Source organism: Pseudomonas sp. PA-1-3F (assembly GCF_021609665.1).
Classification (GTDB): domain Bacteria; phylum Pseudomonadota; class Gammaproteobacteria; order Pseudomonadales; family Pseudomonadaceae; genus Aquipseudomonas; species Aquipseudomonas paracarnis.
Window position 1 is genome coordinate 1 of sequence record NZ_WJZD01000035.1, and the last position, 56,335, is coordinate 56,335.

A 56,335-nucleotide genomic window follows, 5' to 3' on the forward strand; every position below is an offset into this window, starting at 1 on the left:
GGCCATGGCGCGGAAAAACTCATCGCCGACCAGTTGCCGCGCCACCGGGTAGGCGGCTGCCAAAGCATTGATCAAAGCGCTATGGACATTGTTTCGATACACCGCAAAGCGGCTCGCCGGTTCAGCACCGTTGCTGCTGAACACGCCCTCGGGGCAGGTTGCTTGCGGGGCCAGTAAAGCCTCGGCGAATGTTTGCTGAATGCTCATCGGGCCACCTGCGACAAATACCATTCGGCCTGCCGGGCCTCTGCTTGCAACACGCTGAACGCGGGCACCTGGTTATCCCGCTCGATCAGCGTCGCCACCGCTCCGGTCCGCGCCAGTACCTGTGCGTAAAGCTGCCACACGGCGTTATCGATCGGCGCGCCGTGGTCATCAATCAGCAGGCGGTCGCCCAGGCTGTCGGTGTCTTCGGCAAAACCGGCCAGATGAATCTCACCCACTGCGTGCAATGGCAAGGCATCGATGTAGGTCAGCGGGTCGCGCTGATGATTGATGCAGGACACGTAGACGTTGTTGACGTCGAGCAGCAGGCCGCAACCAGTACGGCGGACTATCTGGCTGATGAAGTCGGTTTCGTCCAGGGTAGAGCGCTGGAACTGCAGGTAAGTGGAGGGGTTTTCCAACAGCATCGGCCGCTTGAGCGCGCTCTGTACCTGATCCACGTGTTCGCATACCCGCTCCAGGGTGCAGGCATCGTAGGCCAGGGGCAGCAGGTCGTTGAGAAACACCGGGCCGTGGCTGGACCAGGCCAGGTGTTCGGAAAAAGACTGGGGTTGATAGCGTTCGATCAGCGTGGCCAGGCGTGCCAGGTGCTCGCGATCCAAGGGGGCTTCGCCGCCGATGGACAGGCCGACGCCGTGCAGTGACAGGGGGTACTGCGCACGAATCAACCCCAGGTAGTGATGAAACGGGCCGCCGGCCACCATGTAGTTTTCGGCGTGTACTTCGAAAAAACCGATGTCGGGGCGGGTCTCGAGAACCTCGCTGAAGTGCTCGGTCTTGAGCCCCAGCCCGGCCCGATAGGGGAGGCCGGGCACCTGAGCCGGTGAGACCGCGTGTTGGTCTGTAGGCGTCATCATCAGTACTCAGGCTGCGCGGGGTTCAGGATTTGGCGGTGAAGGCCGCTTCCTGGCCAAAACCGGTCGGCGAGGTGGTGCTTGGGGTCTTGGTGCAAGTGCCGGCGGGTACCAGCTTCCAGGCATTGGCCTGGTCTTTGGTTTTGGAGGTGCCAGCGCACGACGTACCGGCGCCCGCGGCGCAGTCATTCTTGCCGGCTTCAGCCACGCCGAAGCATTTCTGCATGTCGTCGGCCGCGTGGGCGGTGGTGGTCAGGGCGGACAGGCTCAGGGCAGAACCAAGGGCCAGAACGAGGGTGGCGGCGGACAGTTTGGTGGTCATGGTGTGTCTCCAGCAGTGGTTGAATGCGCAGGCTTGATTGCCTGCATGCACCACTAGAGAAAGGGGGAGGGAATTCGTTACAAAGCCATCGAAAAAAACTGCAAAACAACACCTATTTAATGGCTTATACAAAGAAAATGTGGGAGTCGGGCTTGCCCGCGATGCAAACGCCTCGGTTCTTCAGATACACCGGGGTGATGCTATCGCAGGCAAGCCAGCTCCCACACAAGCCAGCTCCCATTTAGAACTTGCTCTTTCTTAGCCGCCGAGGTACGCCTCCCGCACCTTCGGATCGGTCAGCAATTGCTCACCCGTACCTTGCATCACCACCCGGCCATTCTCCAGCACATAGGCACGGTCAGCGATTTTCAGCGCCTGGTTCGCGTTCTGCTCCACCAAAAACACCGTCACACCGTCCTTGCGCAGCTGTTCAATGATGTCGAAGATCTGCTGGATGATGATCGGTGCCAGGCCCAGGGAAGGCTCGTCCAGGAGCAACAGCTTGGGCTTGCTCATCAGCGCCCGGCCGATGGCGAGCATTTGCTGCTCGCCGCCGGACATGGTGCCGCCGCGCTGGCTGAAGCGTTCCTTGAGGCGGGGGAACAGGTGCAGCACCTTGTCCATTTGTTCCTGGTAATCGCCCTTGTCGGTAAAGAACCCACCCATGGCCAGGTTCTCTTCCACGGTCAGGCGCGAGAACACCCGACGGCCTTCGGGCACCACCGCAATGCTCTTGCGCATGATCTCGGCGGAGTGCTTGCCCACCAGTTCTTCACCCATGTAGCGGATGCTGCCACTGTAGGCTTGCGGCGAACCGCACAAGGTCATCAGCAAGGTCGATTTGCCGGCACCGTTGGCGCCGATCAGGGTGACAATCTCACCCTGGCGCACTTCCACATTGACGCTGTGCAGGGCCTGGATCTTGCCGTAGAAAGTGGAAACGTTTTCGAATTGCAGCATTTTACGCTTCCCCCAAGTAGGCTTTGATCACTTCAGGATTGTCGCGGATCTGCTCCGGCGTCCCGTTGGCCAGCGGCGTGCCCTGGTTGATCACCACGATATGGTCGGAGATGCTCATGACCAGTTTCATGTCGTGTTCGATCAACAGCACCGTGGCGTTGTTTTCCTCACGCAGCACACTGATCAGCGCCTTGAGGTCTTCGGTTTCCTTGGGGTTCAGGCCCGCGGCAGGTTCGTCGAGCATCAGGATGCGCGGGCGGGTCATCATGCAGCGGGCGATTTCCAGGCGACGTTGCTGGCCGTAGGCGAGGGTGCCTGCCGGGCGGTTGGCGAACTCGGTCAGGTTGACCTTGTCCAGCCAGTACGCCGCGTATTCCATGGCCTCGCGTTCGCTCTTGCGGAACGCCGGGGTCTTGAACAGGCCAGCGAAGAAGTTGGTGTTCAAGTGACGGTGCTGGGCGATCAACAGGTTCTCGACCGCCGTCATGTCCTTGAACAACCGCACGTTCTGGAAGGTACGCACCACGCCTTTGCGGGCGATTTCGTGGCCGGCCAGGCCCTGTATGGGTTGGCCGTCCAGCAGGATGCTGCCACCGCTCGGCTTGTAGAAACCGGTGAGGCAGTTGAACACCGTGGTCTTGCCGGCGCCGTTGGGGCCGATCAGCGCTACCACTTGTTTCTCTTTGACGGTCAGGGCCACGCCATTGACCGCCAGCAAACCGCCGAAGCGCATGCTCAGGTTTTCGACTTTCAGGATCTCGCGGCTCATTTGCGCAGCTCCATGTGTGGACGTTGCATTGGCAGCAGGCCTTGAGGGCGCCAGATCATCATCAGCACCATCATGGCGCCGAACATCAACATGCGGTATTCGCTGAACTCACGCATCATTTCCGGCAGCAGGATCATCACGATGGCCGCCAGGATCACGCCCAGTTGCGAGCCCATGCCACCCAGTACCACGATGGCGAGAATGATCGCCGACTCGATAAAGGTGAACGATTCCGGCGTCACCAGGCCTTGGCGAGCGGCGAAGAAGCTGCCGGCAAAACCGGCGAATGCAGCGCCCAGGGTGAATGCGGAAAGCTTGATGATGGTCGGGTTCAGGCCCAGGGCACGGCAGGCGATTTCATCTTCGCGCAGTGCTTCCCACGCACGGCCGATGGGCATGCGCAGCAGGCGGTTGATCACGAACAAGGCCGCCAATGCCAGCAACAGTGCGACCAGGTACAGGAACACCACTTTGCTCACCGGGTTGTAGGCAATCCCGAAGTACTCGTGGAAAGTCTGCATGCCTTCGGCGGCGGTGCGGTCGAACGACAGCCCGAAGAACGTCGGCTTGGGAATGCTGCTGATACCGTTGGGGCCACCGGTGATATCGGTGAGGTTACGCAGGAACAGGCGAATGATTTCGCCGAAGCCCAGGGTCACGATGGCCAGGTAGTCACCGCGCAGGCGCAGCACCGGGAAGCCCAGCAGGAAGCCGAACGTGGCCGCCGCCATACCCGCCAATGGCAGGCAGATCCAGAAGCTCCAGCCCAGGTAATGCGAGAGCAGCGCGTAGGTATAGGCACCCACGGCGTAGAAGCCCACATAACCCAGGTCGAGCAAGCCTGCCAGGCCCACCACGATGTTCAGGCCCAGGCCCAGCAACACGTAGATCAGGATCAGCGTGGCAATGTCGACCGCGCCGCGCGAGCCGAAGAACGGCCAGATCAGCGCCGCGATGATCAACCCGATGATGATGTAGCGCTGGGTGCGCGGCAGGGTCAGAAATTGGCTGACCTTGGGCGACACCAACGGGCCACGGTTGCCCTTGAACAAGGCACCCACCTGCTGGGTGAACAGTACACGCAGGAACATCAGCACCGAACACAGGGCGATGACGGTCAGGGTCACAGGCCCGGTGCCGTGCACCTCCAGGTTGATGCCGACAATGCTCAGCTTGAGGCCGAGTACCGGGAAGGCCACGGCCCACACCAGCAAGGCGCTGAAAAACGCCGATTTAAGATATCTGCTCATACTTTCTCAACCTCCGGACGGCCCAGGATGCCGGTCGGACGGAACAACAACACCAGAACCAACAGGCCGAACGCGACGACGTCCTTGTACTGGTCACCGAAGATATCGGCGCCAAAGGCTTCGGCCACACCCAGCACCAGCCCGCCGAGCATGGCGCCCGGAATACTGCCGATGCCGCCCAATACCGCTGCGGTAAAGGCCTTGAGACCCACCAGGAAACCGGCGTTGGGGTTGATCACGCCGTATTGCATGCTCAGCAACACGGCCGCCACGGCCGCCAGCGCCGCACCAATGACGAAGGTCAGGGCGATGATGTTGTTGGTGTTGATGCCCAGCAGGTTGGCCATCTTGATGTCTTCGGCGCAGGCCCGGCAGGCGCGCCCCAGACGGGAGCGGGAAATGAACAGCGTCAGGCCCAGCATGGCCACCAGGGTGACCACGAAAACCAGAATCTGCATGTACGAAATCAGCACTTCTTGTGCGCCACCCGGGCCGAAGGAGATGCTCCCCGGAATCAGGTTGGGAATGGACTTGTCCTTGGAGTCCTGGGACAGCAATACGGTGTTCTGCAGGAAAATCGACATGCCGATGGCGGAAATCAGCGGGATCAAACGGTTGCTGCCCCGCAGGGGGCGGTAGGCAACCCGCTCGATGCTGTAGCCATAGGCACTGGTCACGATGATCGACGCCAGGAACGCAGCGGTCATCAATAGCGGCAGGGAGTGGATCCCCATCATGGCCAACCCGGCAAGGGCGATAAAGGCCACGTAGGAACCAATCATGTACACCTCGCCATGGGCGAAGTTGATCATTCCAATGATGCCGTAAACCATTGTGTAGCCAATGGCTATCAAGGCATAGGTGCTGCCAATGGTCAGGCCATTAACCAGCTGTTGGAAAAAATGATAGATCTCAGGCATTACAGCGCTCCTAAAAACCCGATACGCATTTCACTGGTGGAGTCATTTCCGGCTCGGTGCCCTGTTCTGTGACCAGGTTGCACAAAGCGTTTGCCAGCGAACCGCTGGTGACGGTTTTAAGATTTTCAGGTGAGCCAGCGCCCGGATCGCGGGTGACATGGCCCATAAACCTCGTAAAACAAAGCCCACTGCTTGCACAGTGGGCTTGTTGACCAGTAACGCCTGGCTTACTGAGGGGAGACTTCGGTTTTGGGTTTACCGAAGTGCCATTCGTAGACCACGAACTTGAAGTCCTTCAGGTCGCCCTTGGCGTCGAAGCTCAGGTCGCCGGTAGGGGTCTTGAAGGTACCGGCGTGGATGGCCTCGGCCACTTTGGCGGTGTCTTCGCTCTTCGCAGCAGCGATACCGCCGGCGATCACTTCAACCGCCGAGTAGGCCGGGAACACGAACGGACCGGTTGGGTCCTGCTTGTTCTTGGCGAACTCTTCGACGATGGCTTTGTTGGCAGGGTCGGTGTCGAAGGACTTCGGCAGGGTCACCAGCAGACCTTCGGAAGCGCCCTGGGCGATTTGCGAGATAGAGTCGTTACCCACGCCCTCTGGGCCCATGAACTTGGCGTTCAGGCCTTTTTCCTTGGCTTGGCGCAGGATCAGGCCCAGCTCAGGGTGGTAACCGCCGTAGTAGACGAAGTCGACGTTGGCTTGCTTGAGTTTCTGGATGATCGAGGAGAAGTCTTTGTCACCGGCGTTCAGGCCTTCGAAGACGGCAACCTTGGTGCCTTTTTCTTCAAGGGTCTTCTTCACGGCGCTGGCAATACCTTCACCGTATTGCTGCTTGTCGTGCAGGACGGCAACGATTTTCGGCTTCACGTGGTCGGCGATGTAGTTGCCGGCCGCTGGGCCTTGCGCGCTGTCCAGGCCGATGGTGCGGAAAATCAGCTTGTAGCCACGGGAGGTGATTTCCGGGCTGGTGGCGGCTGGGGTAATCATGATGACGCCTTCGTCTTCATAGATATCCGACGCTGGCTGAGTGGAGCTGGAGCAGAGGTGGCCGACGACGAACTTGACGCCATCATTGACCACTTTGTTGGCAACGGCCACGGCTTGTTTTGGATCGCAAGCGTCGTCGTATTCCTTGGCCTCAAGCATCTTGCCGTCTACGCCGCCCTTGGCGTTGATGTCTTTGATGGCTTGCTTGGCACCCATGAATTGCATGTCGCCGTATTGCGTCACCGGACCGGTCTTGGGACCGGCGATGCCGATCTTGATGGTGTCGGCTGCGAACGAATGGCCGGCAACCCCAGCCAGGACCATAGCGGCAAACAGTTTGGAAATCTGCTTAGTAGCCTTATTCATAGTGCTCCACTCTTACTGTTGTATTTTTTATAGTTCTAGCGGCCTTGTGAGCTGCAGAACCGGATCAGATATCGCGGATATCCCCCCGGCATTGCCCTGGCAACTGTACCGGTACAGTGTAGAGCGCCGGTTGATCGCTTGAAAAGCTGGCAGCTGGGGGCAAAACCTGGGTATGTCGCTTAAGTGAAAGAAAAAGACAGAATTGCGCCGGGCTGCTAATAGCTTTCAAGGCATTCCTTGGCTTTCCTGGCAGTTTCAATCGCTACTTCATTTGCTACTGGGTTTTTCTGCCTGAGCGACGGGGCTATGATTGCGCCGATTTTCTACTCAGGTGAATTCCCATGACGCAAGAACCAAGCACCCTCTATGCCAAGCTGCTCGGTGAAACCGCCGAAATTTCCTGGAAGGAGCTTGAACCGTTCTTTGCCAAGGGTGCCCTATTGTGGGTCGATGCCGGCCTGGATTTGATCGAGGCCGCCGAAGGAATGGCCGAAGACAACCGTGACAAAGTCGCCGCCTGGCTGGCTGCAGGCACCCTTGGCGAGGTGTCTGCGACGCGGGCATTGGACCTGGTCGAACGGGATCCAAGCTTATGGGCAGTGGTGGTCTCGCCATGGATCCTGATCCAGGAAAGGGCAGCATAAGAATGGCGCGCACGAAAAAGGTGCGTATTTTTCACGCGCTGAAGTGTGTAGCCGAGTAACCGCTGAACGCGTGATGGCACCTTGCCGTAGAGAAAGGTCACAGCCGAGGGTGACGTAAGCGTCACGGGAACAGTTGAGGTCCGAAGGAATGAGTGGCGCAATTGTTTCCAGGTATGACCCGGCGTGAAGAGAAGCAGCGATTACACCACCACTCCCCGTGCCTGCGTCTCAGCGAATCGGCCTGACAATAGACGGCGGGCCGATACGCCCTGGCGCCGGGTCTTTTGGCTGTGGAGCGTCGTTGTTCTCTACGCTGAGCGGGTATAGCGGGTTGCGCATGGCAATCCCCTGCATCACGCCGATGATGTCATTGAAAGGCACCGCCGGGCTGAGCAGGTAGCCCTGGATGTAGTCACAGCCATGCTTGAGCAGCAACTCGAACTGTGCCTGGGTTTCCACGCCTTCGGTAACCACCTGCAAGTGCAGGGTGTGGGCCATGCCGATAACCGCCTGGACGATTTCACTGTCTGCGGTGGATTTGGGAATGTCCTGGATAAACGAGCGGTCGATCTTCAAGGTGTTGAGCGGCAAGCGCTTGAGATAAGCCAGCGACGAATAGCCAGTGCCGAAGTCATCGATGGCCAGTGACACACCCAGAGCGCGAATTTGCCGCAACAGTGCCAGGGTGCTGCTGATGTTGCCCATCAGCGCATTTTCAGTGACTTCCAGTTCAAGTCGGTTGGTGCCTATTCCGGCGAAGCGCAGGGCGTCTTCGATTTCATCGGCCAGTTCGTCACGCGCCAGGTTCAACGCCGAGCAGTTCACCGCCATGATCAACTCGGTGTAGCCCCGGTCAGACAACAGGCTCAGGTCGTGACAGGCCTGGCGCAATACCCAGTGGTCCAGCTCGGCGATCAGCCCGTTGTTCTCGGCAATGCCGATAAAGCGGTCCGGAGCCAGGAGTCCGTGCTGGGGGTGTTGCCAGCGCACCAGGGCTTCCAGGCGCGTGACCTTGCCCAGCTTCATGTCGAAGATCGGCTGATAAAACAGCACCAGCTGGTTGCGCGTACGCAAGGCGGCGCGCAGTTCCTCCTCCAGTTGCAGCTCAAGGAAGGCGCGTGTTTTCAGGTTGGAGCTGAAGAAGTGCAAGCTGTTGCGCCCGGCGTCCTTGGATTGGTACAGCGCCAGGTCGGCAGTTTTCAGCAGCTCTTCGCAGGTGTGGCCGTCCTCGGGAAACAGGCTGATGCCGATGCTGGTGGTCATCACCATGCGCCGGCCAGCCAGCTCGATGGGCTCTTTCATCTTCTGCATGATGCGCTGGGCCATCTGCCGGGCTTCGTCGCGGTGATGAATAGTGATCAGAATGCAGAATTCATCGCCGCCAAAGCGTGCCACTACATCTTCATGGCTGCGTATCGAGCCCTTGATATGCCCGGCCAGCACCGTGAGCAACTGGTCGCCCGCATCGTGGCCAAGGCTGTCATTGATGCGCTTGAAGTGATCAATGTCGAGAAAGATTACCGCCAGCATGCCTTGGCTTCGGGTTTTTTCCGCAACCTTTTCCGCGAAGATCTGATTGAAACCACGGCGGTTGAGCAGGCTGGTCAGTGCATCGAAGTGGGCCACTTGTTGCAGTGAAGCGCGGGCCTGGTCGAGTTCGCTGAGCAGCGCATTGACCCGGCGCAGGTCCCGCTCTTTGTGCTGCAGCTTTTTATCTGCCAGGGCTGCGCTGACACTACTGCCGATCACCAGCAAGGTAATTACCGCCACCGACAACCCCAGTTGAATCGGACTGCCATCCACCGGCAATGAAAGATCCGCGCCAGCGGGCACCAGCATTTGCATGGCCGCCATGCCGGTGAAATGCATGCTCAGGATCCCGGCCCCCAGCACCAGGCTGGCGGCGTATTTGAGCAGTTGGTGAAACATGCCGGTTCCGTTGCGCAGGTAGCTGGACAGCAACAATGCCGCCAGGCTGGCGCCGATGGCAATCGCCACCGAGGCCAGGAACAGCCGTGTTTCGAAGTACACCTGGGCCTGGGAGCGCATGGCCGACATGCCCACGTAGTGCATCAGCGCGATACCCAGTCCCATCCACACCGAAGCCATCAGGTACTGATGAAAACGCAGGTGGGTATGACTGAGGGTCTGCATGGCGAGCAGCGACGCGATCAGGGCGATCAGCAGCGAGGCGAACGTCATGATCAATTCGTAGTGAATGGCGATGGGGGCCTGGAACGCCAGCATGCTGATGAAATGGGTCGACCAGATTCCGCCTGCCAGGCAACCCGCGCCCAGCCAGCGCCAATGGCGGCGGGCGGTGGGGTCTTCGACATGGCCCACACGTTCGGCCATGTCCAGCGTACCGAAGCCCGCCGCGCAGGCGACCAGGTACGCCAGTAGCACCAGAAAGGGGTTATGACTGCAATTGAGTAATAAATGCCCACTGTCTGGCAGGTCGGTAAAAAAGTGCTGCCCCAGCCATTCCATAGCGTATCCCGTCATAGAGCCATGTCACTGCCAGAGGCGATGACCGATGAGATCGAGTATAGAAGTCTCCGAAGATTTGCCATGAGTAATGGCGTTTTGATCTCAAATTATTTTGACATGCCTTCCATAGCGTTTGGTGCTAAGCGCTGATGGGCAGGTCGAGTTCGAAGTGTGGGGCTTCCAGCGGCGCCAGGCCGAATGCGGCACGGGCGGCGTCGCAATCGACATTTTGCACGCCCTGGCTCCAGGACGAGTCGAACTCACGGCATACGCTGGAGCGTTGCTCATAAATAGAGCAGCTTGTGGCCTGTCCGACTTCACCTTCAAGGCTGCAGCACCGTGCAGGTTTCTGATCGGTGCCGATCATCGCCACGCGGCTGGGGTTGATCTGCACCACCAGGTCATCGGGCACCGTGCCCCCGGACGAGGCGCACTCACCCCAGAAGAAAGACACGCGAAAGTGTGAACAGCAGGCACCGCAATTCAGACACGGACTGGCTTCGGACATGGGCGTCATCAATAAGAAAAGTAGGAGGAGGGTGCTACGAAAGGCTCGCCATTCTATCCGTGCCATCGCCATTGGGAAGAGGGGCACGCACTTATATTTTCGTGGGCAAAATCCGCTGTTGCCTGGGTGAAATCATGCCCTATCAGCTTTACGAATCATTACAGACAATCACTGCCAGCCTGACTATGTTGCAGTGACCTGAGCAGGATGCATCGGGCATCGCAGCTCTCATAACAATAAAAGAGACGGACCCATGCAGAACTCGACCCAAGCGGCGAATGCCTGGCGCATTCTGTTCCTGCTGTTCCTCGCTAACCTGTTCAACTTTTTTGACCGCACCATTCCCGCGATCATCATTGAGCCCATCCGCATGGAATGGCACCTGAGCGACTTCCAGCTCGGTATCATCGGCACCGCTTTTACCATCGTCTACGCCATTGCCGGGCTGCCGCTCGGGCGCCTGGCTGACACCGGTTCACGCAGCAAGTTGATGGGTTGGGGCTTGTTCGCCTGGAGTGGGCTGACGGCGGTCAACGGCATGGTCGGCAGTTTCTGGACCTTCCTGCTGGTGCGCATGGGCATTGGCATCGGCGAAGCCAGCTATGCACCCGCGGCCAATTCGCTGATTGGCGACCTCTTTCCCGCCCACCGCCGTGCCCGAGCCATGGGGATTTTCATGCTTGGTCTGCCGTTGGGCCTGTTGCTGGCGTTCTTTACGATCGGTGCGATGGTCAAGGCGTTCGACAGCTGGCGCGCGCCCTTCTTTATCGCGGCGGTGCCGGGGCTGATCCTTGCGGTGTTTATGTTCTACATAAAAGAACCCAAGCGTGGTGCGGCGGAAACCGTGCAAGTCTCCCAAGAGCGCGTCGACCGCCCGATCCGTCGCGTGCTGGCTGTGCCGACCTTTCTGTGGCTGGTGCTGGCCGGGTTGTGCTTTAACTTTGCCACCTATGCGTGCAACTCGTTCCTGGTGCCGATGCTGCAGCGCTATTTCCTCATGCCGTTGCAGGACGCGGCCGTCGCGACGGGTGTCATCGTCGGCCTGACCGGTTTGGTGGGCTTGACGCTGGGGGGCTGGATTGCCGACAAGATTCATCAGCGGGTCGCCAATGGCCGACTGTTGTTCGCCGCCTTCAGCTTGATCATCTCCACGGTCACCACCGCCTGGGCATTGCATGCCGGGCGTGTCGAAATCGGGGTGTTTGTCGCGCTGTTCAGTGTGGGCTGGCTGTTTGCCTACAACTTCTATACCTGCGTGTATACCGCGATCCAGGACGTGGTCGAACCACGCTTGCGCGCAACGGCGATGGCGCTGTTCTTTGCCGGGCTGTATCTGCTCGGCGGTGGCATGGGGCCGGTGGTGGTCGGGGCGTTGTCCGATCACTTTGCCCATTCAGCGATGTATGCGGCTGGGGCGCAGCAGATGACAGAGGCTTATAAAGCGGTAGGCTTGCATGACGCCATGTACCTGATTCCAGTGGCGTTGTTCTTGACCATGCTGTTTCTGTTCCAGGCCTCGCGCAGTTTTGTGCGTGATGCCAAGCGGATGAAGGAAGGGTTGAGTGCGGTTGAGGTGCCGGCAGCGGCGGCAACGGCGTGAGACAGAGTGATCGTTCCCATGCTCTGCATGGGAACGCCGCTCTGGACGCTCTGCGTCCGCTTAAAAGTCGTGACGCAGAGCGTCACAGGATGCATTCCCACGCCGAGCGGGGGAACGATCTCTAAGGCTAATAAAAAGGCCCGCATTGCGCGGGCCTTTTACGTTCAGCGGATTATCAACCCGCCACCAACACCCGAATAGCTTCCAGTCGCAGTGCCGCTTTATCGAGCATGGCCAGGCCTTGCTCGCGCTGGTTGCGCAAGGCGACCAACTCGCTGTCACGCACGGTCGGGTTGACCGCTTGCAGCGCGGTCAGGCGCGCCAGCTCTTCGTCGGTGTCTGCTGCCAGGCGACGCTTGGCTTCGGCTACACGCTCGGCGTGACGCGGGGCGATCTTCTCTTCACCGGCGTTGATGCGCGGTGTGAGTTGGTCGCGCTGCGCCTGTACGAATTTGTTCGCGCTGGCCCGTGGCACGCTTTCCAGCTGGTCATTCAAGGTTACGAACGACACGCGGCCCGACAGGTCATTGCCGTTGGCATCCAGCAAGCAGCGCAAGGCGGCCGGTGGCAGGTAGCGACCCAGTTGCAGGGAGCGCGGGGCGACCACTTCGCTGACATACAGCAGTTCAAGCAATACGGTGCCTGGCTTGAGCGCCTTGTTCTTGATCAGCGCCACGGCGGTGTTGCCCATGGAACCGGACAGCACCAGGTCCATGCCGCCTTGCACCATCGGGTGCTCCCAGGTGATGAACTGCATGTCTTCGCGCGACAGCGCCTGGTTACGGTCGTAGGTGATGGTTACACCCTCGTCGTCGCCCAGGGGGAAGCTGGCGTCGAGCATTTTTTCGCTGGGCTTGAGGATCAGCGCGTTTTCCGAATGGTCTTCGCTGTCGATGCCGAATGCGTCGAACAGGGTTTCCATATAGATCGGCAGGGCGAACTGGTCGTCTTGTTCGAGGATGTCCTCGACCAGCGCATCGCCTTCGCCGGCGCCGCCGGAATTGAGTTCGAGCAAACGGTCCCGTCCGGTGTGCAACTCCTGCTCCAGGCGCTCGCGCTCTGCACGGGCTTCGTCGATCAGGGCTTGCCACTCGCCGTCGTCGGCGGCTTCCAGCAAGGGCAGCAGGCGTGGGCCGAACTGATGCTGCAAGGCGTTGCCGGTCGGGCAGGTGTTGAGGAAGGCATTGAGCGCCTCGTGGTACCACTGGAACAGGCGCTCTTGCGGGCTGGTTTCCAGGTAGGGCACGTGCAGTTCGATCACGTGTTTCTGGCCGATCCGGTCCAGGCGCCCGATGCGCTGTTCCAGCAGGTCGGGGTGGGACGGCAGGTCGAACAGCACCAGGTGATGGGAGAACTGGAAGTTGCGGCCTTCACTGCCGATTTCCGAGCAGATCAGCACCTGGGCACCGAACTCTTCATCGGCAAAATAGGCAGCGGCGCGGTCACGCTCCAGAATATTCATGCCTTCGTGGAACACCGTGGCCGGGATGCCGGAGCGCACACGCAGGGCGTCTTCCAGGTCCATGGCGGTTTCGGCGTGGGCGCAGATCACCAGGACCTTGGTGCGCTTGAGCATTTTCAACTGGTCGATCAGCCACTCGACCCGAGGGTCGAAACGCCACCAGCGGTTCTCTTCCTCGATGTCCGGTTGCGCCTGGAAGCTGACTTCCGGGTACAGCTCGGCGTGTTCGCCCAGGGGCAGTTCGAGGTATTCGTCCGGGTTCGGTAGCGGGTAGGCGTGCAGCTTGCGCTCGGGGAAGCCTTGCACCGCAGCACGGGTGTTGCGAAACAGCACGCGGCCGGTGCCGTGGCGGTCCAGCAGTTCACGCACCAGGCGCGCGCTGGCCTCGGTGTCGCCATCGTTGACGGCGGTGAGCAGGGCTTCACCTTCGTCACCGAGGAAGCCTTGAATGGTCTTGTGCGCGGTCGGCGACAGGCGGCCCTTGTCCAGCAGCTCCTGCACGGCTTCGGCCACCGGGCGATAGTTTTCGCTCTCGGCGCGGAAGGCTTGCAGGTCGTGGAAGCGGTTCGGGTCCAGCAGGCGCAGGCGCGCAAAATGGCTGTCCTGGCCCAGTTGTTCCGGGGTGGCGGTCAGCAGCAGCACGCCAGGAATCACTTCGGCCAGTTGTTCGACCAGCGAGTATTCGGCGCTGGCCTTGTCTTCGTGCCACACCAGGTGGTGGGCTTCGTCGACTACCAGCAAGTCCCAGCCGGCGGCGAACAGCGCGTCCTGGGCCTTCTCGTCGTCCACCAGCCATTCCAGCGCAACGAGTGCAAGCTGGGTGTCTTCGAACGGGTTGGTGGCATCGCTTTCGATAAAGCGCTCTTCATCGAACAGCGCAACCTGCAGGTTGAAGCGGCGGCGCATTTCCACCAGCCATTGGTGCTGCAGGTTTTCCGGGACCAGGATCAGTACGCGGTTGGCACGGCCCGAGAGCAGTTGGCGATGGATCACCAGGCCTGCTTCGATGGTCTTGCCCAAACCCACTTCGTCCGCCAGCAACACGCGTGGCGCGATACGGTCAGCGACTTCGCGGGCGATGTGCAGTTGGTGGGCAATCGGTTGGGCGCGTACGCCACCCAGGCCCCACAGCGAGGACTGCAACTGGCGGCTGGTGTGTTCCAGGGTGTGGTAGCGCAGCGAGAACCACGCCAGCGGGTCGATCTGCCCGGCGAACAGGCGATCACTGGCCAGGCGGAACTGGATGAAGTTGGACAGTTGGGTTTCTGGCAGGGTGACCTGCTCGTTCTGCCCATTGAGGCCGTGGTAGACCAGCAGGCCATCGACGTCGTCGACTTCCTGTACGGTCATTTTCCAGCCTTCGAAATGGGTGATGGTGTCACCCGGCGAAAACCTCACGCGAGTGAGGGGCGCATTCCGTAGCGCATACTGGCGAGTGTCGCCAGTGGCCGGATAGAGCACGGTCAACAAGCGGCCGTCCTGTGCCAGAACGGTGCCTAACCCCAGCTCTGCTTCGCTGTCACTAATCCAGCGTTGCCCCGGTTGATACTGCTGCGCCATGCTGCCTGACTCCCGCCGTGAAAAAGCCGACTATGTTAACGGAACACGGCCCGGCGCCCAAGAACTCTGACAAAAACTACGCTGTTTGTACGGGCAGGCGGAAATTGAATCGACGGGTGGCGGGCACTTGAGAGTGTCGACTGAGTCACAGCTTGGCACGCGGGTGCTCAAGTCGCCCTGCCACCCGCCGACAGCCTGTTGATCAGGAGAATAATTATCATGCTGCCACCCATGCTGCCCGTCAGTGTTGTGCCGGTCACGTCGCAACTCGACCCGGCACGCCAGAAACCGGATATTCCGCCGGTGGTGCCCATTCAACCGGGCTCCAACGAGAGCACGATCGACCTGAAAAAAGGCGATGCCGAGCAATCGACCTTTCTGCTGCGCGAAGAGCAGCGTCGCCAGCAGGAGCAGCAGAAACGCCGGCGCGAAGCCGACGACGACGCGGAGCAGCATTTGCCGATTCCCGGCGACTTGCTCAACGCTGACAACACCGTGCCCGTGGCGCCGCTGATCGAAGACGCGCCGCGCCAGGGCCTGTGGGTGGATATCGAGGTCTAACCGTTCAGTTCGCGCAGGGCCTTCACCAGCAGCTCAATATCGTCATCGGTGTTGAGCGGGCTGACGGAGATGCGCGCAATGCTGTTCAACCCACGTGCTTGCATATCCAGCGGGGTGTAGGCCACGCCATTGGCGCCGATGTTGATGCGCTTGCAGGCCAGGCGTTGCTTGAGTTCAAAGCTGTCCCAGCCGGCCAGGTTGAACGCGATCAAGCCTGAATGCGTTCTGCCTAAGTCATGCAAGGTAATTCCCGGTATCTGACGCAGTGCTTCGCGGATTCGCGCGCTGGTCTTCGAGACCCTTTGCCATACTTGCTCAATCCCCAGTTGATTGATCTCGTGCAACGCATTGCCCAGGCCGGCCAGCAGGGCGAAAGAGACTTCGCTGGTTTCAAAGCGCCGGGCGTCGTTGCGCAGGTCGAAGCCTTCTGCGGTCCAGGGCGCTGAAAACACGTCGCGTTGGGCCGGGTTCAGATGCGGCAGAAAATCCGGCCTGATATACAGCAGCGCGGTACCGCGAGGCCCGCGCAGGTGTTTGCGGCCGGCAGACTTGAGCACATCGCACTGCAACGCTTGTACATCCACCGGCACCTGGCCGACGGCTTGGCCCGCGTCGATGAAGTAGGGAATGGTATGCCGCCTGGCCACATCGCCGATGGCCTGGGCCGGGTTGATCAAGCCACCGTTGGCCGGGAGCCAGGTGAGGTCGATCAGCTTCACCTTTGCATCCAGCATCGCCTCCAACGCCACCGGGCAGGCCGCGCCGCTGGCATCGCACGGGATGACCTCCACCCGCGCCCCGGCTTGAACGGCCAGTTCCATGCTCGCCAGGTTACCGCCCCATTCGTGGCGCCCCACTAGAATACGATCGCCCGGCTGCCATGGCCCCAGCGCCTGGAAGGCCATGCTCCAGGCCGTCGAGCCACTGCTGGCGAAGGCAATCGATGAGGCGGGCGCATTGAGCAGTTGGCCGGCGGCTCGGCGGGCATTTTCCACTAAGACGGCACCCTGTTCTCCGGCCTCCATCGGGCCGTCGCGGGCTTCGCGTTGCAGCTGTTCGATGATGGCGTCGAGCGTCGCCTGGCTGGGCAAGGATGCCCCGGCGTGGTTGAAGTGCACGATGCCGGACTGGCAACCGGGCGTGGCTTCTCGCAAGTGCTGGACTTGCAGCGGGGTCATGGCTGCAGCTCGAAAATGGCGTCCACTTCCACGGCGACACCAGCCGGCAGACTGCAGACCCCTACGGCGGTGCGCACGTGCCGGCCCTTGTCGCCGAGGGCATTGACCAGCAGGTTCGAAGCGCCATTGGCGACCAGGCTTTGGCGCTGGAAGTCGGCGCTGCTGGCAATGAACACGCCCAGGCGCAGGATGCGCACCACCCGCGACAGGTCATCGCCCAACGCGTCGCTCAATTGCCCCAGCAGGCCCAGCGCCGCCAATTCCGCCGCTTGGGCGCCATCTTCATCGCTGAGAGAATCGCCCAGCCGGCCAAGGTAGGCAGGTTTGCCATCGGCCATGGGAATTTGTCCCGAGATGAACAGCTGGTGTTGGCTGATCACATGATTGACATAGTTGGCAGCGGGTTGGCTGGGCGTGGGCAGTGTCAGGCCGAGGGCGTGTACGCGCTGGCGGATGGAGTCGGTCATGGTGAAATCCTCTGGTGTCAGAAGGTTCCAGCATGTTGGCGGTGGCGAGGGGCGACAAACGGATAGATCTCAACCGACGTATCGAAAAACCTCACGCGTCGGCACACGCCTGCTTCAACCACTGGCTGAAGCATTCAGCCGCCTCACTGAGCGGGCGCTGAGGTGCGATCAGCCAATAGCCGATATCGCTGTGATAGGGCGGCCAGTCAAAGGCCTCTACCAGGCTGCCGTCCTGGAGCCTGCGTTCGATCAGGCGATGGCGGCCCATGGCGATCCCCTGGCCGGCCACGGTCGCTTCGACCACGATGTTGTAGTCATGCAGCATCACGCGGGGGTGGTGATCTAGGTTGACCTGGTAATGGGCCGACCAATCGGTCCACTCGAAAGGGCGGTGGGAGGTCGCCATCAACAGCGCGCCCCTGGCGATCTGCCTGGCTTTGAACCCAGGGCTGCATACCGGTGACAGGGTTTCGGCCATCAGGCGTGTGGCGCGCACGTCGGGCCAGTCGCCCTTGCCGTAGCGGATGGCCAGGTCAACCTCGGCCGTGGCGACGTTGGCCAGTTGAATGGCGGGCAGCAACTCCACCTGGATATGGGGGTAGCACCGTAGAAACTCGGCCAGGCGCGGCGCCAGCCATAACGTGGCAAAGGATGCCAGCAAGCCGATACGCAACACACTTGCGCTGGGCGCACCCCGTTGGTTGCGCGTCGCAGCGGCGATGGCGTCCAGGGCAGGGCGGATTTGCGCGTAGTAATCTTGCCCGGCCAACGTCAGGTCAATCGCACGGGTTCGCCGGATAAACAACGGTTTGCCCAGGTGGTGTTCGAGCTTATGTACCTGGTGGCTCAGCGCGCTTTGGGTCACCGACAACTCGTTGGCCGCCTTGATAAAACTCAAGTGCCGCGCCACGGCCTCGAAGGCGCGCAGGGCCAGCAGCGGTGGAAGGTCGTTGTGCAAGGCCACCTGGATGCGCCTCCTGGGCAGGGTAGAAAATGCCGATTTTGGTCGATGGCCTGCATTTTGTCGCCCGCTTAATTGCCGTCGGGCGGGGCAGGCCGCATTATTGAGGCATTCCCGCCACGACGTAAGCCAAGCCATGAGTGATGACGACAAGCTGATCGACCTGAACGCCGAACGTGCCAAGCGCGTGCACGACCTCAATGACAAACGCTTGAATGAAGTGCGCCAAGCCTTTGAACAAGCCATGCCCTTGGGCAAGCCCAAGAAAAAGTCCAAGAACAAGCCGAAAAAGCGTTGAAACGTCCTGTATCCATTGATGCAGGTCAGTTATTCCCCTTCTTTACGCCCCGTTGTGGGCGACATTGATCCTGGTCAATTTCCCACTGCGCCTTCTCCATTAACTTAGCCCTATCGCAACAGGGCAAGTGCAGGAGGCCGGTCATGTTTTTCGATAATGTGGTTTTCGCCGGAGTGCTGACTGTTAGCCTCATGGTGCTGTTTTTTGTAGGGTTTGGATTTTTTATCTGGAAAGACGCGAACAAGCGTAAAAAACCTTAAGTCTTTCCGGGTTACATGAGCACGCAAGGCATTTTGGGCGACTTCGGTCGCCCTTTTTTTTGGCTCGTTCCCACGCTCCGCGTGGGAATGCATCCTGTGACGCTACGCGTCACCCGTGCGCGAGTGGGACGCGGAGCGTCCGTGGCGGCATTCCCATCACCGATCACGGTGCGATCATAAAAAAAGGTGCGACCCTCGCGGATCGCACCTTTTTTATTGCCGGCTGGCTATCAGTTGCCCAAAGCCTTGGACGCCAACCAGAACAACCCGGCCGAGAGGCCTACGGTCGCTGGCAAGGTCAATACCCAGGCCATCAGGATGGTCTTGACGGTGCCACCTTGCAGGCCGCTTTTGTTGGCAACCATGGTGCCCGCCACGCCAGAAGACAGGACGTGGGTGGTGGACACTGGCAGGGCGAAGATATTGGCAAAGCCGATCATGGTGGCCGTGGTGATTTGCGCCGACATGCCCTGGGCATAGGTCATGCCTTGCTTGCCGATCTTCTCACCGATGGTCAGTACCACGCGCTTCCAGCCCACCATGGTGCCCAGGCCCAGGGCCAGTGCGACCGCGAGAATCACCCAGAACGGAGCATACTCGGTGGTGGCGGTCAGGTCTTTGCGCAGCTTGTCGAGGTCTGACTTCTCACGGGAGTCCAAGCCTGGCAGCTTGCCGACCTTTTTCGCGGTGTCATCCAGGCAAAGCAGGTAGCGACGCACTTCGATGCGGTGGTCGGCCGTCAGCGAGTGGTAGTCCGAGACGCCCTTGAGGGTGCCCAGCAGCGCGTTGATCGTCGGTTCGGTCTGCTGCGGGTTGCAGCGGAACTTGCCCGGCAGGTCATCCTTCACGCTTTTGCCTAGGGCCAGGAACTCACCGAGGGTCTCGTGGTTGCGCTGGTAGAACTGGTTCAGGTGCAGGGTGGCGTCGCGGGTACGTTCGATCTGGTAAGTGGTGCTGCCCAGGTCCAATACGAACTGCGCCGGCACGATACCGATCAGTACCAGCATGATCAGGCCGATGCCTTTCTGGCCATCGTTGGAGCCGTGCACGAAGCTTACAGCCATGGCCGAAATCACCAGGACCAGGCGGTTCCAGAACGGCGGGTGCTTCTTGTCGTCGAGCTTGCGGCGCTGGTCCGGGGTCTTGTGCATCTTAGACAGCGGGCGCCACCACTTCAGGCCGATCAGCACCAGGGCGGCGACCAGGAAGCCCGCCATCGGCGAGAACACCAGGGAGGCGCCGATATCCACGGCCTTCTGCCAGTTCACACCGTCAGCCAGGGGGATGTCGTTGATCAATGCATTGGCCAGGCCGACACCGAGGATCGAGCCGATCAGGGTGTGGGAGCTGGAGGCGGGGATACCGAAGTACCAGGTGCCCAGGTTCCAGGTGATCGCCGCCGCCAACAACGAGAAGACCATTGCCAAGCCGTGGCCGGTGTTCACATTGATCAGTAACTCCACCGGCAGCAAGTGCACGATGGCGTAGGCGACACCGACACCGCCGAGCAATACGCCGAGGAAATTGAACACCCCGGAGAAGAACACGGCCAGGTGTGGCGGCATGGCTTTGGTATAGATGACTGTGGCCACCGCGTTAGCGGTGTCATGAAAGCCATTGATGAACTCGAAGGCGAGGACAAAGGCCAGGGCGAGCAACAGGCTCACGAGAACCCAAGCATCCAGTCCGCTGAATAAATCGATCATGAAGGTTTTCTGACCCGGTCGTAAGGGGGCGCGATTATGCCAGAAAACATCAGTAATCGATGCATTAGCTGCTCATCGGTAACAATCTTCCTGGAAAAAAAACCGGCAAGACACACGTATCCCAGGGTTTTCGGGGCTTTGGCAAGTCTTTGATTTATAAAGCGCGGGCCGCGGAAGGCGGGCTTTTGTCATGAAAATGCCATGCCTGAAACATTTGTATGAAATTTCGTGGGTGGCTGTAGGTTACTGACCAGCGGCCGCTGAACCAGTGGTTGACCGGCAGCGACTGCAAGGCGCTGAACTCGACCAAAGTGCTCAGGGCTCCTCGGTCTTGAGTTCCTGCTCGATTTTTTGGATTTCCTGGGCAAATGCCTGATCCAGCAGGCTGGCTCGTTTGCGCCATGGTTTGCGTTCCGGCTCAGGTTGCGCGGCGTAGGTGGTGACTTCCCCGCCGTAGACGTCCTTGTAACGTTGCTCCTGGCGCTCAAGTTCCGCGCGCAGTTCATCTTTCGTCACAGTATTACCTAATTGAGTTGAGTTATTGATTGCGCAGTGTCATGCCTGAAAGTCGTGCTCGGGGCGATTCCAAATAGAACAGTAGAACCGTTCAAGTTGGTATACGGGCCTGAGGGCCGTTCTTTTAAGCGAGTACTTGTGACCGGCGTTGCCTGCAGCCTGCAATACCTAGTGAGCTCTCCTCCCGATAGTGATACCGGGCTGACCTCTGCACAGGTTGCATTATAGCGGCGCATTTGAAGAACACTATCATCATGAAGTTAAAAAGCGTCAACGGCGTGCTTGGGTTTTGTTACATATCGCCGACGTATTTGTGAACAGCGTCATCTTCATATCCGTATTCATACTGATAGAAGGGTAAATGCCTAAACTTTTCGGCGACATCAGCTAAATCTCAAACGTTATCTGCGGGATCTGCACCCATGCCGGCCAAATTGCGATAATCGCATGGTTGTCCGATAATCGCCCAATGTTACCGGCGCTGACTTGTGCAGGGCGGCCGGCACGGCTTGTAATAGCCGCCAACCCTCCCGTGGTGATAACAAGAGAAGGCCCGTTGAAATGAACGATCAATTGCGCAACTCCTTTGCATCAGTAGCGCCGCCGATCGTGGCTTCACCGGCCAAGCGCATCCAGGCATTCACCGGTGATCCGGATTTCATGACGTCCCTGGCCCGTGGCCTGGCCGTGGTGCAGGCGTTCCAGGAGCGCAAGCGTCACCTGACTATCGCTCAGATCAGCCACCGCACCGAAATTCCCCGCGCCGCCGTGCGCCGTTGCCTGCACACCTTGATCAAGCTCGGCTACGCCACCACAGATGGGCGCACCTACTCGCTGTTGCCCAAGGTGCTGACCCTCGGTCACGCCTATCTGTCGTCCACACCGCTGGCCGTTTCAGCACAACCTTATCTGGACCGCATGAGCGAGCAGCTCCATGAAGCCTGCAACATGGCTACCCTGGAAGGCGATGACATCCTCTATATCGCTCGTTCCGCCACCACCCAGCGCCTGATCTCGGTTGACCTGTCGGTGGGCGGGCGCCTGCCTGCGTATTGCACGTCCATGGGGCGCATTCTGCTGGCCGCCCTCGACGATGCCTCGCTGCAGGATTATCTCGACCATGCCGACCTGCAAACCAAGACCAGCCGCACCCTGACTACACCGCAAGCGTTATTCGAATGCCTGCAACAGGTGCGTCAGCAGGGCTGGTGCATTGTCGACCAGGAACTGGAGCAGGGCCTGCGCTCCATCGCGGTGCCGGTGTATGACGCGTCCGGCCAGGTATTGGCCGCGCTGAATGTCAGCACCCACGCCGGTCGGGTCAGCCGCAGTGAGTTGGAGCAGCGCTTTCTACCGAGCATGCTCAGCGCCAGCCGTGAGCTGAGTGCGCAACTGTTTGCCTAAGCTGTTCGGTGACCGCACAGATCCCGGCGGGCTCGATTGACGGTGTTTCCCTTGGCTTATTAATGTGCGGCAGCGCTCTGAGGAGCTGCCCAATAAGAATGACGGCCCCAGGTCGTCAGCCCGCCATCGGTGTGGAATAAAAATAATGAATCAGCCTTCTGTCGGTACCACCCTGGACGTACAGTCCTTTATCAACACCCAGCCACTTTCGCGCTATCAGTGGCGCGTGGTGATCCTGTGTTTCCTGATTGTCTTTCTCGACGGCCTCGATACAGCCGCCATGGGCTTTATCGCGCCGGCACTGTCCCAGGACTGGGGCATCGACCGCGCAAGCCTCGGCCCGGTGATGAGCGCCGCGTTGATCGGCATGGTGTTTGGCGCACTCGGTTCCGGCCCGCTGGCCGACCGCTTTGGCCGCAAAGTCGTGCTGGTCGGCGCGGTGTTGGTGTTTGGTGCGTTCAGCCTGGCGTCGGCCTACAGCACCAATGTCGACCAGTTGCTGGTGCTGCGCTTTCTCACCGGCCTGGGCCTGGGCGCCGGCATGCCGAATGCCACCACCTTGCTGTCTGAATACACCCCCGAGCGGCATAAATCCTTGTTGGTGACCAGCATGTTCTGTGGTTTCAACCTCGGCATGGCCGGTGGTGGGTTTATTTCGGCCAAGCTGATCCCCGCGTTCGGCTGGCACAGCCTGTTGCTGATAGGCGGCATCCTGCCTTTGATCCTGACGGTGGTGCTGTTGGTGTGGCTGCCGGAGTCTGCCCGCTACCTGGTGGTACGCAATCGCGGCACCGACAAGGTGCGCAAGACCCTTGCCCCCATCGAGCCCGGCATTGTCGCCCAGGCCACTCATTTCAGCGTACCGGAGCAAAAAACCGTCAAGGCCCGCAATGTGTTCGCGGTGATCTTCTCGGGCACCTACAGCGCTGGCACCTTGCTGTTGTGGCTCACGTACTTCATGGGCCTGGTGATCGTTTACCTGCTGACCAGTTGGCTCCCCACCTTGATGCGCGACAGTGGCGCGAGCATGGAGCAAGCCGCGTTCATCGGCGCGCTGTTCCAGTTTGGTGGGGTATTGAGCGCGGTGGGCGTGGGCTGGGCGATGGACCGGTTCAACCCGCACAAAGTGATCGGCACGTTCTATCTGCTGGCCGGGGTGTTTGCCTACGCGGTGGGGCAGAGCCTGGGCAACATCACGCTGTTGGCCACCCTGGTGCTGGTCGCCGGGATGTGCGTCAACGGTGCGCAATCGGCAATGCCATCCCTGGCAGCACGTTTCTACCCCACCCAAGGCCGTGCCACCGGGGTGTCGTGGATGCTCGGTATCGGCCGCTTCGGCGCAATTCTGGGGGCGTGGATGGGCGCTACTTTGCTGGGCCTGGGCTGGAACTTCGAGCAGGTGCTCACCGCATTGGTGATACCGGCGGCCTTGGCCACGGCAGCGGTAATGATTAAGGGCATGGTCAGCCATGCCGATGCGACCTGAAACCAATCGCTACCCCTGTGGGAGCTGGCTTGCCTGCGATAGCGGTGCTGAATCCACTCGCGCCATCGCAGGCAAGCCAGCTCCCACATTGACCCTGTTCCTTACAATGGTTAGTTAAGTAACAATCGGTTCGATAATCGAACGCTCAGTCGATTATCGGATTGTTCGGCCCATTTCCCCGGCTTAATCTTCAAGCACTTCGGCGCCACCTCAGCGCCTTTTTCGATCAACACCGGGAGCCCAACCCCATGGCTGAAATCCTCACCCTGCGTGATGCGGTCAAGCGCTTCGTGAACGACGGCGATACCGTCGCCCTCGAAGGCTTCACCCACCTGATCCCTACGGCCGCGGGCCATGAAATCATTCGTCAGGGCAAGAAAGACCTGACGCTGGTGCGCATGACGCCTGACCTGATCTACGACCAGTTGATCGGTGCCGGCTGTGCGCGCAAGTTGATTTTCTCCTGGGGCGGCAACCCGGGCGTGGGTTCCCTGCATCGGCTGCGCGACGCGGTAGAGAAACAATGGCCGCAAGCGCTGGAGATCGAAGAGCACAGCCACGCCGACCTGGCCAATGCCTACGTCGCCGGTGCCTCCGGCCTGCCGTTCGCGGTGTTGCGTGCCTACGCCGGTTCCGACTTGCCCAAGGTCAACCCGCTGATCAAGACCGTCACCTGCCCCTTCACCGGCGAAGTGCTGGCGGCGGTGCCGTCGGTGCGTCCGGACATTACCGTGATTCATGCGCAGAAAGCCGACCGCAAAGGCAACGTGCTGCTCTGGGGCATTCTCGGGGTGCAGAAGGAAGCGGCCCTGGCGGCCAAGCGCTGCATCGTCACCGTCGAGGAAATCGTCGACGACCTGAATGCGCCGATGAACAGCTGCGTGCTGCCGACCTGGGCGCTGACGGCGGTGTGTCACGTACCCGGTGGTGCCCATCCGTCCTACGCGCACGGCTACAACGAGCGGGATAACCGTTTCTACCAGGCGTGGGACCCGATTGCCCGCGACCGTGGCACCTTTACCGCCTGGATCGACGAATACATCCACGGCACTGCCGACTTCAGTGAATTCCAGGCCAAGCTGGCCACCGCGCAGGAGGCTAAGTAATGGCTTACTCCACCAATGAAATGATGACCGTCGCCGCCGCACGCCGCCTCAAGAACGGCTCGGTGTGCTTTGTCGGCATCGGCCTGCCATCGAAGGCCGCCAACCTGGCGCGCCTGACATCGTCGCCGGATGTGGTGCTGATCTACGAGTCGGGCCCGATTGGGGCCAAGCCCAGTGTGTTGCCGCTGTCCATCGGTGATGGCGAGCTGGCGGAGACCGCCGACACTGTGGTGCCCACCGGTGAGATCTTTCGCTACTGGCTGCAGGGCGGGCGCATTGATGTCGGTTTTCTCGGCGCGGCCCAGGTCGACCGTTTCGGCAATATCAACACCACCGTGGTCGGTGATTATCACCAGCCCAAAGTGCGTTTGCCGGGTGCCGGTGGCGCGCCGGAAATCGCAGGTTCGGCCAAGAGCGTGTTGATCATCCTTAAGCAGTCGTCCCGTTCGTTTGTCGACAAACTCGATTTCATCACCTCTGTGGGGCACGGCGAAGGTGGCGACTCACGCAAGCGTCTGGGCCTGCCCGGCGCCGGCCCGGTGGGCATCATTACCGACCTGTGCATCATGGAGCCGGAGGAGGGCAGCCATGAGTTCGTGGTCACTGCACTGCATCCCGGCGTGACCCGTGAGCAAGTGATCGCCGCCACCGGCTGGGCAATTCGCTTTGCCGACCAGGTGAGCACCACCGCTGAACCCACCGAGACCGAACTGACCGCCCTGCGTGACCTCGAAGCACGCACCGCTGCCGCCCATGGCCAAGCACCGGGAGAAGCCTGATGCGCGAAGTATTTATCTGCGATGCCATTCGCACGCCGATTGGCCGTTTCGGCGGTGGCCTGTCTACGGTGCGCGCCGATGACTTGGCGGCACTGCCGATCAAGGCGCTGATCGAGCGTAACCCGTCGGTGGACTGGAGCGCCGTAGACGAAGTCTTCCTCGGCTGCGCCAACCAGGCAGGTGAAGATAACCGCAACGTGGCACGCATGGCGTTGCTGCTGGCGGGGCTGCCGGAAAGTATTCCTGGAGTGACCCTCAACCGCCTGTGCGCCTCGGGCATGGATGCCATCGGCACCGCTTTTCGTGCGATTGCCAGTGGTGAAATGGAGCTGGCGATTGCCGGTGGCGTCGAATCGATGTCCCGCGCTCCGTTTGTGATGGGCAAGGCCGACGCGGCGTTCTCGCGCAACATGAAGTTGGAAGACACCACCATTGGCTGGCGCTTTATCAACCCGCTGATGAAGGCCCAGTACGGCGTGGATGCCATGCCGCAGACGGCCGATAACGTGGCCGATGACTATCAGGTTTCCCGCGTCGACCAGGACGCTTTCGCCCTGCGCAGCCAGCAACGCACCGCCGCTGCCCAGGCCGCCGGGTTCTTTGCCGAGGAAATCGTTCCGGTGCGGGTCGCCCATAAAAAAGGCGAAACCCTGGTGGAACACGATGAACACCCACGGGACACCACGTTGGAAGCCCTGGCCAAGCTCAAGCCGGTCAACGGCGCGGACAAGACCGTCACTGCTGGCAATGCCTCGGGCGTCAACGATGGCGCCGCCGCGCTGATCCTCGCCAGCGCCGAGGCCGTCAAGCAACACGGCCTCACCGCCCGCGCCCGTGTGCTGGGCATGGCCAGTGCTGGTGTAGCCCCGCGCGTGATGGGCATCGGCCCGGTGCCGGCGGTGCGCAAACTGGTGGAGCGCCTTGGGTTGGCTGTCACCGACTTTGATGTGATCGAACTCAACGAAGCCTTCGCCAGCCAAGGCCTGGCGGTGCTGCGCGAGCTGGGTATTGCGGACGATGCGCCCCAGGTCAACCCCAACGGCGGCGCCATTGCCCTCGGCCATCCCTTGGGGATGAGTGGTGCGCGGTTGGTGATGACGGCCCTGCACCAATTGGAAAAAACCGGCGGCAGCAAAGGCCTGGCGACCATGTGCGTGGGCGTCGGCCAAGGCTTGGCCCTGGCGATTGAACGCGTCTGATCAATAAAAGAGGATTGCTCCATGAGTGACAAGCCCGGTTACCGGCGCCCGCAAGCGGGCACTCAACCTGATTACCTGCACCCGGCCTACCAGTCGACGAACCTGCGTTCGCCGTCCCAGCCTTTGGTGTTCCTGCCCCATTCCTTGTCGGAAATCACCGGCCCGACCATCGGCGCCGAACGTATCAATGAGAAGGACAACGACCTGACAGCCCAGCATGAGGGCGAGCCGCAAGGCGAGCGCATCATCATTCATGGCCGTGTGCTGGACGAAAACGGCCTGCCAGTGCCGGGCATCCTCGTGGAGATCTGGCAGGCCAATGCCGCCGGCCGCTACAACCACAAGCGCGACCTGCACGATGCACCCCTGGACCCGAACTTCACCGGCACCGGGCGCACCGTCACCGACGCCGATGGCTGGTACCAGTTCCAGACCATCAAGCCCGGCGCCTACCCGTGGGGCAACCACCACAACGCCTGGCGCCCGGCGCATATCCACTTTTCGCTGTTCGGCCCCAGCGTGCTGACGCGCCTGGTGACGCAAATGTATTTCCCGGGTGACCCGTTGCTGGAGTACGACCCGATCTACAACTGCGTGCCGGATACCAGCGCCAAGCAACGCTTGATCGCTAGCTTCGACCTGGAAAAAACCATTCCTTCCTATGCCCTCGGCTACCGCTGGGACATCGTCCTGCGCGGCCGCGACGCCACGCCGATGGAGAAATGAGATGACACTCAACGCGACCACGTCCCACACCGTCGGGCCGTATTACCACATTGGCCTGACCTGGCTGAACCGTGAAGACCTGACCGTCACCGCCACCCTCGGTGAGCGCGTGGCAATCAGCGGGCAAGTGGTGGACGGCAACGGTGATGTCGTCAACGACGCCATGCTGGAAGTCTGGCAGGCCAACGCCGTCGGCAAATATGCTCACCCCGAAGACGAGCAGGACAAAGCGCTCGACCCGAACTTCGAAGGCTTCGGCCGCGTGCCGGTGGATGCCGAAGGGCGTTTTCGTTTTACCACCATCAAGCCGGGCAGTGTGCCGGGGCTCAAGGGCACCACCCAAGCGCCGCATTTGGTGGTGCTGGTGTTTGCCCGTGGGTTGGTGAAGCACTTGCTGACGCGGATTTATTTTGACGGTGAGGCCTTGAACGGCGATGACCCGTTGCTGGCGTGTGTGCCGGCAGGACGTCGTGGCACCTTGATTGCCCAGGCGGATGCGGCAGGGGTATATCAGTGGAATGTGATTTTGCAGGGCACAGATAAGGAAACGGTGTTCTTCGACTATTGAGTTGGCTGTTGACGATCGTTCCCACGCTCTGCGTGGTAATGCATCCCGTGACGCTGCGCGTCACCCGTGAACGGCAGGACGCGGAGCGTCCCATGCGGCATTCCCACGCAGAGCGTGGGAACGATCATCCAGGCTCCACCTATCCAAAAGTCTGCTTGCGGAACAGGGTTGTTGCAAAGTATGTCTAGGCTATAACCGTTCCCACTGAGTAAAAAAACATGACAACAAAAACCAGCCACTACACCGGAGAAGAACGCAGCAAACGGATCTTTGCGATTGTCGGTGCGTCCTCCGGCAACCTGGTCGAATGGTTCGACTTCTACGTCTATGCCTTCTGCGCGATTTATTTTGCCCCGGCGTTTTTCCCCTCGGACGACCCCACGGTGCAGTTGCTCAACACCGCCGGTGTGTTTGCCGCCGGGTTCCTGATGCGACCGATCGGTGGTTGGTTGTTTGGCCGGGTGGCCGACAAGCACGGGCGCAAGAACTCGATGATGATCTCGGTGCTGATGATGTGCGGCGGCTCCCTGGTCATCGCCTTCCTGCCCACTTATAACGACATCGGTGCCTGGGCCCCGGCGCTGCTGTTGGTGGCACGACTGTTCCAGGGCTTGTCGGTGGGCGGCGAATACGGCACCACGGCCACCTACATGAGTGAAGTCGCGCTCAAGGGCCAGCGTGGCTTCTTTGCTTCGTTCCAGTACGTGACCCTGATCGGCGGCCAGTTGCTGGCGGTGCTGGTGGTGGTGATCCTGCAACAGATCCTCACCGAAGAAGAACTGCGTGCCTGGGGCTGGCGCATCCCGTTTGTGATCGGCGCCATAGCCGCCGTGATCTCCCTGCTGCTGCGTCGCACCCTGAAAGAAACCACCAGCAAGGAAATGCGTGAAGACAAGGACGCCGGCAGTATCGTCGCGCTGTTTCGCGACCACGGCAAAGCCTTCATTACGGTGCTGGGCTACACCGCCGGCGGCTCGCTGATTTTCTATACCTTCACCACCTACATGCAGAAGTACCTGGTGAACACCGTCGGCATGCACGCCAAGACGTCGAGCTACATCATGACCGGCGCGCTGTTCCTGTACATGTGCATGCAGCCGTTGTTCGGCATGTTGGCCGACAAGATCGGCCGGCGTAATTCGATGCTCTGGTTTGCCGGCCTTGGCACGCTGTTCACAGTGCCGATCCTGTTGACCTTGAAAACCGTGACCAGCCCGTTTTTGGCATTTGTGCTGATCACCCTGGCCTTGGCGATTGTCAGCTTCTACACCTCCATCAGCGGCCTGGTCAAAGCGGAGATGTTTCCGCCGCAGGTGCGTGCCTTGGGGGTGGGCCTGGCCTATGCGGTGGCTAACGCGGTGTTTGGCGGTTCGGCAGAAGTGGTTGCGCTGAGCCTCAAATCCATCGGCATGGAAAACACCTTTTATTGGTACGTCACCGCGATGATGGCGGTGGCCTTCCTGTTCAGCTTGCGCCTGCCGAAACAGGCGGCGTACCTGCATCACGATCTGTAAGGGATGAGTTATGACGTTGCGCACGAGCAATCAACTGTTCGACGCTTATTTCACTGCTGACAGCATGGCCGAGGTGTTCTGTGACCAGGGGCGCTTGCAGGGCATGCTGGATTTCGAAGCCGCGCTGGCTCGGGCGCAGGCCCAGGTAGGGTTGATCCCCCAGGCCGCCGTCGCACCGATTGCCCAGGCGTGCCTGGCGTCGCTGTATGACGTGGATGCCCTTGGCAGCGCGATTGCCACGGCGGGCAACTCTGCGATTCCACTGGTGAAGGCGTTGGGCAAGTTGATCGCCAGTGAGGACGCCGACGCCGAGCGTTATGTACACCTGGGCGCAACCAGTCAGGATGTGATGGACACCGGCCTGGTGCTGCAACTGCGCCGTGGGGTGGAGTTGATCGAGGCCGACCTGGCTCGCCTGGGGGAGGTGTTGGCCGCCCAGGCCCAGCGTTACGCCACCGTGCCGTTGGCCGGGCGTACCTGGTTGCAGCACGCGACGCCGGTCACCCTGGGGATGAAAATCGCCGGTTGGCTGGGCGCGGTGACGCGCAGTCGCCAGCGCCTGGCCGAATTGAAACCGCGCCTGTTGGTGCTGCAATTTGGCGGCGCGTCGGGCACTTTGGCGGCCCTCGGCGAACACGCCATGCCTGTGGCCGAGGCCTTGGCCGCCGAGTTGCAACTGGGCTTGCCGGAGCAACCCTGGCACACCCAGCGTGACCGCCTGGTGGAGTTTGCCAGCCTGCTCGGTCTGATCGCCGGTAGCCTCGGCAAGTTGGGCCGCGATATCAGCCTGTTGATGCAGACCGAAGCGGCGGAGGTGTTCGAGCCTTCGGCGCCGGGCAAGGGCGGTTCGTCCACCATGCCGCACAAGCGTAACCCGGTGGGCGCCGCGGTGCTGATCAGCGCAGCCACCCGCGTACCCGGCCTGGTGGCGACAATGTTCAGCGCCATGCCCCAGGAGCACGAACGCAGCCTGGGCTTGTGGCATGCCGAATGGGAAACCTTGCCGGAAATTTGCCGCCTGGTATCCGGTGCCTTGCATCAGGCAATTCTGGTCAGTGAAGGGCTGGAGGTGAATGCCGAACGCATGGCACAGAACCTCGACCTGACCCAAGGCCTGGTACTTGCCGAAGCGGTGAGTATCGTGCTCGCCCAACGCTTGGGCCGTGACACCGCGCACCATCTGCTGGAACAGTGCTGCAAACGTGCGGTCGCCGAGCAGCGCCATTTGCGCGCGGTACTGGCGGATGAGCCGCACGTCACCGCCGAGCTGTCGGCGGCTGAACTGGATCGCCTGCTCGACCCTGCCCACTACCTGGGCCAGGCGTCTACCTGGGTCACGCGTGCGGTGACCGAACATTTTGCTTTGACTGGCTGAGGAGACCGCTGTGGCTTTTGTACAACTCGCCGAGGGCGAACTGCATTACCAACTCGAGGGGCCCGCCGACGCACCGGTATTGGTGCTGTCCAATTCCCTGGGTACCGACCTGCATATGTGGGACATCCAGATACCGGCTTTTACCGAGCATTTTCGTGTGCTGCGATTCGACACCCGTGGCCACGGCCAATCCCTGGTGACCGAGGGGCCTTACAGCATCGAGCAACTGGGCCGAGACGTGATCGCGCTGCTGGATGCGCTGGATATCCAGAGGGCGCATTTTTGCGGACTGTCCATGGGCGGCTTGATCGGCCAATGGCTGGGCATTCATGCCGGCGAGCGCCTGCACCGCCTGGTGGTGTGTAATACCGCGGCCAAGATCGGCACGCCCGAGGTGTGGAACCCGCGTATCGAAATGGTCCTGCGTGATGGCGCAGCCGCGATGGTGGCGCTGCGCGATGCGTCGATTGCGCGCTGGTTCACCGCGGATTTCGCCGCTGCCAACCCGCATCAGGCCAAGCAGATCACCGACATGCTCGCGGCCACGTCACCCGAGGGGTATGCCGCCAACTGCGGCGCCGTGCGCGATGCGGATTTTCGTGAGCAATTGTCCTCGATCAAGGTGCCGACCCTGGTGATTGCCGGCACCGAAGACGCGGTGACGCCGCCAGCCGGCGGCCACTTTATCCAGAGCCATGTGCAGGGTGCCGAGTATGCCGAGTTCTATGCGGCGCACCTGTCCAACGTTCAGGCCGGTGCTGCGTTCAGCGACCGGGTGATCGAATTTCTGCTGGCCCGCTGAGGAGCTATTTGTGGACGAGAAACAACGTTATGCCGAAGGCCTGCAGGTGCGCCGCGAAGTACTGGGCGATGCCCATGTCGACCGCAGCCTCAATGCCCTGACCGAGTTCAACAGCGAGTTCCAGGAAATGATCACCCGCCATGCCTGGGGTGACATCTGGACCCGCCCCGGCCTGCCTCGGCATACCCGCAGCCTGATCACCATCGCGATGCTGATCGGCATGAACCGCAGTGAAGAACTGAAACTGCACCTGCGTGCCGCCGCCAGCAACGGCGTGACCCGCGCCGAGATCAAGGAGGTGTTGATGCAGAGTGCGATCTATTGCGGGATCCCGGCGGCGAATGCGACGTTTCATTTGGCTGAGTCAGTGTGGGATGAGTTGGGCGTGGAGTCCCGCCAACAAGACTGAATGTGAAGGCGATCAAATGTGGGAGCTGGCTTGCCTGCGATTGCGGTGGGCCAGTCAATATTGGGCTGACTGAGAGATTGCTATCGCAGGCAAGCCAGCTCCCACAGGGGAGCGTCACAAGTTCAGGGCATTAGTGTGAATCAGCATCCCACACCCAATTCCACACCCCCGGCAGATGCACCGGCGCGTTCACATCCTTGACCGTACGGGCCAGCGCTGCACGTTCTAGCTCAGCGTGGTCGGTATAGAACGGCTGGGCGGCGGTCTTCAAACCGTTGACCCGAGCGCTGTCCATCAGGATTTGCAAGTACTCCTGCATATGCCGCGCGGTGTAGCGATTGATGTCATGGAAGGTGACCACCACCGGGATCACCCCCTCCACCGTTGGCAGCTCACCCAAGGCGATGCGTTCGCGTACCACCGACAATTGCCGATACAGGTTGGCCCGCCGACGCGGGCTGGCGTTGAAGCCCCAGATCTTGCCGTCATTGGCACTCAAGTCCGTCAGCAGTACGTGCATGCCGTGGCGTTGGTAGGCGGCGAAGGTGCGCTTGTCGTAGTTCCAGAAGGGTGGGCGTACCAGCACGGGGCGCGCCCCCGTGATGGCGGCAATGTCTGCGGCCCCTTCGGTAAGGGTGTGTTCCAGGGTGGCGTCGTTCAGCCAGCGATGATTGGTGTGAAACGCCGTGGCGGTGTGAAAGGCCAGGACATGGCCAGCGGCGAATTCACGTTCCATGGTCTTGCGCCCCCGGGCACTGCCGCCGGAGCGAGCGGCTTCGGTCTGCAGGAAGAACACCGCCTTGATTCCCGGCAGCACCGGGTTGTTGGCCAGGTCCGCCACTACCGAACGGCTCGGATTGTTGTAGCCCGAGGCGCTTGGGCCGTCATCGAAGGTCAGCAAAAAGCGGATCGGCGCCTGGGCCAGCAGGCGCTGTTCGGTCTGTGGCGTCAGGGCGATGGGGGCGCTGATGCAGCCCCCCAGGCTCAAGGCCAGGGCAAACAGTGCGATTGCTGTAGCGAAGGATTTCATGCCGTGCAGGGCCCGAGTAAAGGCCGCTGCTGGGGGGATCAGCAGCGGCAGGCGCGCACCATACAGTAAGTGCTATGCCGGTTTACAGCAGACTGATCGGATAGCTGACGATCAACCGGTTCTCATCGAACTCGTTGTTGCTGTAGTCCCTGCGCATGCTCGAATTGCGCCAGCGCACGTTGAGGTTTTTCAGCGTGCCGCTTTGCACCGTATAGCCTACTTCGGTCTCGCGGCCCCACTCCTTGCCGTCGGTGATGGTGCCGGTGTGTACGTTGCTGCCGCTGATATAGCGGTTCATCAGGGTCAGGCCCGGTACGCCGAGGGCGGCGAAGTTGTAGTCGTGGCGAACCTGCCAGGATTTCTCCTGCGCGTTGTCGTAGCTGGAGTTGTAGCTGTCGTTGGCCAGGGTGCCGCCGCTGGTGCCGTTGACGCGCATCCAGGCACTGTCGCCGGTGAGTTTTTGCAGGCCGACGTAGAAGGTGTTGCCGCCGTACCTGGCCGAGAACAAACCGGACCAGGTTTTGTTGTCCAGGTCGCCGGCGCGGGCGCTGCCGTCGTCCTTGCCGTAGAAGAAGCCCAGGTTGGCGCCCAGGGTCCAGTCGCCCACAGGCTGGCTGTGGATCAGATTGACGAACTGCTGGCTGTAGATGTCCTTGAGCTGGGCATTCCACACGCCGACTTGGGTGTGTTTGTCGTTGAACGCGTATTCGGCGCCCTGGAAATTGAAACGGTCGGAGGTGAAGGCGGTTTTGCCGAACATCGACATGTCGCTCATGCTGCCGTCGTCCCGCGGGCTGTTGGCGCGGAATTGGCCGCCATAGAGGGTCAGGCCATCGATTTCCTTCGAGGTGATCTGCCCGCCACGCAGGGTCTGTGGCAGGGAGCGGCCATCGTCGGAACGCAGGATCGGCAGCACCGGCATCCATTCGCCCACCTTCAGCTCGGTCTTGGAAAAGCGCGCCTTGAATGCCACGCCCAGCCGACCAAATTCATCGGCTGGCCGACCGTCATGGTCCAGCGGCAGCAACTGCGTGCCGCCCGTGCCACGCCCGCCATCAAGCTTGAGCGAGTACAAGCCCAGCACATCCACACCAAAACCGACTGTGCCTTGGGTGAACCCGGACTTGGCGTCGAGAATGAAACTTTGCGTCCACTCCTGCGCGCCACCCTGAGCCTTCGTAGGATTGGTGTAGTTGCGGTTGAAGAAGAAATTACGCAGGTTGAGGTTGGCGCTGGCGTCTTCGAGAAAGCCGTAATCCTGGGCGAGAACGGGCAGGGCAGAACTGGCGACAGCAGCCGCCAGCAACAGCTGGCGCGGTTGGAAAGTGCTCATGGTGTGAACCTGTTGTTATTGGGTTTATGCAGGTGGCGGCCATGGTGCGCGGCGGTGCGGGGGCGATGAAAGTGGGGGAAGGCGGGTTGTGGGCGATGATCGAACGCAAGTTGTACGGGCAACAATGCAGGCATAAAAAAACCGCTTCCGGTGAGGGAAGCGGTTTTTCACACCCGCGCTATCAGAACAACTTCAACGGCGGTGCTTGTTCTTTCAATGGCTCGTTCTTCGCAGTCTGCTCGTTCCAGCCACCGCCGAGGGCCTTGTACAGGTTGACCTCGCTGGTGAGCTGCGCCAGGCGATCGGTGATCAGCGATTGCTGGGCACTGAACAGTTGGCGCTGGGCGTCGAGGAAGGTCAGGTTGCTGTCGACACCAATGCGGTAGCGACGCTCGGCCAGGCGGTAGTAATCCTGGTTAGCCTCGACGAAGCCGCGTTGGGCATCCAGTTGCTGCTTGTAGGTCGCACGCGCGGCCAAGCCGTCGGAGACTTCCTGGAAGCCGGTCTGGATGGCCTTCTCATAGTTGGCCACGTTGATCTCTTTCTGGATCTTCGAGTAGTCCAGGCTTGCGCGCAGGCTACCGGCGTTGAAGATCGGGATGTTGATCTGCGGGGCAAACGCCCAGGTACCCGAACCGCCTTTGAACAGGCCACCCAGGGTAGGGCTGGCAGTACCGGCGCTGGCGGTCAGGCTGATGCTCGGGAAGAACGCCGCACGGGCCGCGCCGATGTTGGCGTTGGCGGCCTTGAGGTTGTACTCGGCTTGCACAATGTCGGGACGACGTTGCAGCAGGTCCGATGGCAACCCGGCCGGCACTTCGCTGAGCAGGTCATCGGACAGCGGCTTGCTGGCGATATTCGCCGGCAGGCCGGTGCCCAGCAGCAGGGTCAGGCTGTTTTCGTCCTGGGCCACCTGGCGGGTGTAACGCGCCAGTTGCACACGAGCGTTTTCCACCGAGGTGCGTGCCTGGCTGAGGTCGAGGGCCGAGGCCACGCCGACTTCATTGCTGCGCGAGGTGAGCTTGTAGCTCTGCTCGAAGGCCGCCAGGGTGTCCTGGGTCAGCTTGAGCAGCTCCTTGTCGGCCTGCCAGGTCAGGTAGGCATTGGCCACGCTGGCCACCAGGCTGATCTGGGTGCTGCGACGCGCTTCTTCAGTGGCGAAGTACTTTTGCAGCGCTTCTTCACTGAGGCTGCGCACGCGGCCGAACAGGTCCAGCTCATACGAACTGATGCCAAGGCCCGCCGAGTACTGGCTGGCGATGGTCGATTCGCCGGTCTGCGACAGCTTGGCCGGGGTGCGCGAACGGCTGCCGTTACCGGTGGCCGATACCGCCGGGAACAGGTCGGCACGCTGGATCTGGTATTGCGCTGCATAGGCGTCGATGTTCAGCGCCGCGACACGCAGGTCACGGTTGTTCACCAACGCGGTCTGGATCAATTGCTGCAGGGCAGGGTCATGGAAAAACTGCTTCCAGCCTTGCTCGGCAGCGGCCTGGCTCGGCGCCTGGGCCGACGAATACGCCGGCCCCTGCGGGAACTGCGCGGCCACCGGCGCTTCGGGACGCTGATAGTCAGGTATCAGCGAGCAGCCACTGAGCACGAATGCGGTGACGGCTAGGGAAAGTAGCGACTTGCTCATTGGCCAGCCTCTTTAGGAGTTTCAGTAGTGTCTTTCTTTTTGCGTTCGCCAGCGGCGGATACCGTTGCGTAGAACAGCGGTACCCAGAAGATCGCCAGCACAGTGGCCGTGATCATACCGCCGATCACGCCGGTACCGATCGCATGCTGGCTGCCTGAGCCGGCGCCCGTGGAGATCGCCAGCGGCAATACGCCGAGCATGAACGCCAACGAGGTCATGATGATTGGGCGCAGACGCATGCGGGATGCTTCGATAGCCGCCTCGACGATGCCTTTGCCTTGCTCATGCAGTTCCTTGGCGAATTCCACGATGAGGATGGCGTTTTTCGCCGCCAGGCCCACCGTCACCAACAGGCCCACCTGGAAGAACACGTCGTTGGATAAGCCGCGCATGCTGGTGGCGATCAACGCACCGATCACACCCAAAGGTACAACCAGAATCACCGCGATCGGAATCGACCAGCTTTCGTACAGTGCTGCCAGGCACAGGAACACAACCAGCAGCGACAGTGCGTACAGCGCTGGCGCCTGGGAACCGGAAAGGCGTTCTTCGTACGACAGGCCTGTCCAGGCATAACCGATACCGGCCGGCAGTTCTTTGGCAATGCGTTCGACTTCGGCCATCGCATCACCGGTACTGTAGCCCGGTGCCGGGGTACCGAGGATTTCCATCGCCGCTACACCGTTGTATCGCGAAAGCTTGGGCGAACCGTAGATCCACTTGCCCGACGAGATGGCCGACAGCGGCACCATTTTCCCGTCGTTGCTGCGCACGTACCATTTGTCCAGGTCTTCGGGCGACATCCGGCTGGCGGCGTCGCCTTGTACATACACCTTCTTCACGCGACCACGGTCGATGAAGTCGTTGATATAGCTACCACCCAAGGCAATGGCCAGGGTCTGCTGGATATCCGCCAGGCTGATGCCTTGGGCACTGGCTTTCTCGTCGTCAACGGTCAGCTCGTACTGCGGCTCGTCGTTCACGCCGTTAGGACGCACGCCGGCCAGCACCTTGCTTTGTGCCGCCGCACCCAGGAACTGGTTACGTGCAGCCATCAGCTTGTCGTGGCCGACGCCACCCTGGTCTTGCAGGAACACGTCGAAACCCGTGGCGTTACCCAACTCCAGCACCGAAGGCGGCACGATGGCGAAAACCATGGCGTCCTTGAAGGCCCCGAAGAAGTAACCCTGGGCACGCTTGGCCACTTCGAACACCGACTGGCTCGAATCACGCTCATCCCACGGCTTGAGCATCACGAACGCAAGCCCGGAGCTCTGGCCACGACCGGCGAAGTTGAAGCCGTTCACGGTAAACACCGACTTCACCGCCTTGCCTTCGCCTGGCTCGCCTTCCTTGTCGTTCAGCAGGAAGGCGCGCATGTCGTCGACGACTTTCTGCGTGCGCTCAGCCGAAGCACCGACCGGTGTCTGCACCTGGGCGAAGATCACACCCTGGTCTTCCTCAGGCAGGAACGCGCTTGGAATACGGGTGAACATCCAGATCATGCCGGCCAGGATCAGCGCATACACCAGGAATGCCGGGATCTTGTGCTTGATCATGCCGCCCACGCCGCGCTCGTACTTGAGTACGCCACGGTCGAAGGTGCGGTTGAACCAGCCGAAGAAGCCGCGCTTGGGCTGGCCGTGTTTTTCCGGATCAATCGGCTTGAGCATGGTGGCGCACAAAGCCGGGGTGAAGATCAGGGCAACCAGCACCGACAACGCCATCGCCGAAACGATGGTGATGGAGAACTGCCGGTAGATCACACCGGTGGAACCACCGAAGAACGCCATCGGCAGCAGTACCGCCGACAGTACCAGGGCAATACCCACCAGGGCACCCTGGATCTGGCCCATGGACTTGATCGTTGCTTCCTTGGGCGACAGGTGCTCCTCGGCCATTACCCGTTCGACGTTTTCCACCACGACGATGGCATCGTCCACCAGCAAGCCGATGGCCAGGATCATGCCGAACATGGTCAAGGTGTTGATGGTGAAGCCGCACGCCGCCAGGATCCCGAAGGTACCCAGCAATACCACCGGTACGGTCATGGTAGTGATGATGGTGGCACGGAAGTTCTGCAGGAACAGGAACATCACCAGGAACACCAGCACGATCGCTTCGACCAGGGTGTGAACCACACCGGAGATCGATTCGGTCACGACCGGGGTGGTGTCATACGGCACCACCGCCTTCATGCCAGGCGGGAAGAACGGCTCCAGGGACTTGACCGTTTCGCGGATGGCCTTGCCAGTGTCCAGTGCGTTGGCACCGGCCGCCAGCTTGATCGCCATACCCGAGGCCGGCTTGCCGTTGAACTGTGCACTGATGCTGTAGTTCTGGCCGCCCAGTTCGATGCGCGCGACGTCACCCAGGCGAACCTGGGAGCCGTCGGTGTTCACCTTCATCAGAATCTTGGCGAATTCCTCGGTGCTTTGCAGGCGCGTCTTGCCGATGATCGTGGCGTTCAGCTGGGTGCCTGGCAGGGCTGGCAGGCCGCCCAGTTGGCCGGTGGCCACCTGCACGTTCTGGGCCTTGATGGCATTGCTGACGTCCACTGGCGTGAGCTGATAATTGTTCAGTTTGGCCGGGTCGAGCCAGATACGCATGGCGTACTGCGAACCGAACACCTGGAAGTCACCCACCCCCGCGGTACGGGAGATCGGGTCCTGGATGTTGGACACGATGTAGTTGGAGAGGTCGTCCTTGGTCATGCTGCCGTCTTCCGACACCAGACCGATCACCATCAGGAAGTTCTTCACCGACTTGGTCACGCGGATACCCTGTTGCTGCACTTCTTGCGGCAGCAGTGGGGTGGCCAGGTTCAGCTTGTTCTGTACCTGAACCTGAGCGATATCCGGGTTGGTACCCTGGTTGAACGTCACGGTGATGGTCATGCTGCCGTCGGAGTTACTGTCCGAGGAGACATAACGCAGGTTGTCGATACCGTTGAGCTGTTGCTCGATGACCTGCACCACGGTGTCCTGCACGGTTTGTGCGGAAGCGCCTGGGTAGGTCACCTGGATATCAATGGCCGTTGGCGCAATGGCCGGGTATTGGTTGATGGGCAACTTCAGGATCGAGAGTGCCCCGACCAGCATGATCACCAGGGCAATTACCCAGGCGAAAATGGGACGGTCGATAAAAAATTTCGACATGGATTACTCCCCTTGACCAGCAGCGGCAGCAGGCGCTGCGGCAGTACCGGCGGGTTTAGCGTTGGAGGCTTCCGTGACCTTCACCTCGGCGCCTGGCTTGACGTACTGCAAGCCTTCAGTGATGACGCGATCACCGGCATTGAGGCCTTTTTCCACCAGCCAGTAGGCACCGGCGGTACGGTTGGCAACCAGTTCGCGTTGCTCGACCTTGTTGTCCTTGTTCACGATCAGCGCTGTCGGAATGCCGCGCAGGTCACGGGTCACGCCTTGTTGCGGAGCCAGGATGGCTTTGCTGTTCACACCGGCCAGCAACTGGGCGTGTACGAACATGCCCGGCAGCAGCACGTGGTCAGGGTTGGGGAACACGGCGCGCAGGGTCACGGAACCGGTGGTCTGGTCGACCGACACTTCGGAGAACTCCAGCTTGCCGTCCTGGGCGTAGGCCGTGCCGTCTTCCAGGGTCAGCTTGACCTTGGCAGCGTTGTCGCCGGCTTTTTCCAGTTGGCCGCTGGCCAGGTCGCGACGCAGCTTGAGCATTTCAGCTGAAGATTGCGTGACGTCGACGTAGATCGGGTCCAGTTGCTGGATCACCGCCATGGCGTCGGCCTGGCCATTGCTGACCAGTGCGCCTTCGGTGACCGAAGAACGGCCAATACGCCCGGAGATCGGCGCGTACACCTTGGTATAGCGCACGTTGATCTGGGCGGTTTGAACGTTTGCCTCGGCAGTCATGCGGTTGGCAACGGCGGTGTCGTATTCCTGACGGCTGACGGCTTGTTCATCGACCAATTGCTTGTAGCGATCGGTGATGGATTTGGTCTGGGTCAGGCTCGCTTGTGCGCTTTTGAGCGTGGCTTCATACACCGACGGGTCGATCTGGTAGAGCTGTTGCCCTTCCTTCACGTCGGCGCCTTCCTTGAACAGGCGCTTGAGAATGATGCCGTTGACCTGCGGCCGGACTTCCGCAATGCGAAAGGCCGTGGTGCGGCCTGGCAGCTCGGTGGTCAGGGTATAGGCTTGCGGTTGAATGGTGACCACGCCGACCTGAGGGGTTTGAGCGGGCGGTGCCGCTTCTTCCTTTTTACATCCGCTGAGCAGCGATGCCAGGGCGACGGCAGTGACCAGAGCGGTAACAGCTGGCTTAAGTTGCATGAAGATCCTCGGGTCAGGCGCGCAGAGTGCGCACAAGAAGTGTGGAAGGGTAAAAAACAAGCCGTGAGTGGATAAGTAGCTTGCTACGCAATATACTTACGTTCATGGTTGTTTGTAAACTCTTGACAGGCTTCGCGCAATGTTGACAAAGCACCGCCGCAAGCCTCGATTCTAGTACGTTCGGCGCCCATGACGGCGTCGTCCCACAATTATTCAGATGACGGTCAAGTACCGTCCACAGTGTCCCGATTGAGGTTTTACTGCCATGGTTCGTCGCACCAAAGAGGAAGCTCAGGAAACGCGCAGCCAGATTCTCCAAGCCGCCGAGCAAGCCTTTTATGAGCGTGGCGTAGCGCGTACCACCCTGGCGGACATCGCCGCGTTGGCGGGCGTGACGCGTGGGGCTATCTATTGGCATTTCAGCAATAAGTCCGATTTGCTCCAGGCCTTGCTCGATACGCTGCACGAACCCCTGGACGAATTGGCCCGGGCGAGTGAAAGCGAGGATGAAGTCGACCCGCTGGGCTGTATGCGCAAGCTGCTGATTCATCTCTACCATGAAGTGGCCCTGGACCCGAAAACCCGGCGCATCAACGAGATTCTGTTTCATAAGTGCGAGTTCACCGATGAAATGTGTGACATGCGCCGCCAACGCCAGACCCACAGCCTGGAATGCAACCTGCGTATCAGCCTGACGTTGCGTAACGCGGTTCATCGCGGGCAACTGCCTGAAAATCTCGACACCACCCGTGGGGCTGTCTGCATACATGCCTTCATCCACGGTTTGATCGGCCAGTGGCTGCTGGTCCCCGATAGCTTTGAACTGCACCAGGACGCCGAGCGCTGGGCTGATATAGGGCTGGACATGCTGCGCCTGAGCCCCAGCCTGCGCAATTGAAACAAAATGCGTAATTGCAACCCGTTGTGTCAACAGTAAAGCCTAAGGACGGTCAATCGTCCTTCTGGCTGATTTGTGGGGTGACTTTATATACGGCCTGGCGGGCGGTTGATAGGTAGCCGGCTAAGTATTTTGTAGCGATATTGTTGCCGTTCTGTGAAGCGATGTTTCCAGGGGGGCTACAGACAGGCACAAATGTGGGAGGGGACTTGCTCCTGACACTGTAGGAGCGAGCTTGCTCGCGAAAAACTTCAACGATAACGCGTGCTTCCTGAGTGAACGCGGCGCCTGTTAGTTTCTCGCGAGCAAGCTCGCTCCTACAGCATTGGGTTTGCGGGTTAGGTTAGATCGGCAGCGTCGGGTAGTCGATGTAACCCACCGGGCCTTTGCCATAGAAAGTTTCAGGGTGCGGCTCGTTCAACGGCGCATCGGCCTTCAGTCGCGCCGGCAGGTCCGGGTTGGCGATGAAAGGAATACCAAAGGCCACTGCATCCGCCTTGCCCGCCGCCAGCCAGGCATTGGCGCTGTCTTTGGTGAAGCGTTCGTTGGCGATGTACGCGCCGCCGAAGGCTTTTTTCAGCTGTGGACCAATGCTGTCTGCGCCTTCTTTTTCGCGGGAGCAGATGAAGGCGATGCCGCGCTTGCCCAGTTCGCTGGCGACGTAGGTGAAGGTCTCGGCGAGGTTGTCGTCGCCCATGTCATGAGCATCAGCACGCGGTGCCAGGTGCACGCCCACGCGGCCGGCGCCCCAGACTTCGATGGCGGCGTCGGTGACTTCCAGCAACAGGCGCGCACGGTTTTCCAGGGAACCACCGTACTGGTCGGTGCGCTGGTTGGTGCTGCTCTGCAGGAACTGGTCAAGCAGGTAGCCGTTGGCGCCGTGGATTTCCACGCCGTCGAAACCGGCGGCCTTGGCGTTCTCGGCGCCGGTGCGATAAGCGTCGACGATGTCGGCGATTTCAGCGGTTTCCAGGGCGCGCGGGGTTGGGTAGTCGGCCAATGGGCGAACCAGGCTGACGTGGCCTTTAGCCTGGACCGCACTCGGAGCCACCGGGGTTTCGCCGTTCAGGTAGGACTCGTGGGAGATGCGGCCAACGTGCCACAACTGCAGGAAGATCTTGCCGCCCGCGCCATGCACGGCCTTGGTGATGTTGGCCCAGCCACGCACCTGATCGTTGGACCAGATGCCGGGGGTGTCCGGGTAGCCCACGCCCATCGGTGCCACGGAAGTGGCTTCGCTGAGGATCAGCCCGGCGGAGGCGCGTTGCACGTAGTACTCGGCCATCAGCGCATTGGGCACGCGCCCGGCGTCTGCGCGGCAGCGGGTCAGCGGCGCCATGATGATGCGGTTCGACAGTTGCACGTCGCCCAGTGTGATCGGATCGAAAATAGTCGTCATGGAAAAAACACCTTCTCTTTCAAGTTGATCAGTTGGTCGCGGGGGCCAGGTCGGCGTTGCCGCCCTGACGGAAAGTGATAAGGGTCACCAGCAGCGCGAGAATCGCCAGTGCGGCGGCCGCCAGCGGCACGCTGGTCAGGCCGAAGCCGTGGGCAATCACGCTGCCGCCGACCCAGGCGCCAAGGGCGTTGCCAATGTTGAAGGCACCGATATTCAGGGTAGATACCAGGTTCGGCGCGGCCTTGCCGAAGGTCACCACGTTGATTTGCAGCGCCGGCACGGCGGCGAACGAGGCGGTGGCCCACAGGAACAGGGTGATTTCAGTCGGTATCACCGCAACGCTGGTCCAGCTCAACACCGTGGAAACCATCGCCATGCTGATGAACACGCCGATCAAGGTGGCCGCCAGGCGCTTGTCCGCCAGTTTGCCGCCGATGATGTTGCCCACGGTGAGCCCCAGGCCGATCAGCAGCAGGGTCCAGGTCACGCCCTTGGGCGACACGCCGGTGACATCGCCCAGCAGCGGCGCGACGTAGGTAAAGAGGGTGAACATAGACGCGGCAAACAGCGCGGTCATGCTCAGCGACAGCCAGATACCGGCACCCTTGAGGGCGGCCAGTTCGGCGCGCATGTCGAGTTTTTCTTCGTCACGCTTGGCGGGCAGGAAGCGAATAAGGCCGATCAAGGCGATTACGCCAATCACGGTCACGGCCCAGAAGGTCGAGCGCCAGCCGGCTTCCTGGCCCAGCGCCGTACCCAGGGGCACGCCCAGCACGTTCGCCAGGGTCAACCCGGTGAACATCAGCGCCACGGCCGACGCACGTTTGTTGGCCGGTACCAGGTTGGCCGCTACCACCGAGCCAATCCCGAAGAAGGCACCGTGGCACAACGCTGTGACCACACGGGCAAACATCAGCACGTTGTAGTCGCTTGCCAGGGCACAGAGCAGATTGCCGATAATGAAAATACCCATCAGCGCTACCAGCGCCGCCTTGCGTGGCAGCCTGGCGGTGGCCAGTGCCATGAACGGCGCGCCGATGGCCACCCCCAGGGCGTAGCCGGTGACCAGCCAGCCGGCGCCGGGAATCGACACACCCAGGTCCGTCGCCACATCGGGCAGCAAGCCCATGATGACGAACTCGGTGGTGCCGATGGCGAAGGCGCTCAGGGCCAGTATGAGTAGCGAGAGGGGCATGGGCGTGTCCTTGATGATTACGGTGCGCTGAGTTCGGTAATGAGCGCAGCGAGAAAGGCTTGGATCACTTCCTCGTTGCGCTTGAAAAAGTGCCACTGCCCGGCCTTCTGGCTGCTGATCAACCCCGCCCGTTGCAAGGTGGCCAGGTGCGCCGACACGGTCGACTGGGACAAGCCGCAGCGCTGGTCGATCTGCCCGGCGCAGATGCCGTATTCGTGGTTGTGCAATTGCTCGGGGAACTGCACTTTCGGGTCTTTGAGCCAGGTGAGGATGTCTCGTCGTACTGGGTGCGCCAGGGCTTTTATTATTTCGTCGAGGTCGATGGACATGGCAGGGTGCTCGGTGTCGTAAAGCGTTATATCGCGATGAGGCGAACTTTAAATCGCAATATCCCGATATACCAATATGATTTTGATCTGAGGCCAGGCTAAATCGGTATATCGGGTTATAACGATATGCGAGTGGCAGTGGTAGACTGCGCAGCATGAATTATCTCGCACATCTGCACCTGGGCGGCCAACTTCCTGCGCAATTGCTGGGCAGCCTCTATGGCGACTTCGTCAAAGGCCGCCTGCAGGGCCAGTTCAGCCCGCAAATCGAAGCGGCGATCCAGCTGCATCGCTCCATCGACCGGTTCACCGACAGCCACCCATTGGTGGGGGAGGCGTTGTCGCGTTTCAGCCAGACCCGCAGGCGCTATGCCGGCATCGTGCTCGATGTGTTTTTTGACCATTGCCTGGCGCGTGATTGGGCGCTGTATGCCGACCAGCCCCTGGAGCGTTTCACGTCGCATGTGTATCAGGTGTTGGCGGCCGAACCCGCGTTGCCGGGGCGGCTGGCGCAGATTGCGCCGTATATGGCAGCGGATGATTGGTTGGGCTCGTACCGCGAGTTTGCGGTGATGGACCAGGTGCTGCGCGGGATTTCGCGGCGGCTGACACAGCCTGAGGAACTGGGGTACGCGATGCAGGAGTTGCGGGTTTTGTATGAACCCCTGAGTGGGGACTTTCGACTGTTCTACCCAGAGTTGCAGAAATTTGCACAATCTCAACTGACTACATGAGATCTGAATGTGGGAGCTGGCTTGCCGGCGATAGCGGCCTACCGGTTGAGAATGTTATGGCTGACCCACCGCTATCGCAGGCAAGCCAGCTCCCACATTTGGATTGAGTTCACATTGCGTCAGGCTGCGAATGCAGGCCGAGCGGCCACTTGCTCGGTTTCCGGCACCGGGCCGAACAGCGCCTTCTGCACCGCCTGCTGCGCCTGATACGCCAACGCCGCACGTTCCTGCCCGGCGCAGGCAATCGGCTTGAGCACATGAATCTCCACATCGCCGCGGTCATTGGAAAACAAGCGCATCAGGTGCGAGAGCAAATCATCATCGCCAATAAAGGGTGCCAGCGGGTCGACTTGGCCGTCGCGCAGATACCGAATCGCTACCGGCTGCAGCGATACATCCGCATCGATCGCGCTGGCCAGCAAGCGCCCGTGGAACGTGCGCAGGCCGCGCCCGTCGGTGGTGGTGCCTTCGGGGAACATCAGCAAGGGGTGCTGTTGCTCCAGATGACGGGTCATTTGCTTGCGGATCAGTTGGCTGTCACCTGATCCGCGGCGAATAAACAGGCTGCCAGCCTTGGCCGCCAGCCAGCCGGCCACCGGCCAGGTGCGCACCTCTGCCTTGGACAAAAACGACATCGGCGCCACCATGCCCAGCAACGGGATATCCGTCCAGGACACGTGATTGCTCACCCACAGCATGGGCGTTTGCGGCAACTCGCCATGCACCGTTACGCGAAAGGGCAGGGCGTTGGTCAGTCGCGCCATAAAGAAGCGCGACCAACGCTGGCGCCGCACCATCGAGTTAGCCACGCCCAGGCGCTCGAACAGGCCGAACACACTGGCCATGCTCAGCCCCAGCCCCACCACCAACAACACGCGGGCGATGCGCCCGTAGATGCGCAGGCGGTTCATCACATGGCCGCCTTGAAGTGGCGCGCGTAGCGCGGGCACAACTCGTCGCGCTTGAGCAGGATAAACACGTCTGCTACCTGGAAGTCTTCATCCCAGCACGGCTCGCCGCAGATCTTCGCGCCCAGGCGCATGTAGGCCTTGAGCAGCGGCGGCATTTCGGCGATGACGTTGGACGGCAAGTCCAGGGCCGGCAGTGGTTTTTTCGGTTCGGCGCGCAGGTGTTCGTTGCACAGGTAGCGCTCGCGCAAGCGCTGCATGATCGCGTGGGCCTGGATGCCGCCATCGTGCATCGGGATGCTCGCGCAGCCCATCAGGTAGCTGTAGCCGCCCTGGTTGAGCACTTCGGCCAACTCGCCCCACAACACCGCGATGGTGCCGCCATTGCGATAGGCCGGGTCGACGCAGGTGCGGCCAATCTCCAGGATCGGGCCCTGCAAGTGCAGCAGGCCATGCAGGCTGAATTCTTCTTCACTGTAGAACCGGCCCAGGGTGCTGGCGGCCTGGTGGTCGAGCAGACGGGTAGTCGCGACGAGTCGACCGCTGTTCAAATCCCGCACGCCGATATGGCTGCAGTGAACATCATAGTCATCCATGTCCAGACCCAGTTCTGCGCCTTTCAGCTTGGCGTTGAACTCGCCGCTGAACACGTTGAACCGCAGGGCCTGGGCTTCCTGCAATGCCTGTGCGCCTACCAGGCGTTCGGCTTGCAGACGGCGTTCATTGCCTTTGTCGCTGATGCGGGCGATCTGAGTCATAGCGAGTCTCCGGGTGCCGGCCAGGTTGCGGCCAGTCGACTTTGTTGTCCAAAGTCAGGCTATGTAGCCTCGGTGTCAGCTCCATGAAGTTACGGTGACGGTTGGATGACAGCCCCCTTGTCGCAAATCTGTCACTGGCGTGAGCTAGGCTCGCGGGCTTGAATGCCCCCTTGAGTTCGCGTCCATGGTCCGAGGCCTGTTGTGCGTTGCCCTGCTGTTTGTCACCGTGAATGCCCGCGCTGAAATCTGGCCTGATAAGGAGTGGGCCGTGGGTACATCTCTCGCCGGCCCCGCTGTCGATGCCCTGGACGCCTACGCTTTCCCACCCCGCGACGATGCCACCCGCAACGGTATTCGCACCGACGCGTTGCTGGTCATTCGTGACGGCGAAATCATTTATGAACGCTACGCCGCGCCCACCACTGCCAGCACGCCGCACCTGACCTGGTCTGTCAGCAAAAGCCTGATGGCTACCGTGCTGGGCGTGGCCTATGGGCAAGGCCGCTTCAAACTCAACGACCCCGCCGCACGTTTCTACCCACCGATGAAGCAGCACCCCAAAGTGAGCATGGCCGACCTGCTGCACTGGGCCTCCGGGTTGGACTGGCAGGAAGACTACGAGTACGCCCCGTTGAAATCCTCGGTGGTGGCGATGCTCTACACCCGTGGCCACACCGACATGGCGCAATTCGCGGCGGATACCGAGGCCGCCGCCGTTCCTGGCCAGGCTTTCCGTTATTCCAGTGGCGACAGCACTATCCTGTCCGCTGCGCTCAAGGGCATGCTCGGCCACAAGGCCTACATGACCTACCCGTGGGACGCGCTGTTCCAGCCCCTGGGCATTCGCGACGCAACCTGGGAAACCGATGCCGATGAGACGTTTGTCGCGTCGTCCTATGCCTACCTCACGGCCCGGGATCTGGCACGAGTAGGGTTACTGATGGCCCGGGATGGGCGCTGGGGCGTGCGGCAACTGCTGCCCAAGGACTGGGTCGCCTTCAACCGCCGGCCCTTCGACCGCTACAAAGCCGGCCAGGATGAAGCTGTGCCGGGCGGCCATTGGTGGCTCAACACCGGCGCCCCCCAACCCTGGCCCGACGCACCGGCCACTACCTTCGCCGCGCTGGGGCACTGGGGCCAGGCGCTGTTTGTGCTGCCCGACGAACACCTGGTGATCGTGCGTTACGGCGATGATCGGGATGGCAGTTACCGGCATAACGAACTGCTCAAACGCGTGCTGGCGGCGGTGCGCTCATGATTCGACGCCATCCGTTCATCAGCGTTTTACTGGTGTTGCTTTTCGCATTGTTCGGCTGGGTTTGCCACGAGCGCGTCAACCTGCAAGCCTTCCCCGACATCATCGCGGCGTACACCGCCAAGGAGTACTGCTCGTGCCGGTACGTGGCCAACAACCCGGCGCAGTATTGCCTGGGGTATGTGAAGCAGTACGTGCCAACCAGTGCGTTTATCGACACGCCTGAGCGCAGTGAAGTAAAGGCGAGTGGTTTGGGGCGTACGCATACAGCGCGATGGATAAGCAACCGCCAAGGCTGCCGCCTGACTCCCTGACACACCCCATCACCTCCTGTGGGAGCGGGCTTGCTCGCGAATGCGGTGGGTCAGTCAACACATGTATTGGCTGGTATTGCGCATTCGCGAGCAAGCCCGCTCCCACAGGGGATATGCGCTGGCGGACGCAACGGCGCTGGTTTTTTGCTGATGTCGGACCTCGGCTGAGGCCCGTTTGAGCTACCTGAACTTCACAAGCATGGCGGCAACTACCCCCCATGTGAATGACGTGAACATCAGCGTCATATTGACGATCAGACGCCGTTTCAGACGAGCTGGAAATGTTTCGATATCAGCAGGATTTACATCACCGGTAAGAACATAAGCCCTCGGCCACACGACCATCCCCGCGATTTTTGATATTTCCAAGAGTGACCAAATCAAGCCCCGTTTTCCTAGGCTATCTCCCCATAGGTAGATATACCGACTGTTTTTCAAAGCCTCCTTTAATGCGTCCAGATGACGGTGGCTCAGGTGCAAACTATGAGCAACCCCGGCAACTGCGAGCAGACCTGGGGCCCCCAAAACAAAGATTGCAGCCCAGGGAGGCCAAGTGTCGATACCGGTCATGGTTGAGTCATTTCGTAAATTTTTTCTCCGATAGCTTCGCCAGTCATACTACCAACAGTCGTCCCCATCCATGCGCCTGTCCCTACTATAGCTGCGATGCATACAACGCCTCCGATACCTCCAGTGGCTACGCCAATCGCCAGGCAGATCGGACCACTGGCAGAACTAGCCATCGCGCCACCTGCAACGCCGAGGGCAGTAGAAAGCCCAAATTTTCCGCCTTCAGTAAACTTGACCTTCTCACAAGCTGGCCCAGATTCGCCGTTACATACCTGCTCAATAGCCATCAGCGAAGACACTCCGCCAATCCCAATCCCGATGTAACCGCCCGCCTTCATGTATTGGGTAGCACGACTCGTTGCTTCCACGTGAGCGGCATATCCCGGAATCTGCCCCGGCGCACCGGCCTTGTCCCAATGGTGCACCAAGCTACGACTGGAAATGCCGAGGGCTGTTTTCAACTTGGGGTGATCGCCCAGGGTGGTGTGGCCACGCAGCCGAGTGGAATTCAACAGATGAGCATCCAGCTGGCTCATAAGACGCTGGCGATCCGTGAAGAACTGCGACGACTTAAGGTGGCCGTGCTGACGATAAGTTTGTTGGTGTAGACGCTCGATGGCCTGGAGGGTGTTGCGCAAGTTATTCAGGTGCGTTTCCATCACCACCGCACTCACGCCGAGCTAGGTTGAGGTATGGCCTATGAAGCTGGCGATTTCGGCACCGTGTCGATACAGAAAGTCGGCCTCGTCCGGCGTAAGGGAATCCAGGGAGGCATCGACTTGTTGAGCGGCCTGCATCAACTGCGCTTCCTGATAAGTGCAGGAGGTGTTGTTCGGATCGCTGAGCACGACCATTGAGCCGGCTTTGAAGTGACCTGTATTGGGATTCAGCGTTTGAAACTTGCGCATTACAGCCGGGTCAAGAACTGGAAAAAGCGTGGCCTCCAAAGCCTCGCGCGTAGTGCTTTTGGGCACGATATAAAAACCTGGTTCCTGGCCCGATAGGCCGTTAAATGCAGACGGGACTGAATGGCTTGGCGGTTTGTAAGCGCTTTGAGAAGGCGCCGCCCAACTGGTAGTGGCTCGGACCGGTTCGGCTGCTCGTCTGGCGGAGTTCGTAGCGCCGCTATCTTTACCATATTGAGCTGAAAACACTGAAGGAATCAGCTCGGCTTTACAGGGACAGTCGCTGTAACTATCCAACGTACCGGCCATAAGCCGGCCATGACTGTTCATGTAAGAAATGCCACCGACGATCTTATATGTTTGCCCATCCTTGCCACAGGTAACTCGATCACCTTCGCAGGCATGAAGAAGGCCATGGATGTTGACTCTTTTATCTCCGTCCAGCACTTCCCCGCCGCAGGTGGTCTTGTCACCCAGGCCAATGAAATAACCTACGCTCATTGTTTTTCCCTTTATCCATTAAGTTTTTTGGCCGTACTTTCCTCCTCGTCTCGACAAGAAAACTAACGCGTGACGCATTTCAATCGAGGTAAACGAGCAAGGGAGAGTCAGTGGCAAGCCAGACTTTGGAGAGGGATTTACTTAGGGTAAAGTCAGACGATTCCGTGAGTTTCGTCGTATTAATCTGATGGGATTGCGGCGCCCGATGCCGTGCACCGGGCGCGTATTACTTATTGCACAGGTGGAGTGCCGGGCTGCATCGCCAGCAGCAGGTCGTCGATGATGGCTTTGCCCATTTCGCCCAAGTAATGCGAGGCGAACGCAAACCTCTCGGCCCTGCGGTCCATGGCAGCTTCAAGGGAGAGTATTTTGGCGTAGTAGAGCACGTGGGAGGCGTGTTCGAGGGCTTCCACAAGCGGAACCCCGGCGTTGACGCGGAACAGTTTCAGGTGGCTTTTGTTTTCTCCGCAGTCTGCGAAGGTGGCGGCGCCGATGGTTTCGGCTGAGGGTGTTTCGTACGGCATAAGCTTGCTCCTTTGGTACAACCAAAATGAGCTTCTTTCTCGGGATTCCACGCCCGGTCGTTGATGAGCAGCGACGGTGGGGAGATTAACGCTATGTACGTGGCCTCGCAACCGGTGGCATTTCGCTGTTGATCCCGGCAGCGGTGGGTCAGTTGGAAATGTTTTGGCTGACAGTCCGTCATCGGGGGCAAGCCCCCTCCCACATTTTGATCTCCAGAGATTTTAAGAAAATGGTTGGCCTCAGGTTCCACAGGGTGGAACCACCTTTGATTGTCCTCGCGCCCACATCGCGGTTAGCTGGCGGTGTGTCGCCAACAAGAACGGGAACACCCGCCTGTGAGGAGAATCACCATGCGCCCACACCAGCACATCCTGGATTGGCTCAGCGACGTTGCCAGCGACTTGCACGCTGTGCGTCACGATATCCATGCCCATCCTGAGCTTGGCTTTGAAGAGAACCGCACCTCAGCGCTGGTCGCGCACTCCCTGCGGGAATGGGGTTATGAGGTGCATACCGGCATCGGCAAGACCGGTGTGGTCGGCGTGCTGCGCAATGGCAGCAGTTCGCGCACGCTGGGCATTCGTGCCGACATGGATGCGTTGCCCATCATCGAAAACACCGGTGCGGCCTACACCAGCCAGCACGCCGGTTGCATGCACGCCTGCGGGCATGACGGCCACACCACCATGCTGCTCGGCGCTGCCCGCTACCTGGCGGCGACCCGGCAATTCGACGGTACTTTGAACCTGATTTTCCAACCCGCCGAAGAAGGCCAGGGCGGCGCCGAGGCGATGCTTGCAGATGGGTTGCTGGAGCGCTTCCCCTGCGACGGGTTGTTCGGCATGCACAATATGCCAGGCTTGCCGGCTGGGCATCTGGGCTTGAGAGTGGGGCCGATGATGGCCTCCCAGGACCTGCTCACCGTGACGCTCGAAGGCGTAGGTGGCCATGGCTCGATGCCGCATTTGACCGTGGACCCGCTGGTGGCGGCGGCGAGCATGGTTATGGCCTTGCAAACGGTGGTAGCACGCAATATCGACACCCAGGAAGCTGCCGTGGTCACGGTCGGCGCCCTTCAAGCAGGGCAAGCCGCCAATGTGATTCCCCAGCAAGCCCTGTTGCGCCTGAGCTTGCGCGCACTTAACCCCAAGGTACGTGAACAGATGCTGGAACGGGTCAACGCGATCATCCAGACCCAGGCCGCCAGCTTCGGCTGCACCGTGCAGATCGAACACCGGCCGGCCTACCCGGTGCTGGTCAACCACGCCGAAGAAACCGAATTCGCCCGTCAGGTCGGCGTGGCCTTGCTCGGTGCCGACGCCGTGGACGGCAACACCCGCACGCTGATGGGCAGCGAAGACTTCGCCTGGATGCTGCAACGCTGCCCAGGCAGTTATCTGTTTATCGGCAACGGCGTGTCGCGGCCGATGGTGCACAACCCCGCCTATGACTTCAACGACGACATCCTGCTGACCGGCGCAGCCTACTGGGGCGCGCTGGCCGAGAGCTGGCTCAAGCCGGCCTGACGACCTCTTTTTTCTGCCGCTGGACCCTTTCCCTGATCGGTTGAATGGAGTGTTCCTCATGCAGACTGCAAAACCTGGTGTTTCGCGCACCCGCCAAGTGGTGGCGGCGGTGATTGGCAACGCGTTGGAATGGTATGACTTCATCGTCTACGGCTTTCTCGCCAGTATCATCGCCCGGCAGTTCTTCCCCTCGGAGGACGAATACGCCTCGCTGCTGATGGCTCTGGCCACCTTCGGCGTGGGCTTTTTCATGCGCCCGGTGGGCGGCATCCTCTTGGGCATCTACGCCGACCGCAAAGGCCGCAAGGCGGCGATGCAGTTGATTATCCGGTTGATGACCGTGTCCATCGCGCTGATCACCTTCGCGCCGAATTATGCTGCCATCGGCATGGGCGCGCCGTTGCTGATCGTGGTGGCGCGCATGCTGCAGGGGTTCGCTACCGGCGGTGAGTACGCGAGTGCTACGGCATTTCTGGTGGAAAGTGCACCTGCCCATCGCAAGGGCTTGTATGGCTCCTGGCAATTGGTAGGGCAATGCCTGGCGGTGTTCGGCGGGGCGGCGATGGTGGCGTTGGTCACGCATTTCTTTTCGCCCGAAACCCTCGACCTGTGGGGCTGGCGCCTGCCGTTTGTGCTGGGCTTGTTGATCGGCCCGGTGGGGTTGTGGATTCGTCGGCACATGGAAGACCCGGAAGAGTTCATCCAGGCGCGTAAAAACGCCACCGGCCCGGCGCCGAGCCTCATGCAAGTGCTGCGTGACCATCGGCGCAGCATCCTGGTGTCCATGGGCCTGGCCTGCGGGGCGACGGTGTCGTTCTACGTGGTGCTGGTGAACATGCCGACCTTCGCCCACAAAAACCTCGGCCTGCCGCTGGACCAGGTGCTGATGGTGCAGATGTTTGCGGTGGCGCTGATGACCGTGGTGATCCCCTTGTCCGGCCTGCTCTCGGATCGGTTGGGACGGCGACCGGTGTTGATGGCCTTCACCCTGGCGTTCTTCGTGATGGTCTACCCCTTGTATGTGTGGGTAGCCGCTGCGCCGTCCATCGAGCGCCTGCTGGTGATGCAGGTGATGTTGTGCACGGCGATTGGCGGGTTCTTCGGGCCAGCGCCGACGGCATTGGCCGAACAGTTCCCTATCGAGGTGCGCTCGACCGGTGTGTCGGTGGCCTATAACGTGGCGGTGATGGTGTTCGGTGGTTTCGCGCCGTTGATCGTGACCTGGCTGAGCAAGGTGCTGGGCACGCCGGTGGCGCCCTCGTTCTATGTATTGTTTGCGTGTGTGCTGACGCTGCTGGGCACCTACTGCATGCGCGAGGCGCCCCGGGCGAGCAAGCCGTTGCCGTTTTCCAGAGAGGTGAAGCTTTGAGTATTGTTGATTGGGATGCCACTGAACTGTCGCGGGCCATTCACGGGCGGCAGGTGTCGTGCGAAGAGGTGATGCAGGCGTACCTGGTGCAGATCCAGCGCTTTAACCCTGGCGTGAATGCGCTGGTGTCGTTGCGCGACAGCGAGGCGGTGCTGGCCGAGGCGAGGGCGTGTGATCGTGAGTTGGACCGGGGCCATTCCCGTGGCTGGATGCATGGCATGCCCCAGGCCATCAAGGACTTGGCGGCCACCCAGGGTTTGCGCACCACCCTGGGCTCACCGCTGTTCGCCGAGCATGTACCGAACGAAGACGCCATCAGCGTGGCGCGGGTGCGGGCCAGTGGCGCGATCATCATCGGCAAGACCAACGTGCCGGAGTTCGGCCTGGGCTCTCACACCTACAACACGCTGTTCGGCACCACCGGCAATGCCTATGACCCGCGCCTGGTGGCCGGCGGTAGCAGTGGCGGGGCGGCGGTGGCCCTGGCGCTACGCATGCTGCCGGTGGCCGACGGCAGCGACATGATGGGCTCGCTGCGCAACCCGGCGGCGTTCAACAACGTGTTCGGTTTGCGCCCCTCCCAAGGGCGGGTGCCTCACGGACCGATGCCGGAACTGTTCGTGCAGCAATTGGGCACCGAAGGCCCGATGGGGCGCAGCGTAACGGATGTGGCGCGGTTGCTGAGCATTCAGTCCGGTTACGATCCCCGGGCGCCGTTGTCATCCAGGGACGATCCCGCTGTGCTGGGCCAGCCGTTGCAACGCGACTTCAACGGCGCACGCCTCGGTTGGCTGGGGAACTACAACGGTTATCTGCCGATGGATGATGGCGTGATGAGCCTGTGCGAAGCAGCGCTGGATGATTTCGCCAGGTTGGGCTGTGAAGTGCACAGCTGCCAACCGGACTTTTCCATGGCGCGCCTGTGGCGCTGCTGGTTGGTACACCGCCATTGGCTGGTGCACGGCAACCTCGGCGCGGCCTACGCCAACCCGCAAAAACGCGCGTTGCTCAAGCCCGAAGCGCAATGGGAAGTGGAGGGCGGCCAGGGCTTGAGTGCCCAGCAGGTTTACCAGGCGTCGGTGGACCGCAGTGAGTGGTACCGCGCTTTGGGCAAGCTGTTCGAACGTTACGATTTCCTGCTGTTGCCCACCGCCCAGGTGTTCCCTTTCGATGCACAACAGCCTTGGCCACGCCTCGTTGGCGGGCGCGAAATGGACACTTATCACCGCTGGATGGAGGTGGTGATCGGCCCGACCCTCGCCGGTTTGCCGAGCATGAGCATCCCGGTGGGCTTCAACCCCCAGGGCTTGCCCATGGGCCTGCAAATCATTGGCCCGGCCCAGGCCGACAGGGCCGTACTGCAATTGGCCTATGCCCATGAACAACTGACCCAATGGGTACAACGCCGGCCACCGGCGTGCCTTGCAACGACCCGTTGAGCGCTGACCGGGCCTGTATCTTGCTGTGAAAAAAGATCATCCACCGGCAACAGGGAGATCGAATATGGAGACAGGCACCGTACGCTCGGTTGAGCGCGCTCTGGCAATCGTCGAGTTGCTGGGCGAGCACCAGGCCCTTGGGCTGGAAGAACTGCACTACCTCACGCAGCTGCCCAAGGCCACGGTGTCGCGCATGTTGCTGACCTTGCAGGAACATGGGTGGGTCTACCGCGGCCTGAGCGATCGGCGTTACCGCCTGCGTGCCCGGCGCTTGTTTGGCGATACCCAGCAACGCTTCAAGCGCCAGGTGGTGGAGAGCGCCGCGCCCTGGTTGCTGGAGCTCAGCGAGCGCACCGGGCTGGTGGTGGACTTGTCGTGCTTCGATGGTGAGCGCCTGGAGGTCATGGAGAGTGCGATTCCCAGCGTGTTACGCAAGCTGTACCCGAACAACTGCCAGATCGTCGGCCAGTACGCCAGCCTGTTCCACTCGGCGATGGGCAAGGCTTGCCTGACGCAATTGCCGGCTGACGAAGTACAGCGCCTGGCAGGCCGCAATCATGTGGCGGCAGACGAGCACTATCGCGCATGCGAGCAAACCCAGCACCAGGGCTTCGGACAGCGTACCGAGGGCTATTGGGAATACCCGGTGCGTTTGCCGTTCCTGATCCGGGCGGTGGCCTTGCCGGTGCGCGCCAATGGCCGATTGGTGGGGAGCATGGCGCTGCATTGGCCGATGCATCAGGCGCCGGTGGAGCGGGTGTTGAATTTGCACATGGGCAGCCTTGAAGAAGCGATCTGCGAAGTGCAGCGAACGCTGGTTTGAAAACACAGCAAAAACCCTGTGGCAGCTGGCTTTTGTGGCGAGGGAGCTTGCTCCCGCTGGGGTGCGTAGCGCCCCCAAAAAGCCGGCTCCAGCTGCGCTGTCGAACGGGAGCAAGCTCCCTCGCCACAGCAAGCCAGCTCCCACATTGAATTTGCGCCGGTTGTGAGATTGCGCTTAAGGTTCGCCCAGGTTTTTTTGCCCCATGAGTCTTTATGTTCAATGTCAAACCTCTGGTCTTCGCGCTGCTGGCCTTTGCTGCCGTGCCCGCCCACGCCGATTGGTACCTGGATAACGAATCCTCGCGCCTGTCTTTCGTCACCACCAAAAACACCGAGATTGCC

53 protein-coding genes and 1 pseudogene (1 of these 54 cut by a window edge) are annotated in these 56,335 nt (G+C 60.8%); 25 read left to right on the plus strand and 29 right to left on the minus strand.

Features of this window, described 5'->3' with window-relative positions:
• The 8 genes from GIV26_RS21980 to GIV26_RS22015 form a co-directional block, all read right to left on the minus strand.
• The coding region (locus GIV26_RS21980) for an HvfC/BufC N-terminal domain-containing protein (RefSeq protein ID WP_236282211.1) at window positions 1–207 on the minus strand (207 nt) is incomplete at its 3' end.
• A complete protein-coding gene (gene bufB / locus GIV26_RS21985; RefSeq protein ID WP_236282212.1) occupies window positions 204–1,082 on the minus strand; it encodes an MNIO family bufferin maturase in 879 nt (292 codons plus the stop codon). The genes GIV26_RS21980 and bufB, both read right to left, overlap by 4 nt.
• A gap of 22 nt (window positions 1,083–1,104) precedes the next feature.
• A complete protein-coding gene (locus tag GIV26_RS21990) occupies window positions 1,105–1,401 on the minus strand; it encodes a BufA1 family periplasmic bufferin-type metallophore (protein WP_034125953.1) in 297 nt (98 codons plus the stop codon).
• A 258-nt stretch (window positions 1,402–1,659) separates the two neighbouring features.
• Window positions 1,660–2,361 carry an ABC transporter ATP-binding protein gene (locus GIV26_RS21995; protein WP_003193540.1) on the minus strand — a complete coding sequence of 234 codons (702 nt, stop codon included), beginning with the start codon at window positions 2,359–2,361 and terminating at the stop codon, window positions 1,660–1,662.
• A gap of 1 nt (window position 2,362) precedes the next feature.
• Window positions 2,363–3,130, minus strand: a complete 768-nt coding sequence (livG, locus tag GIV26_RS22000; RefSeq protein ID WP_003193538.1) for a high-affinity branched-chain amino acid ABC transporter ATP-binding protein LivG — start codon at window positions 3,128–3,130, stop codon at window positions 2,363–2,365.
• Window positions 3,127–4,380 carry a high-affinity branched-chain amino acid ABC transporter permease LivM gene (locus tag GIV26_RS22005; RefSeq protein WP_034125955.1) on the minus strand — a complete coding sequence of 418 codons (1,254 nt, stop codon included), beginning with the start codon at window positions 4,378–4,380 and terminating at the stop codon, window positions 3,127–3,129. Before GIV26_RS22005 ends, livG begins: the two co-directional genes overlap by 4 nt.
• On the minus strand, window positions 4,377–5,300 hold the full coding sequence (gene livH / locus GIV26_RS22010) for a high-affinity branched-chain amino acid ABC transporter permease LivH (protein ID WP_003193535.1): 924 nt from the start codon (window positions 5,298–5,300) through the stop codon (window positions 4,377–4,379). Before livH ends, GIV26_RS22005 begins: the two co-directional genes overlap by 4 nt.
• A 227-nt stretch (window positions 5,301–5,527) precedes the next feature.
• The gene (locus tag GIV26_RS22015; protein WP_003193533.1) at window positions 5,528–6,655 is read right to left on the minus strand and encodes a branched-chain amino acid ABC transporter substrate-binding protein; all 1,128 of its coding nucleotides are present in this window, start codon (window positions 6,653–6,655) and stop codon (window positions 5,528–5,530) included.
• 341 nt (window positions 6,656–6,996) lie between these two features.
• On the opposite strand from GIV26_RS22015, the gene GIV26_RS22020 reads away from it, so the two are divergent.
• Window positions 6,997–7,299 (plus strand): DUF2288 domain-containing protein, encoded by a 303-nt coding sequence (locus GIV26_RS22020; protein ID WP_034125956.1) that lies wholly within the window; start codon window positions 6,997–6,999, stop codon window positions 7,297–7,299.
• Window positions 7,300–7,527: 228 nt separating this feature from the next.
• Here GIV26_RS22020 and GIV26_RS22025 read toward each other — a convergent pair whose 3' ends face one another.
• Window positions 7,528–9,789 carry a putative bifunctional diguanylate cyclase/phosphodiesterase gene (locus tag GIV26_RS22025; protein ID WP_236282251.1) on the minus strand — a complete coding sequence of 754 codons (2,262 nt, stop codon included), beginning with the start codon at window positions 9,787–9,789 and terminating at the stop codon, window positions 7,528–7,530.
• Window positions 9,790–9,928: 139 nt separating this feature from the next.
• Window positions 9,929–10,297 carry a YkgJ family cysteine cluster protein gene (locus GIV26_RS22030; RefSeq protein WP_057975629.1) on the minus strand — a complete coding sequence of 123 codons (369 nt, stop codon included), beginning with the start codon at window positions 10,295–10,297 and terminating at the stop codon, window positions 9,929–9,931.
• Window positions 10,298–10,550: 253 nt separating this feature from the next.
• On the opposite strand from GIV26_RS22030, the gene GIV26_RS22035 reads away from it, so the two are divergent.
• Window positions 10,551–11,897, plus strand: coding sequence for a spinster family MFS transporter (locus tag GIV26_RS22035; RefSeq protein ID WP_034125959.1), 1,347 nt, complete (start codon window positions 10,551–10,553; stop codon window positions 11,895–11,897).
• Window positions 11,898–12,072: 175 nt separating this feature from the next.
• Here the strand turns inward: GIV26_RS22035 and rapA are convergent, their stop codons facing one another.
• Window positions 12,073–14,919, minus strand: a complete 2,847-nt coding sequence (gene rapA, locus GIV26_RS22040; protein ID WP_034125960.1) for an RNA polymerase-associated protein RapA — start codon at window positions 14,917–14,919, stop codon at window positions 12,073–12,075.
• A 219-nt stretch (window positions 14,920–15,138) separates the two neighbouring features.
• Between rapA and GIV26_RS22045 the strand changes: the two genes are divergently transcribed.
• Window positions 15,139–15,480: a hypothetical protein gene (locus GIV26_RS22045; RefSeq protein ID WP_054898409.1), complete on the plus strand. Its 342-nt coding sequence runs from the start codon at window positions 15,139–15,141 to the stop codon at window positions 15,478–15,480.
• Here GIV26_RS22045 and GIV26_RS22050 read toward each other — a convergent pair.
• The 3 genes from GIV26_RS22050 to GIV26_RS22060 all read right to left on the minus strand — a co-directional run bounded on the left by GIV26_RS22050 (window position 15,477) and on the right by GIV26_RS22060 (window position 18,089).
• Window positions 15,477–16,658 (minus strand): aminotransferase class V-fold PLP-dependent enzyme, encoded by a 1,182-nt coding sequence (locus tag GIV26_RS22050; protein WP_054898410.1) that lies wholly within the window; start codon window positions 16,656–16,658, stop codon window positions 15,477–15,479. The two genes, GIV26_RS22045 and GIV26_RS22050, sit on opposite strands and share 4 nt — an antisense overlap.
• Window positions 16,655–17,125, minus strand: coding sequence for a RidA family protein (locus GIV26_RS22055; RefSeq protein WP_054898411.1), 471 nt, complete (start codon window positions 17,123–17,125; stop codon window positions 16,655–16,657). The genes GIV26_RS22050 and GIV26_RS22055 overlap by 4 nt, the downstream gene beginning before the upstream one ends.
• A gap of 91 nt (window positions 17,126–17,216) precedes the next feature.
• Window positions 17,217–18,089, minus strand: coding sequence for a LysR substrate-binding domain-containing protein (locus GIV26_RS22060; protein WP_057975633.1), 873 nt, complete (start codon window positions 18,087–18,089; stop codon window positions 17,217–17,219).
• Window positions 18,090–18,222: 133 nt separating this feature from the next.
• Here GIV26_RS22060 and GIV26_RS22065 point away from each other — a divergent pair, with 133 nt between their 5' ends.
• Window positions 18,223–18,384 carry a hypothetical protein gene (locus tag GIV26_RS22065; protein ID WP_005785860.1) on the plus strand — a complete coding sequence of 54 codons (162 nt, stop codon included), beginning with the start codon at window positions 18,223–18,225 and terminating at the stop codon, window positions 18,382–18,384.
• A gap of 143 nt (window positions 18,385–18,527) precedes the next feature.
• The gene (gene ccoM, locus GIV26_RS27235; RefSeq protein ID WP_019817835.1) at window positions 18,528–18,644 is read left to right on the plus strand and encodes a cytochrome c oxidase subunit CcoM; all 117 of its coding nucleotides are present in this window, start codon (window positions 18,528–18,530) and stop codon (window positions 18,642–18,644) included.
• A 230-nt stretch (window positions 18,645–18,874) separates the two neighbouring features.
• Here the strand turns inward: ccoM and GIV26_RS22070 are convergent, their stop codons facing one another.
• Together GIV26_RS22070 and GIV26_RS22075 are read right to left on the minus strand one after the other, a co-directional pair.
• Window positions 18,875–20,350 carry an inorganic phosphate transporter gene (locus GIV26_RS22070; protein ID WP_003189291.1) on the minus strand — a complete coding sequence of 492 codons (1,476 nt, stop codon included), beginning with the start codon at window positions 20,348–20,350 and terminating at the stop codon, window positions 18,875–18,877.
• Between the two features lie 315 nt (window positions 20,351–20,665).
• Window positions 20,666–20,866, minus strand: a complete 201-nt coding sequence (locus GIV26_RS22075) for a hypothetical protein (protein WP_003189295.1) — start codon at window positions 20,864–20,866, stop codon at window positions 20,666–20,668.
• Window positions 20,867–21,427: 561 nt separating this feature from the next.
• Between GIV26_RS22075 and pcaR the strand changes: the two genes are divergently transcribed.
• The 11 genes from pcaR to pcaC all read left to right on the plus strand — a co-directional run bounded on the left by pcaR (window position 21,428) and on the right by pcaC (window position 32,234).
• A complete protein-coding gene (gene pcaR / locus GIV26_RS22080; protein WP_003189296.1) occupies window positions 21,428–22,270 on the plus strand; it encodes a pca regulon transcriptional regulator PcaR in 843 nt (280 codons plus the stop codon).
• Window positions 22,271–22,415: 145 nt separating this feature from the next.
• Window positions 22,416–23,756: an MFS transporter gene (locus tag GIV26_RS22085; RefSeq protein ID WP_236282214.1), complete on the plus strand. Its 1,341-nt coding sequence runs from the start codon at window positions 22,416–22,418 to the stop codon at window positions 23,754–23,756.
• 248 nt (window positions 23,757–24,004) lie between these two features.
• Window positions 24,005–24,862: a CoA transferase subunit A gene (locus GIV26_RS22090; RefSeq protein WP_003189300.1), complete on the plus strand. Its 858-nt coding sequence runs from the start codon at window positions 24,005–24,007 to the stop codon at window positions 24,860–24,862.
• Window positions 24,862–25,641 carry a CoA-transferase subunit beta gene (locus GIV26_RS22095; protein ID WP_034125965.1) on the plus strand — a complete coding sequence of 260 codons (780 nt, stop codon included), beginning with the start codon at window positions 24,862–24,864 and terminating at the stop codon, window positions 25,639–25,641. Before GIV26_RS22090 ends, GIV26_RS22095 begins: the two co-directional genes overlap by 1 nt.
• The gene (pcaF, locus tag GIV26_RS22100; RefSeq protein ID WP_173647467.1) at window positions 25,638–26,840 is read left to right on the plus strand and encodes a 3-oxoadipyl-CoA thiolase; all 1,203 of its coding nucleotides are present in this window, start codon (window positions 25,638–25,640) and stop codon (window positions 26,838–26,840) included. The genes GIV26_RS22095 and pcaF overlap by 4 nt, the downstream gene beginning before the upstream one ends.
• Window positions 26,841–26,861: 21 nt before the next feature.
• Window positions 26,862–27,566 (plus strand): protocatechuate 3,4-dioxygenase subunit beta, encoded by a 705-nt coding sequence (pcaH, locus tag GIV26_RS22105; RefSeq protein ID WP_019817832.1) that lies wholly within the window; start codon window positions 26,862–26,864, stop codon window positions 27,564–27,566.
• Between the two features lies 1 nt (window position 27,567).
• Window positions 27,568–28,134: a protocatechuate 3,4-dioxygenase subunit alpha gene (pcaG, locus tag GIV26_RS22110; protein ID WP_034125967.1), complete on the plus strand. Its 567-nt coding sequence runs from the start codon at window positions 27,568–27,570 to the stop codon at window positions 28,132–28,134.
• A gap of 218 nt (window positions 28,135–28,352) precedes the next feature.
• Window positions 28,353–29,648, plus strand: coding sequence for an MFS family transporter (locus GIV26_RS22115; RefSeq protein WP_032893116.1), 1,296 nt, complete (start codon window positions 28,353–28,355; stop codon window positions 29,646–29,648).
• A 10-nt stretch (window positions 29,649–29,658) separates the two neighbouring features.
• Window positions 29,659–31,023, plus strand: coding sequence for a 3-carboxy-cis,cis-muconate cycloisomerase (locus GIV26_RS22120; protein WP_236282216.1), 1,365 nt, complete (start codon window positions 29,659–29,661; stop codon window positions 31,021–31,023).
• Window positions 31,024–31,033: 10 nt separating this feature from the next.
• Window positions 31,034–31,825 (plus strand): 3-oxoadipate enol-lactonase, encoded by a 792-nt coding sequence (gene pcaD / locus GIV26_RS22125; RefSeq protein WP_197880249.1) that lies wholly within the window; start codon window positions 31,034–31,036, stop codon window positions 31,823–31,825.
• A 10-nt stretch (window positions 31,826–31,835) separates the two neighbouring features.
• Window positions 31,836–32,234: a 4-carboxymuconolactone decarboxylase gene (gene pcaC, locus GIV26_RS22130; protein WP_003189316.1), complete on the plus strand. Its 399-nt coding sequence runs from the start codon at window positions 31,836–31,838 to the stop codon at window positions 32,232–32,234.
• A gap of 130 nt (window positions 32,235–32,364) precedes the next feature.
• On the opposite strand, the gene GIV26_RS22135 is transcribed toward pcaC, so the two are convergent.
• From GIV26_RS22135 to GIV26_RS22155, 5 genes are all read right to left on the minus strand, one after another.
• On the minus strand, window positions 32,365–33,264 hold the full coding sequence (locus tag GIV26_RS22135; RefSeq protein ID WP_236282218.1) for a polysaccharide deacetylase family protein: 900 nt from the start codon (window positions 33,262–33,264) through the stop codon (window positions 32,365–32,367).
• 82 nt (window positions 33,265–33,346) lie between these two features.
• Window positions 33,347–34,597 (minus strand): OprD family porin, encoded by a 1,251-nt coding sequence (locus tag GIV26_RS22140; RefSeq protein WP_236282220.1) that lies wholly within the window; start codon window positions 34,595–34,597, stop codon window positions 33,347–33,349.
• 181 nt (window positions 34,598–34,778) lie between these two features.
• The gene (gene adeC / locus GIV26_RS22145) at window positions 34,779–36,236 is read right to left on the minus strand and encodes an AdeC/AdeK/OprM family multidrug efflux complex outer membrane factor (protein WP_003189337.1); all 1,458 of its coding nucleotides are present in this window, start codon (window positions 36,234–36,236) and stop codon (window positions 34,779–34,781) included.
• On the minus strand, window positions 36,233–39,394 hold the full coding sequence (locus tag GIV26_RS22150; RefSeq protein ID WP_057975640.1) for an efflux RND transporter permease subunit: 3,162 nt from the start codon (window positions 39,392–39,394) through the stop codon (window positions 36,233–36,235). The genes adeC and GIV26_RS22150 overlap by 4 nt, the downstream gene beginning before the upstream one ends.
• Before the next feature lie 3 nt (window positions 39,395–39,397).
• Window positions 39,398–40,546 (minus strand): efflux RND transporter periplasmic adaptor subunit, encoded by a 1,149-nt coding sequence (locus GIV26_RS22155; RefSeq protein ID WP_034125974.1) that lies wholly within the window; start codon window positions 40,544–40,546, stop codon window positions 39,398–39,400.
• A 265-nt stretch (window positions 40,547–40,811) separates the two neighbouring features.
• On the opposite strand from GIV26_RS22155, the gene GIV26_RS22160 reads away from it, so the two are divergent.
• On the plus strand, window positions 40,812–41,444 hold the full coding sequence (locus GIV26_RS22160; protein WP_034125975.1) for a TetR family transcriptional regulator: 633 nt from the start codon (window positions 40,812–40,814) through the stop codon (window positions 41,442–41,444).
• A 343-nt stretch (window positions 41,445–41,787) separates the two neighbouring features.
• On the opposite strand, the gene GIV26_RS22165 is transcribed toward GIV26_RS22160, so the two are convergent.
• From GIV26_RS22165 to GIV26_RS22175, 3 genes are read right to left on the minus strand one after another with little or no spacing between them, the layout of a single operon-like run.
• Window positions 41,788–42,843, minus strand: a complete 1,056-nt coding sequence (locus GIV26_RS22165; protein WP_236282222.1) for an alkene reductase — start codon at window positions 42,841–42,843, stop codon at window positions 41,788–41,790.
• Window positions 42,844–42,871: 28 nt separating this feature from the next.
• Window positions 42,872–44,038 (minus strand): MFS transporter, encoded by a 1,167-nt coding sequence (locus GIV26_RS22170; protein WP_072446858.1) that lies wholly within the window; start codon window positions 44,036–44,038, stop codon window positions 42,872–42,874.
• A gap of 17 nt (window positions 44,039–44,055) precedes the next feature.
• Window positions 44,056–44,367: an ArsR/SmtB family transcription factor gene (locus GIV26_RS22175; protein WP_054899009.1), complete on the minus strand. Its 312-nt coding sequence runs from the start codon at window positions 44,365–44,367 to the stop codon at window positions 44,056–44,058.
• A gap of 155 nt (window positions 44,368–44,522) precedes the next feature.
• Here GIV26_RS22175 and GIV26_RS22180 point away from each other — a divergent pair, with 155 nt between their 5' ends.
• Window positions 44,523–45,101, plus strand: a complete 579-nt coding sequence (locus tag GIV26_RS22180) for an acyl carrier protein phosphodiesterase (RefSeq protein WP_236282224.1) — start codon at window positions 44,523–44,525, stop codon at window positions 45,099–45,101.
• Window positions 45,102–45,220: 119 nt separating this feature from the next.
• Here GIV26_RS22180 and GIV26_RS22185 read toward each other — a convergent pair whose 3' ends face one another.
• Window positions 45,221–46,012: a lysophospholipid acyltransferase family protein gene (locus GIV26_RS22185; protein WP_032893104.1), complete on the minus strand. Its 792-nt coding sequence runs from the start codon at window positions 46,010–46,012 to the stop codon at window positions 45,221–45,223.
• Window positions 46,012–46,767 carry an L-ornithine N(alpha)-acyltransferase gene (gene olsB, locus GIV26_RS22190; RefSeq protein ID WP_003189352.1) on the minus strand — a complete coding sequence of 252 codons (756 nt, stop codon included), beginning with the start codon at window positions 46,765–46,767 and terminating at the stop codon, window positions 46,012–46,014. Before olsB ends, GIV26_RS22185 begins: the two co-directional genes overlap by 1 nt.
• Before the next feature lie 184 nt (window positions 46,768–46,951).
• On the opposite strand from olsB, the gene GIV26_RS22195 reads away from it, so the two are divergent.
• Window positions 46,952–48,025 (plus strand): serine hydrolase domain-containing protein, encoded by a 1,074-nt coding sequence (locus GIV26_RS22195; RefSeq protein WP_236282226.1) that lies wholly within the window; start codon window positions 46,952–46,954, stop codon window positions 48,023–48,025.
• The gene (locus GIV26_RS22200; RefSeq protein ID WP_236282228.1) at window positions 48,022–48,336 is read left to right on the plus strand and encodes an amidase; all 315 of its coding nucleotides are present in this window, start codon (window positions 48,022–48,024) and stop codon (window positions 48,334–48,336) included. Before GIV26_RS22195 ends, GIV26_RS22200 begins: the two co-directional genes overlap by 4 nt.
• Before the next feature lie 180 nt (window positions 48,337–48,516).
• Here the strand turns inward: GIV26_RS22200 and GIV26_RS22205 are convergent, their stop codons facing one another.
• The 3 genes and pseudogenes from GIV26_RS22205 to GIV26_RS22215 all read right to left on the minus strand — a co-directional run bounded on the left by GIV26_RS22205 (window position 48,517) and on the right by GIV26_RS22215 (window position 50,836).
• Window positions 48,517–48,906, minus strand: coding sequence for a hypothetical protein (locus tag GIV26_RS22205; protein WP_236282229.1), 390 nt, complete (start codon window positions 48,904–48,906; stop codon window positions 48,517–48,519).
• A pseudogene (locus GIV26_RS27430) lies at window positions 48,903–50,312 on the minus strand (PAAR domain-containing protein). Before GIV26_RS27430 ends, GIV26_RS22205 begins: the two are co-directional and overlap by 4 nt.
• A gap of 230 nt (window positions 50,313–50,542) precedes the next feature.
• Entirely contained in the window at window positions 50,543–50,836 is a 294-nt protein-coding gene (locus GIV26_RS22215; RefSeq protein WP_236282231.1) for a DUF3077 domain-containing protein, read from the minus strand.
• Between the two features lie 351 nt (window positions 50,837–51,187).
• Here GIV26_RS22215 and GIV26_RS22220 point away from each other — a divergent pair, with 351 nt between their 5' ends.
• The 5 genes from GIV26_RS22220 to GIV26_RS22240 all read left to right on the plus strand — a co-directional run.
• On the plus strand, window positions 51,188–52,363 hold the full coding sequence (locus tag GIV26_RS22220; RefSeq protein ID WP_236282233.1) for a M20 aminoacylase family protein: 1,176 nt from the start codon (window positions 51,188–51,190) through the stop codon (window positions 52,361–52,363).
• 58 nt (window positions 52,364–52,421) lie between these two features.
• The gene (locus tag GIV26_RS22225) at window positions 52,422–53,732 is read left to right on the plus strand and encodes a citrate-proton symporter (RefSeq protein WP_236282235.1); all 1,311 of its coding nucleotides are present in this window, start codon (window positions 52,422–52,424) and stop codon (window positions 53,730–53,732) included.
• Window positions 53,729–55,171: an amidase gene (locus GIV26_RS22230; RefSeq protein ID WP_236282237.1), complete on the plus strand. Its 1,443-nt coding sequence runs from the start codon at window positions 53,729–53,731 to the stop codon at window positions 55,169–55,171. The genes GIV26_RS22225 and GIV26_RS22230 overlap by 4 nt, the downstream gene beginning before the upstream one ends.
• 64 nt (window positions 55,172–55,235) lie before the next feature.
• Window positions 55,236–55,994 (plus strand): IclR family transcriptional regulator, encoded by a 759-nt coding sequence (locus tag GIV26_RS22235; protein ID WP_236282239.1) that lies wholly within the window; start codon window positions 55,236–55,238, stop codon window positions 55,992–55,994.
• Window positions 55,995–56,206: 212 nt separating this feature from the next.
• A protein-coding gene (locus GIV26_RS22240) for a YceI family protein (RefSeq protein WP_054898725.1) crosses the window boundary here: on the plus strand, window positions 56,207–56,335 show its 5' end (the start). The gene runs 453 nt beyond the window's last position; 129 of the gene's 582 nt are visible here — the first part of the coding sequence; the start codon lies at window positions 56,207–56,209; its stop codon lies beyond the right edge, outside the window.

Bases quoted from the DNA above. Each gene is read 5' to 3' on its own strand.
- GIV26_RS22150 (WP_057975640.1), bottom strand. From the start codon at position 39,394: ATGTCGAAATTTTTTATCGACCGTCCCATTTTCGCCTGGGTAATTGCC.
- livG (WP_003193538.1), bottom strand. From the start codon at position 3,130: ATGAGCCGCGAGATCCTGAAAGTCGAAAACCTGAGCATGCGCTTCGGC.
- pcaR (WP_003189296.1), top strand. From the start codon at position 21,428: ATGAACGATCAATTGCGCAACTCCTTTGCATCAGTAGCGCCGCCGATC.
- GIV26_RS22095 (WP_034125965.1), top strand. From the start codon at position 24,862: ATGGCTTACTCCACCAATGAAATGATGACCGTCGCCGCCGCACGCCGC.
- GIV26_RS22200 (WP_236282228.1), top strand. From the start codon at position 48,022: ATGATTCGACGCCATCCGTTCATCAGCGTTTTACTGGTGTTGCTTTTC.
- GIV26_RS21990 (WP_034125953.1), bottom strand. From the start codon at position 1,401: ATGACCACCAAACTGTCCGCCGCCACCCTCGTTCTGGCCCTTGGTTCT.
- GIV26_RS22135 (WP_236282218.1), bottom strand. From the start codon at position 33,264: ATGAAATCCTTCGCTACAGCAATCGCACTGTTTGCCCTGGCCTTGAGC.
- livH (WP_003193535.1), bottom strand. From the start codon at position 5,300: ATGCCTGAGATCTATCATTTTTTCCAACAGCTGGTTAATGGCCTGACC.
- GIV26_RS22195 (WP_236282226.1), top strand. From the start codon at position 46,952: ATGGTCCGAGGCCTGTTGTGCGTTGCCCTGCTGTTTGTCACCGTGAAT.
- adeC (WP_003189337.1), bottom strand. From the start codon at position 36,236: ATGAGCAAGTCGCTACTTTCCCTAGCCGTCACCGCATTCGTGCTCAGT.
- pcaG (WP_034125967.1), top strand. From the start codon at position 27,568: ATGACACTCAACGCGACCACGTCCCACACCGTCGGGCCGTATTACCAC.
- GIV26_RS22035 (WP_034125959.1), top strand. From the start codon at position 10,551: ATGCAGAACTCGACCCAAGCGGCGAATGCCTGGCGCATTCTGTTCCTG.
- bufB (WP_236282212.1), bottom strand. From the start codon at position 1,082: ATGATGACGCCTACAGACCAACACGCGGTCTCACCGGCTCAGGTGCCC.
- GIV26_RS22140 (WP_236282220.1), bottom strand. From the start codon at position 34,597: ATGAGCACTTTCCAACCGCGCCAGCTGTTGCTGGCGGCTGCTGTCGCC.
- GIV26_RS22205 (WP_236282229.1), bottom strand. From the start codon at position 48,906: ATGACCGGTATCGACACTTGGCCTCCCTGGGCTGCAATCTTTGTTTTG.
- GIV26_RS22115 (WP_032893116.1), top strand. From the start codon at position 28,353: ATGACAACAAAAACCAGCCACTACACCGGAGAAGAACGCAGCAAACGG.
- GIV26_RS22015 (WP_003193533.1), bottom strand. From the start codon at position 6,655: ATGAATAAGGCTACTAAGCAGATTTCCAAACTGTTTGCCGCTATGGTC.
- GIV26_RS22220 (WP_236282233.1), top strand. From the start codon at position 51,188: ATGCGCCCACACCAGCACATCCTGGATTGGCTCAGCGACGTTGCCAGC.
- GIV26_RS22160 (WP_034125975.1), top strand. From the start codon at position 40,812: ATGGTTCGTCGCACCAAAGAGGAAGCTCAGGAAACGCGCAGCCAGATT.
- GIV26_RS22155 (WP_034125974.1), bottom strand. From the start codon at position 40,546: ATGCAACTTAAGCCAGCTGTTACCGCTCTGGTCACTGCCGTCGCCCTG.
- GIV26_RS22215 (WP_236282231.1), bottom strand. From the start codon at position 50,836: ATGCCGTACGAAACACCCTCAGCCGAAACCATCGGCGCCGCCACCTTC.
- GIV26_RS22055 (WP_054898411.1), bottom strand. From the start codon at position 17,125: ATGACCGACTCCATCCGCCAGCGCGTACACGCCCTCGGCCTGACACTG.
- GIV26_RS22175 (WP_054899009.1), bottom strand. From the start codon at position 44,367: ATGTCCATCGACCTCGACGAAATAATAAAAGCCCTGGCGCACCCAGTA.
- GIV26_RS22030 (WP_057975629.1), bottom strand. From the start codon at position 10,297: ATGTCCGAAGCCAGTCCGTGTCTGAATTGCGGTGCCTGCTGTTCACAC.
- GIV26_RS22165 (WP_236282222.1), bottom strand. From the start codon at position 42,843: ATGACGACTATTTTCGATCCGATCACACTGGGCGACGTGCAACTGTCG.
- pcaH (WP_019817832.1), top strand. From the start codon at position 26,862: ATGAGTGACAAGCCCGGTTACCGGCGCCCGCAAGCGGGCACTCAACCT.
- GIV26_RS22235 (WP_236282239.1), top strand. From the start codon at position 55,236: ATGGAGACAGGCACCGTACGCTCGGTTGAGCGCGCTCTGGCAATCGTC.
- GIV26_RS22050 (WP_054898410.1), bottom strand. From the start codon at position 16,658: ATGACCCCGCTGCAAGTCCAGCACTTGCGAGAAGCCACGCCCGGTTGC.
- GIV26_RS22090 (WP_003189300.1), top strand. From the start codon at position 24,005: ATGGCTGAAATCCTCACCCTGCGTGATGCGGTCAAGCGCTTCGTGAAC.
- GIV26_RS22085 (WP_236282214.1), top strand. From the start codon at position 22,416: ATGAATCAGCCTTCTGTCGGTACCACCCTGGACGTACAGTCCTTTATC.
- GIV26_RS22020 (WP_034125956.1), top strand. From the start codon at position 6,997: ATGACGCAAGAACCAAGCACCCTCTATGCCAAGCTGCTCGGTGAAACC.
- GIV26_RS22070 (WP_003189291.1), bottom strand. From the start codon at position 20,350: ATGATCGATTTATTCAGCGGACTGGATGCTTGGGTTCTCGTGAGCCTG.
- GIV26_RS22225 (WP_236282235.1), top strand. From the start codon at position 52,422: ATGCAGACTGCAAAACCTGGTGTTTCGCGCACCCGCCAAGTGGTGGCG.
- GIV26_RS22045 (WP_054898409.1), top strand. From the start codon at position 15,139: ATGCTGCCACCCATGCTGCCCGTCAGTGTTGTGCCGGTCACGTCGCAA.
- GIV26_RS21995 (WP_003193540.1), bottom strand. From the start codon at position 2,361: ATGCTGCAATTCGAAAACGTTTCCACTTTCTACGGCAAGATCCAGGCC.
- GIV26_RS22065 (WP_005785860.1), top strand. From the start codon at position 18,223: ATGAGTGATGACGACAAGCTGATCGACCTGAACGCCGAACGTGCCAAG.
- olsB (WP_003189352.1), bottom strand. From the start codon at position 46,767: ATGACTCAGATCGCCCGCATCAGCGACAAAGGCAATGAACGCCGTCTG.
- rapA (WP_034125960.1), bottom strand. From the start codon at position 14,919: ATGGCGCAGCAGTATCAACCGGGGCAACGCTGGATTAGTGACAGCGAA.
- GIV26_RS22180 (WP_236282224.1), top strand. From the start codon at position 44,523: ATGAATTATCTCGCACATCTGCACCTGGGCGGCCAACTTCCTGCGCAA.
- GIV26_RS22005 (WP_034125955.1), bottom strand. From the start codon at position 4,380: ATGAGCAGATATCTTAAATCGGCGTTTTTCAGCGCCTTGCTGGTGTGG.
- GIV26_RS22170 (WP_072446858.1), bottom strand. From the start codon at position 44,038: ATGCCCCTCTCGCTACTCATACTGGCCCTGAGCGCCTTCGCCATCGGC.
- ccoM (WP_019817835.1), top strand. From the start codon at position 18,528: ATGTTTTTCGATAATGTGGTTTTCGCCGGAGTGCTGACTGTTAGCCTC.
- GIV26_RS22185 (WP_032893104.1), bottom strand. From the start codon at position 46,012: ATGAACCGCCTGCGCATCTACGGGCGCATCGCCCGCGTGTTGTTGGTG.
- GIV26_RS22025 (WP_236282251.1), bottom strand. From the start codon at position 9,789: ATGGAATGGCTGGGGCAGCACTTTTTTACCGACCTGCCAGACAGTGGG.
- GIV26_RS22120 (WP_236282216.1), top strand. From the start codon at position 29,659: ATGACGTTGCGCACGAGCAATCAACTGTTCGACGCTTATTTCACTGCT.